General features: G+C 71.6%; 49 protein-coding genes and 1 pseudogene (2 of these 50 cut by a window edge). 29 read left to right on the top strand and 21 right to left on the bottom strand.

Annotation, left to right across the window (positions count from 1 at the left end):
• From ACFV6E_RS15985 to ACFV6E_RS15965, 5 genes are all read left to right on the top strand, one after another.
• Positions 1-278, top strand: partial view of a hypothetical protein gene (locus ACFV6E_RS15985; RefSeq protein ID WP_385462098.1) — the 3' portion only. The gene continues 190 nt to the left of window position 1, outside the view; only the last 278 of its 468 coding nucleotides appear in the window; the start codon falls outside the window, past its left edge; the stop codon is at positions 276-278.
• Between the two features lie 110 nt (positions 279-388).
• Positions 389-3640 carry a S41 family peptidase gene (locus tag ACFV6E_RS15980; RefSeq protein ID WP_385159326.1) on the top strand — a complete coding sequence of 1084 codons (3252 nt, stop codon included), beginning with the start codon at positions 389-391 and terminating at the stop codon, positions 3638-3640.
• Positions 3641-3752: 112 nt separating this feature from the next.
• Complete coding sequence (locus ACFV6E_RS15975; RefSeq protein ID WP_385159324.1) at positions 3753-4106, top strand: histidine triad nucleotide-binding protein; 354 nt, start codon at positions 3753-3755, stop codon at positions 4104-4106.
• A gap of 18 nt (positions 4107-4124) precedes the next feature.
• Complete coding sequence (locus tag ACFV6E_RS15970; protein ID WP_385159322.1) at positions 4125-5033, top strand: ribonuclease Z; 909 nt, start codon at positions 4125-4127, stop codon at positions 5031-5033.
• 249 nt (positions 5034-5282) lie between these two features.
• Positions 5283-6293 (top strand): adenosine deaminase, encoded by a 1011-nt coding sequence (locus ACFV6E_RS15965; protein ID WP_385462095.1) that lies wholly within the window; start codon positions 5283-5285, stop codon positions 6291-6293.
• Between the two features lie 12 nt (positions 6294-6305).
• On the opposite strand, the gene ACFV6E_RS15960 is transcribed toward ACFV6E_RS15965, so the two are convergent.
• Both ACFV6E_RS15960 and ACFV6E_RS15955 read right to left on the bottom strand, forming a co-directional pair.
• Positions 6306-7589: an MFS transporter gene (locus ACFV6E_RS15960; RefSeq protein ID WP_385159318.1), complete on the bottom strand. Its 1284-nt coding sequence runs from the start codon at positions 7587-7589 to the stop codon at positions 6306-6308.
• Positions 7590-7944: 355 nt separating this feature from the next.
• On the bottom strand, positions 7945-8742 hold the full coding sequence (locus ACFV6E_RS15955) for an IclR family transcriptional regulator (RefSeq protein WP_385159316.1): 798 nt from the start codon (positions 8740-8742) through the stop codon (positions 7945-7947).
• 111 nt (positions 8743-8853) lie between these two features.
• Here ACFV6E_RS15955 and ACFV6E_RS15950 point away from each other — a divergent pair, with 111 nt between their 5' ends.
• From ACFV6E_RS15950 to ACFV6E_RS15915, 8 genes are all read left to right on the top strand, one after another.
• Entirely contained in the window at positions 8854-10149 is a 1296-nt protein-coding gene (locus ACFV6E_RS15950; RefSeq protein WP_385462092.1) for a glucarate dehydratase family protein, read from the top strand.
• A gap of 230 nt (positions 10150-10379) precedes the next feature.
• The gene (locus ACFV6E_RS15945; RefSeq protein WP_385462125.1) at positions 10380-11468 is read left to right on the top strand and encodes a carbohydrate kinase family protein; all 1089 of its coding nucleotides are present in this window, start codon (positions 10380-10382) and stop codon (positions 11466-11468) included.
• 133 nt (positions 11469-11601) lie between these two features.
• Entirely contained in the window at positions 11602-12678 is a 1077-nt protein-coding gene (locus ACFV6E_RS15940) for a PhoH family protein (RefSeq protein ID WP_385159312.1), read from the top strand.
• A gap of 13 nt (positions 12679-12691) precedes the next feature.
• Positions 12692-13189, top strand: coding sequence for an rRNA maturation RNase YbeY (ybeY, locus tag ACFV6E_RS15935; protein WP_385159310.1), 498 nt, complete (start codon positions 12692-12694; stop codon positions 13187-13189).
• 89 nt (positions 13190-13278) lie between these two features.
• Positions 13279-14586, top strand: coding sequence for a hemolysin family protein (locus ACFV6E_RS15930; RefSeq protein WP_385159308.1), 1308 nt, complete (start codon positions 13279-13281; stop codon positions 14584-14586).
• Complete coding sequence (locus ACFV6E_RS15925) at positions 14583-14942, top strand: MmcQ/YjbR family DNA-binding protein (protein ID WP_385462089.1); 360 nt, start codon at positions 14583-14585, stop codon at positions 14940-14942. The genes ACFV6E_RS15930 and ACFV6E_RS15925 overlap by 4 nt, the downstream gene beginning before the upstream one ends.
• 56 nt (positions 14943-14998) lie before the next feature.
• Positions 14999-15349, top strand: coding sequence for a cytidine deaminase (locus tag ACFV6E_RS15920; RefSeq protein ID WP_385159304.1), 351 nt, complete (start codon positions 14999-15001; stop codon positions 15347-15349).
• Positions 15350-15649: 300 nt separating this feature from the next.
• A complete protein-coding gene (locus tag ACFV6E_RS15915; protein ID WP_385159302.1) occupies positions 15650-16126 on the top strand; it encodes a hypothetical protein in 477 nt (158 codons plus the stop codon).
• 52 nt (positions 16127-16178) lie between these two features.
• Here ACFV6E_RS15915 and ACFV6E_RS15910 read toward each other — a convergent pair whose 3' ends face one another.
• Both ACFV6E_RS15910 and ACFV6E_RS15905 read right to left on the bottom strand, forming a co-directional pair.
• A complete protein-coding gene (locus ACFV6E_RS15910) occupies positions 16179-16517 on the bottom strand; it encodes a P-II family nitrogen regulator (protein WP_385159300.1) in 339 nt (112 codons plus the stop codon).
• A complete protein-coding gene (locus tag ACFV6E_RS15905) occupies positions 16514-17857 on the bottom strand; it encodes an ammonium transporter (RefSeq protein WP_385462086.1) in 1344 nt (447 codons plus the stop codon). Before ACFV6E_RS15905 ends, ACFV6E_RS15910 begins: the two co-directional genes overlap by 4 nt.
• A gap of 167 nt (positions 17858-18024) precedes the next feature.
• Between ACFV6E_RS15905 and era the strand changes: the two genes are divergently transcribed.
• Positions 18025-19017, top strand: coding sequence for a GTPase Era (era, locus tag ACFV6E_RS15900; protein WP_385159296.1), 993 nt, complete (start codon positions 18025-18027; stop codon positions 19015-19017).
• A 106-nt stretch (positions 19018-19123) separates the two neighbouring features.
• Here the strand turns inward: era and ACFV6E_RS15895 are convergent, their stop codons facing one another.
• The 3 genes from ACFV6E_RS15895 to ACFV6E_RS15885 form a co-directional block, all read right to left on the bottom strand.
• Entirely contained in the window at positions 19124-20476 is a 1353-nt protein-coding gene (locus ACFV6E_RS15895) for a GH1 family beta-glucosidase (protein ID WP_385159294.1), read from the bottom strand.
• A 106-nt stretch (positions 20477-20582) separates the two neighbouring features.
• Entirely contained in the window at positions 20583-20849 is a 267-nt protein-coding gene (locus tag ACFV6E_RS15890; protein ID WP_385159292.1) for a protealysin inhibitor emfourin, read from the bottom strand.
• 66 nt (positions 20850-20915) lie between these two features.
• Positions 20916-21989 carry a M4 family metallopeptidase gene (locus ACFV6E_RS15885; protein ID WP_385159290.1) on the bottom strand — a complete coding sequence of 358 codons (1074 nt, stop codon included), beginning with the start codon at positions 21987-21989 and terminating at the stop codon, positions 20916-20918.
• A 375-nt stretch (positions 21990-22364) separates the two neighbouring features.
• Between ACFV6E_RS15885 and leuA the strand changes: the two genes are divergently transcribed.
• The 3 genes from leuA to ACFV6E_RS15870 all read left to right on the top strand — a co-directional run bounded on the left by leuA (position 22365) and on the right by ACFV6E_RS15870 (position 26343).
• Positions 22365-24086 carry a 2-isopropylmalate synthase gene (gene leuA / locus ACFV6E_RS15880; RefSeq protein ID WP_385159288.1) on the top strand — a complete coding sequence of 574 codons (1722 nt, stop codon included), beginning with the start codon at positions 22365-22367 and terminating at the stop codon, positions 24084-24086.
• Positions 24087-24270: 184 nt separating this feature from the next.
• On the top strand, positions 24271-24975 hold the full coding sequence (locus ACFV6E_RS15875; RefSeq protein WP_385159286.1) for a TerB family tellurite resistance protein: 705 nt from the start codon (positions 24271-24273) through the stop codon (positions 24973-24975).
• A 138-nt stretch (positions 24976-25113) separates the two neighbouring features.
• On the top strand, positions 25114-26343 hold the full coding sequence (locus tag ACFV6E_RS15870; protein WP_385462083.1) for an exo-alpha-sialidase: 1230 nt from the start codon (positions 25114-25116) through the stop codon (positions 26341-26343).
• Positions 26344-26383: 40 nt separating this feature from the next.
• On the opposite strand, the gene ACFV6E_RS15865 is transcribed toward ACFV6E_RS15870, so the two are convergent.
• From ACFV6E_RS15865 to ACFV6E_RS15845, 5 genes are read right to left on the bottom strand one after another with little or no spacing between them, the layout of a single operon-like run.
• Complete coding sequence (locus ACFV6E_RS15865; RefSeq protein WP_385462081.1) at positions 26384-27316, bottom strand: dihydrodipicolinate synthase family protein; 933 nt, start codon at positions 27314-27316, stop codon at positions 26384-26386.
• Between the two features lie 9 nt (positions 27317-27325).
• Positions 27326-28420 (bottom strand): oligopeptide/dipeptide ABC transporter ATP-binding protein, encoded by a 1095-nt coding sequence (locus tag ACFV6E_RS15860; protein ID WP_385159281.1) that lies wholly within the window; start codon positions 28418-28420, stop codon positions 27326-27328.
• Entirely contained in the window at positions 28417-30399 is a 1983-nt protein-coding gene (locus ACFV6E_RS15855; protein WP_385462078.1) for a dipeptide/oligopeptide/nickel ABC transporter permease/ATP-binding protein, read from the bottom strand. The genes ACFV6E_RS15860 and ACFV6E_RS15855 overlap by 4 nt, the downstream gene beginning before the upstream one ends.
• A complete protein-coding gene (locus tag ACFV6E_RS15850) occupies positions 30396-31358 on the bottom strand; it encodes an ABC transporter permease (RefSeq protein WP_385159277.1) in 963 nt (320 codons plus the stop codon). Before ACFV6E_RS15850 ends, ACFV6E_RS15855 begins: the two co-directional genes overlap by 4 nt.
• A 48-nt stretch (positions 31359-31406) precedes the next feature.
• The gene (locus ACFV6E_RS15845; protein WP_385462075.1) at positions 31407-33035 is read right to left on the bottom strand and encodes an ABC transporter substrate-binding protein; all 1629 of its coding nucleotides are present in this window, start codon (positions 33033-33035) and stop codon (positions 31407-31409) included.
• A 200-nt stretch (positions 33036-33235) separates the two neighbouring features.
• Between ACFV6E_RS15845 and ACFV6E_RS15840 the strand changes: the two genes are divergently transcribed.
• From ACFV6E_RS15840 to ACFV6E_RS15830, 3 genes are all read left to right on the top strand, one after another.
• Entirely contained in the window at positions 33236-34003 is a 768-nt protein-coding gene (locus ACFV6E_RS15840; RefSeq protein WP_385159273.1) for a FadR/GntR family transcriptional regulator, read from the top strand.
• 77 nt (positions 34004-34080) lie between these two features.
• Positions 34081-34833 (top strand): DNA repair protein RecO, encoded by a 753-nt coding sequence (gene recO, locus ACFV6E_RS15835; protein WP_385159271.1) that lies wholly within the window; start codon positions 34081-34083, stop codon positions 34831-34833.
• Positions 34834-34898: 65 nt separating this feature from the next.
• Positions 34899-35747 (top strand): isoprenyl transferase, encoded by an 849-nt coding sequence (locus tag ACFV6E_RS15830; RefSeq protein ID WP_385159270.1) that lies wholly within the window; start codon positions 34899-34901, stop codon positions 35745-35747.
• 77 nt (positions 35748-35824) lie between these two features.
• Here ACFV6E_RS15830 and ACFV6E_RS15825 read toward each other — a convergent pair whose 3' ends face one another.
• From ACFV6E_RS15825 to ACFV6E_RS15805, 5 genes are all read right to left on the bottom strand, one after another.
• Complete coding sequence (locus ACFV6E_RS15825) at positions 35825-38176, bottom strand: M4 family metallopeptidase (protein ID WP_385462072.1); 2352 nt, start codon at positions 38174-38176, stop codon at positions 35825-35827.
• Positions 38177-38580: 404 nt separating this feature from the next.
• On the bottom strand, positions 38581-39000 hold the full coding sequence (locus ACFV6E_RS15820) for a Fur family transcriptional regulator (RefSeq protein ID WP_385159266.1): 420 nt from the start codon (positions 38998-39000) through the stop codon (positions 38581-38583).
• 58 nt (positions 39001-39058) lie between these two features.
• A complete protein-coding gene (locus tag ACFV6E_RS15815) occupies positions 39059-39961 on the bottom strand; it encodes a metal ABC transporter permease (RefSeq protein ID WP_385462069.1) in 903 nt (300 codons plus the stop codon).
• Positions 39961-40749: a metal ABC transporter ATP-binding protein gene (locus ACFV6E_RS15810; RefSeq protein WP_385159262.1), complete on the bottom strand. Its 789-nt coding sequence runs from the start codon at positions 40747-40749 to the stop codon at positions 39961-39963. Before ACFV6E_RS15810 ends, ACFV6E_RS15815 begins: the two co-directional genes overlap by 1 nt.
• A gap of 41 nt (positions 40750-40790) precedes the next feature.
• Positions 40791-41753, bottom strand: a complete 963-nt coding sequence (locus ACFV6E_RS15805) for a metal ABC transporter solute-binding protein, Zn/Mn family (RefSeq protein ID WP_385159260.1) — start codon at positions 41751-41753, stop codon at positions 40791-40793.
• A 193-nt stretch (positions 41754-41946) separates the two neighbouring features.
• Here ACFV6E_RS15805 and ACFV6E_RS15800 point away from each other — a divergent pair, with 193 nt between their 5' ends.
• The 7 genes from ACFV6E_RS15800 to ACFV6E_RS15770 all read left to right on the top strand — a co-directional run bounded on the left by ACFV6E_RS15800 (position 41947) and on the right by ACFV6E_RS15770 (position 53543).
• The gene (locus tag ACFV6E_RS15800; protein ID WP_385159258.1) at positions 41947-43326 is read left to right on the top strand and encodes a glycine--tRNA ligase; all 1380 of its coding nucleotides are present in this window, start codon (positions 41947-41949) and stop codon (positions 43324-43326) included.
• Positions 43327-43697: 371 nt separating this feature from the next.
• Complete coding sequence (locus ACFV6E_RS15795; protein WP_385462066.1) at positions 43698-44822, top strand: acetyl-CoA carboxylase biotin carboxylase subunit family protein; 1125 nt, start codon at positions 43698-43700, stop codon at positions 44820-44822.
• 300 nt (positions 44823-45122) lie between these two features.
• The gene (locus ACFV6E_RS15790) at positions 45123-48143 is read left to right on the top strand and encodes an AMP-binding protein (RefSeq protein ID WP_385462063.1); all 3021 of its coding nucleotides are present in this window, start codon (positions 45123-45125) and stop codon (positions 48141-48143) included.
• A gap of 50 nt (positions 48144-48193) precedes the next feature.
• Positions 48194-49180: an NAD-dependent epimerase/dehydratase family protein gene (locus ACFV6E_RS15785; RefSeq protein ID WP_385159251.1), complete on the top strand. Its 987-nt coding sequence runs from the start codon at positions 48194-48196 to the stop codon at positions 49178-49180.
• Positions 49173-51131 (top strand): pyridoxal phosphate-dependent aminotransferase, encoded by a 1959-nt coding sequence (locus ACFV6E_RS15780; protein ID WP_385462060.1) that lies wholly within the window; start codon positions 49173-49175, stop codon positions 51129-51131. The genes ACFV6E_RS15785 and ACFV6E_RS15780 overlap by 8 nt, the downstream gene beginning before the upstream one ends.
• A gap of 118 nt (positions 51132-51249) precedes the next feature.
• Complete coding sequence (locus tag ACFV6E_RS15775; RefSeq protein ID WP_385159247.1) at positions 51250-51708, top strand: hypothetical protein; 459 nt, start codon at positions 51250-51252, stop codon at positions 51706-51708.
• 53 nt (positions 51709-51761) lie between these two features.
• Positions 51762-53543 (top strand): carbamoyltransferase, encoded by a 1782-nt coding sequence (locus tag ACFV6E_RS15770; RefSeq protein WP_385159245.1) that lies wholly within the window; start codon positions 51762-51764, stop codon positions 53541-53543.
• A 133-nt stretch (positions 53544-53676) separates the two neighbouring features.
• Here the strand turns inward: ACFV6E_RS15770 and ACFV6E_RS15765 are convergent.
• From ACFV6E_RS15765 to ACFV6E_RS15755, 3 genes and pseudogenes are all read right to left on the bottom strand, one after another.
• A pseudogene (locus ACFV6E_RS15765) lies at positions 53677-54121 on the bottom strand (NUDIX hydrolase).
• Positions 54122-54337: 216 nt separating this feature from the next.
• Positions 54338-54559 (bottom strand): GntR family transcriptional regulator, encoded by a 222-nt coding sequence (locus ACFV6E_RS15760; protein ID WP_385159373.1) that lies wholly within the window; start codon positions 54557-54559, stop codon positions 54338-54340.
• A gap of 59 nt (positions 54560-54618) precedes the next feature.
• Positions 54619-54897, bottom strand: coding sequence for a GntR family transcriptional regulator (locus ACFV6E_RS15755; RefSeq protein ID WP_385462057.1), 279 nt, complete (start codon positions 54895-54897; stop codon positions 54619-54621).
• A 427-nt stretch (positions 54898-55324) separates the two neighbouring features.
• On the opposite strand from ACFV6E_RS15755, the gene ACFV6E_RS15750 reads away from it, so the two are divergent.
• Positions 55325-55597 carry a hypothetical protein gene (locus ACFV6E_RS15750; protein ID WP_385159239.1) on the top strand — a complete coding sequence of 91 codons (273 nt, stop codon included), beginning with the start codon at positions 55325-55327 and terminating at the stop codon, positions 55595-55597.
• Between the two features lie 132 nt (positions 55598-55729).
• Here the strand turns inward: ACFV6E_RS15750 and ACFV6E_RS15745 are convergent, their stop codons facing one another.
• On the bottom strand, positions 55730-56791 hold the full coding sequence (locus ACFV6E_RS15745) for a chitinase (protein WP_385462054.1): 1062 nt from the start codon (positions 56789-56791) through the stop codon (positions 55730-55732).
• 262 nt (positions 56792-57053) lie between these two features.
• Here ACFV6E_RS15745 and ACFV6E_RS15740 point away from each other — a divergent pair, with 262 nt between their 5' ends.
• Positions 57054-57302, top strand: partial view of an aldo/keto reductase gene (locus ACFV6E_RS15740; RefSeq protein ID WP_385159235.1) — the start only. Its footprint extends 756 nt past the window's final position; the window shows 249 of its 1005 coding nt (coding positions 1-249); it begins with the start codon at positions 57054-57056; its stop codon lies beyond the right edge, outside the window.

Here is a 57302-nt window from a genome sequence, read left to right as displayed (position 1 = left end):
AGGACGGCCGTGAGATCACCGTCAGGGGCAAGGTCACGCAGGCGGTCGACGGCAAGTGCGTACGGGGGAGCCTCACGGCCAGGGTCGCGGGCAAGGAATGGTTCCACGTGGGCGTGCTCGGCGACTGCAACGCCCCCGACTCCGAGACCCCCACACCGCCCGCCACCTGGGAGCCCGACGAGCCGGACCAGCCCGACGAGCCCGGCGCGACGGTCACCGTGACCGAGACGGTCTGGTGCAAGGACGACCCCAAGTGCTGGCCCGCCAACGGCAAATGACCGCCGGGGTCCTCTGAAACGCCTGAGGCACATGACAGCGGAAGGTGTCGGAGAGCCGGAAGTGGTGCCCGCCTCTGTCCGCGGGGGCCGTCCCTGCATAGGGTGATCGGGTGACACAGTCCGTACCCTCCGCATATCTCCGGTTTCCGCACGTGCACGGCGACCTCGTCGCCTTCACCGCCGAGGACGACGTCTGGGTCGCCCCGATCGACGGCGGCGGACGCGCCTGGCGGGTCAGCGCCGACAACGTGCCCGTGAACCATCCGCGTATCTCCCCCGACGGCACCACCGTCGCCTGGACCTCCACCCGGGACGGAGCGCCCGAGGTGCATGCGGCCCCCGTCGACGGCGGCCGGTCGCAGCGCCTCACCTACTGGGGGAGCAACAGGACCCAGGTCCGTGGCTGGACCCCGGACGGACACGTCCTGGCGCTCAGCACCCACGGCCAGGCCTCGCTGCGGCGCAGCTGGGCCCGCGCCGTCCCGCTCGACGGCGGCCCCCCGGCCACCCTGCCGTACGGACCCGTGGGCGACGTCGCGTACGGGCCCGGCATCCTGCTGCTGTCCGCGCCGATGGGGCGCGAGGCCGCCTGGTGGAAGCGGTACCGCGGCGGCACGGCGGGCAAGCTGTGGATCGACCGCGAGGGCGACGGCGAGTTCGTCCGGCTGCACGAAGGGCTCGACGGCAACATCGAGTACCCGATGTGGGTGGGCTCCAAGGGGTCGGAACGGGTCGCGTTCCTCTCCGACCACGAGGGCACCGGCGCCCTGTGGTCCTCCCTCGCCGACGGCTCCGACCTGCGCCGCCACACCCCCGTCGACCAGGGCTTCTACGCCCGGCACGGGTCCACCGACGGCACCCGGGTGGTGTACTCGTGCGCCGGTGAACTCTGGCTCCTCGACGACCTCGACGGCGCCGAACCGCGCCGCCTCGACATCCGGCTCGGCGGCCAGCGCGCCGACCTCCAGCCGCATCCGGTGAGCGCCGCCCGCTGGTTCGGCGCGGGCGCCCCCGACCACACCGGACGCGGCAGCGCCGTCTCCGTGCGCGGAGCCGTCCACTGGATCACCCACCGCTCGGGCCCTGCCCGCGCGCTCGCCGCCGAACAGGGCGTCCGCGCCCGGCTGCCCCGCACCTTCCGCGCCGCCGGCGAGGAGTACGTGGTGTGGGTGACCGACGCCGAGGGCGACGACGCCCTGGAGTTCGCCCCCGCGACCGGCGCCGCCCCCGGCGCGACCCCGCGCCGGCTCGCCGCCGGGCAGCTCGGCCGGGTCCTCGGGCTCGCCATGGCCCCCGACGGCAGCCGGGCCGCCGTCGCCTCCCACGACGGCCGCGTCCTGCTCGTCGAGCGTGAGACCGGCGAGGTACGGGAGGTCGACCGCAGCGGTGACGGCGAGGTCTCCGGACTCGTCTTCTCGCCCGACTCCTCCTGGCTCGCCTGGTCCCACCCCGGGCCCCGGCCGCTCCGCCAGCTCAAGATCGCCAACACCGCCGATCTGTCGGTGACCGAGGCGACCCCCCTGCGCTTCCGCGACTACGCGCCCGCCTTCACGCTCGACGGCAAGCACCTCGCCTTCCTCTCGGCGCGCTCCTTCGACCCGGTCTACGACGAGCACGTCTTCGACCTCGCCTTCGTCGGCGGCTCCCGGCCGCACCTGATCACGCTCGCCGCGACCACCCCCTCGCCGTTCGGGCCGCAGCGCCACGGCCGCCCCTTCGAGGCACCGGACAAGGACGAGACCCCCGACAGCGAGGGCGCCTCCACCACCCGGATCGACCTCGACGGGCTCGCCGACCGCATCGTGGCGTTCCCCGTGGAGGCCGCCCGCTACTCGGGGCTGCGCGCCGCCAAGGACGGCGTGCTGTGGCTCAGGCACCCGGTGCGCGGCGTGCTCGGCTCCTCCAGAGCGACCCCCGACGACCCGGACCCGCGCACCGAGCTGGAACGTTACGACCTGGCGCAACAGCGCATCGAGCACCTCGCCGCCGACGCCGACCACTTCGCCGTCAGCGGCGACGGCAAGCGGGTGCTGCTGTGGACCGACGGCAAGCTCAAGGTCGTACCCAGCGACCGGCGCGCCCCGGCCGACGACGACAGCGACTCCAACATCACCGTCGACCTCTCCCGGATCCGGCAGAGCGTCGACCCGGCCGCCGAGTGGCGGCAGATGTTCGAGGAGACGGGCCGGCTGATGCGGGACAACTTCTGGCGTCCCGACCTGGGCGGTGTCGACTGGGACGCGGTGCTCGACCGGTACCGGCCGGTCCTGGAGCGGGTCGCCACCCACGACGACCTGGTGGACCTGCTCTGGGAGGTGCAGGGCGAGCTCGGCACCTCGCACGCCTACGTCACCCCGTCCGGCGGCCGGGCCGGCGCCGACTACACGCAAGGGCTGCTCGGCGCGGACATCTCCCGGCACGAGGACGGGAGTTGGCGCATCGACCGGATCCTGCCCTCGGAGACCTCCGACCCCGAGGCGCGGGCCCCGCTCGCCGCGCCCGGTGTCGCCGTACGGGCCGGGGACGCCATCGTCGCGGTCGGCGGCCGGGCGGTCGACCCGGTCACCGGGCCCGGGCCGCTGCTCGTCGGCACGGCGGGGCGGCCGGTCGAGCTGACCGTCTCCCCGTCCGGCGGCGGCGACCACCGGCACGCCGTGGTCGTGCCGCTCGCGGACGAGGAGCCGCTGCGGTACCACGCCTGGGTCGCGGACCGGCGCGCCTACGTCCACGAGCAGTCCGGCGGGCGTCTCGGGTATCTGCACGTGCCCGACATGCAGGCGCCCGGCTGGGCCCAGATCCACCGGGATCTGCGGATCGAGGTGGCCAAGGACGGGCTGATCGTGGACGTCCGTGAGAACCGCGGCGGGCACACCTCACAGCTCGTCATCGAAAAGCTCGCGCGCCGCATCGTCGGCTGGGACGTGCCCCGCGGGATGCGGCCCTTCAGCTATCCCGAGGACGCGCCGCGCGGGCCCGTCGTCGCCGTCGCCAACGAGTTCTCCGGCTCCGACGGCGACATCGTGAACGCGGCGATCAAGGCGCTCGGCATCGGGCCCGTCGTCGGCACCCGCACCTGGGGCGGCGTGGTGGGGATCGACAGCCGGTACCGCCTGGTCGACGGCACGCTCGTCACCCAGCCCAAGTACGCGATCTGGCTGGAGGGGTACGAGTGGGGCGTGGAGAACCACGGCGTCGATCCGGACGTCGAGGTGGTTCAGCGGCCGCAGGACTACGCCGCCGGGCGGGACGTCCAGCTCGACGAGGCGGTGCGGATCGCGCTGGCCGCGCTGGCGGAGAATCCGGCCAAGTCCGCGCCCGGGTTGCCTGAGCTGCCCGAGTCGCCTGGGGTGGCTGGGCTGTGAGACATCGGGGTGCCGTCCGTCCTGTGTTCGGCGGGCGGCACCCCGACAGGCGCAAGCACCGGGCCGATACGATGCCGACACCAGTGATCAGCGGGCGTGAGGAGGCACACGCATGTCGGGAGAACCGCAGGACGACTGCCTGTTCTGCAAGATCGTCGCGGGGCAGATTCCGGCGACGGTGGTGCGCGAGACCGAGACCACCTTCGCCTTCCGTGACATAAACCCGCAGGCGCCGACGCATGTCCTCGTGATCCCCCGGGCGCACCACGCGGACGCCGCCGCGCTCGGCGCCGCCGAACCGGCGCTCGCCGCCGACGTGCTGCGCGAGGCCGGCGAGGTCGCGGCCCAGGAGGGGCTGGACAGCTACCGCGTGGTGTTCAACACCGGTACGGGGGCGGGGCAGACCGTCTTCCACGCGCACGCCCACGTGCTGGGCGGCCGCGGCCTCCAGTGGCCCCCCGGCTGAGGCGGCGGGCGCCAGACCGTGTCCGTACGTGAACTGGTGGTCCTCGGCACCGCCAGCCAGGTCCCCACCCGGCACCGCAACCACAACGGCTATCTGCTGCGCTGGGACGGGGAGGGGTTCCTGTTCGATCCCGGCGAGGGCACGCAGCGGCAGATGCTGCGTGCCGGGGTCGCCGCGCACGATCTGCACCGGATCTGCGTGACGCATTTTCATGGCGATCATTCGTTGGGTCTCTCCGGGGTGATCCAGCGCATCAACCTCGACCAGGTGCCGCATCCGGTGACCGCGCACTATCCGCGCTCCGGGCAGCGGTTCTTCGACCGGCTGCGGTACGCGACGGCGTATCGCGAGACCGTGGGGGTGAGCGAGGCGCCCGTCGATGCCGATGGGGTTGTGGTGACGACCGGCTCGTACACGCTCGAGGCGCGGTTGCTGTCGCATCCCGTCGAGGCGTTCGGGTACCGGCTGGTGGAGCCGGACGGGCGGCGGATGCTGCCCCGGCTGCTCGCCGAGCGAGGGGTGACGGGGCCCGATGTCGGGGTGCTTCAGCGGGAGGGCGTGCTGCGGGGCGTCACGCTGGACGAGGTCAGCGAGGTGCGGCGGGGGCAGCGGTTCGCGTTCGTCATGGACACCCGGCTGTGCGAGGGGGTGTTCGCGCTCGCCGAGGGGGCCGATCTGCTCGTCATCGAGTCGACCTTCCTCGACGAGGACGAGCGGCTCGCCACGGATCACGGGCATCTCACCGCCGGGCAGGCCGGGCGGGTCGCGCGTGAGTCCGGCGTGCGGCATCTGGTGCTGACACACTTCAGTCAGCGGTACTCGGATTCTGGGGGAGAGTTCGAGCGGCAGGCTCGGGCGGCCGGGTTCGAGGGGGAGCTGACCGTGGCGCACGATCTGGTTCGGGTGCCTGTGCCCAAGCGGGTCTGACGGTCGGTGCGGGGGCTTCGGCTGCGGCTCCGGTGGGTGGGCTCCGGCTCCGGTGGGGGGCGGGGCCGTCCTGGTACATCCGCCCGTCGCTTGCGCGGTCGCCTGACTTCCCTACGGGGCTCCCGTATCGGTACGACCACGCAATCGACGGGCATGTGATGTACCGGTACGCCCCCTCCCGTGCGCGGGCGGCCGCGCGTCGTACGGGGTGCCGGTCATTTCGAAGCGAGATCGCCGTACGATGCTTCGATGCCCCTCCCCAAAGCTGAACTGCACCTGCACATCGAAGGCACGCTCGAGCCCGAGCTGGCCTTCGCGCTCGCCGCGCGCAACGGCGTCACCCTGCCGTACGCGGATACCGAGGAGCTGCGGGAGGCGTATCTCTTCGAGGACCTTCAGTCCTTTCTCAATCTCTATTACCGGCTCATGACTGTGCTGCGGACGGAGGAGGACTTCGCCGATCTTGCCGATGCCTATCTCGCGCGGGCTGCCGCGCAGGGCGTGCGGCATGCGGAGATCTTCTTCGATCCGCAGGCCCATCTGGCCCGTGGGGTGGACATGGGGGTTGTGGTGGGCGGGCTGTCCCGGGCGCTCGGGAGGAGTGTGGAGACACACGGCGTCTCCACTCAGTTGATCATGTGTTTCCTGCGGGACGAGTCCGCCGAGTCGGCTCTTACGACGCTGGAGGCCGCCCGGCCCCACCTCGACCGCATTACCGGCATCGGGCTCGACTCGGCCGAGGTGGGGCACCCGCCGGCCAAGTTCCGCGAGGTGTACGAGGCCGCCGCCGCGCTCGGGCTGCGGCGGGTCGCGCACGCGGGCGAGGAAGGACCGCCGTCGTACATCACCCAGGCCCTGGACGAGCTGGGCGTCGAGCGGATCGACCACGGGCTGCGCTGCATGGAGGACCCCGGGCTGGTCGAGCGGCTGGTGCGGGAGCGGGTGCCGCTGACGCTGTGCCCGCTGTCGAACGTACGGCTTCGCGCGGTGGACGTCCTGGCGGAGCACCCGCTGCCCGCGATGCTGGACGCCGGGCTGCTCTGCACCGTCAACTCCGACGACCCCGCCTATTTCGGCGGCTACGCGGGCGACAACTTCCGTGCCGTGCACGAGGCGCTCGGGCTCGACCGGGAGCGGTTGCGGCTGCTGGCCCGCAACTCCTTCCTCGCCTCCTTCCTGGAGCACGACGAGGAGCGGCGGGCCCGCTACCTCGCCGAGGTCGAGGCGTACGAGTTCACGGCGGCGGACGAGGTCGCGTAGAGGCTGCTCGCGTCAGGCGGGGCCCGGGCCCGGTGCCGCCGTCTGCCGGGGGCCCGCCGTGTCGTACGCCGTCCGCTGGGCGGGGAGGGCGTCCAGCGGGACCTCGACGACCTCGACCAGCGCTGGTTCCGGGGCGCGGCCGCCGCGCAGGACGACGCGGGGCAGCAACGGGCGGCCGGTGGTGTGCAGTGCCACCGCCGCCATGGGGAGCGCGAGCAGGAGCAGGACGGCCGCCAGGACCAGGCCCATCGCCGGGTAGCCGGCCTCGGCCGACAGCAGGCTGCCCACCAGCGGGCCGCACGCCGTGCCGAGCGAGGAGGCCGAGCCCACGAACACCGCCCACCGGCCGCGCGGGTCCATGGCGGCGGCGAGGCCCAGCAGGTAGGACAGCACGATCGGGTAGAGCGTGTTCCAGGCGATCTCGCCGGTCGCGAAGGACGTCAGGTCGTCGGCCGCGGCGCTGGCCGCGATGCAGCAGGCGATCAGGACCGTGCCCACGCCGACCGGCAGCGCGCGGCCGAGCCGGTGGCCCACGGCGCCCGCGCCGATCACGCCGAGCAGTCCGGCGCCGAGCGCCACGGCGAAGACGGCACCTACGGTGACCTCGCTCAGCCCGGCCTGGCTCAGGCCGATCCGGCCGCTGACGCCCCACAGGGAGTTCTGGGCGCACGACCACAGGACCATCGCCCCGGCGAGGACGAACCCGGCGCGGGGGAAGGGGCGGCGGGCAGTGGTGTGCGGGGTGTGCGCGGTGGTGCGGGTCTCGGTTTCCAGGCGGCCGGTCGCGGGCCAGGCCAGCAGCGCGGTGAGCGCGATCGCGGCCAGCGGCTGGCCGTGCCCCGGGCCCAGGTGAGGGACCGTCAGGTATACCGCGCCGGCCAGCGCCGAGACGCTGAGCAGGCCGAGCGTGGAGAGACGGTGCGGGTCGCGCTGGGCGGCGATGCCCGTGGCGGCGACGGTGGTCACGGTGCCGGAGCCGAAGCCGCCGGCCATCGCGCCGACGACGACCGCGGGTATCGAGGTGGTCAGGGCGGCGGTGCCGAAGCCTGCGGCGGCCAGCAGCAGTCCCACGCGGGCCAGCCCGCGGGGGCCGATCCGGTCGACGCGGGAGGCGAGCAGGAAGCCGGCGGCGGCCGAACTCAGCAGCAGGGCGCTGCCTGTCGAACCGGCCTGCGTGGCGGAGAGCGGAAGCCCCGCGTCCAGCCTGCCGACGGTGGTGGGGAGGAGGTACGGAGCGAGGTACCCGGCCGTGAAAAGGGCGACGAGGGACCAGGGCGGGGTGGTGCGGGCGGACACGGGCGTTCCCAGGGCATGCGAAGGAAGCGGCTCGATCGAGCGCGATGAAGGGGGGTGGGCGGCCGTCGACGGACAGGAACGCGCGGGCAATTTGTATCAAGGGCACAGGCGCGCAAAGAAGCTGAGTGGATGTGATCTACGACATATTGAGTTTGGGGTGAGGGAGAGGGGGTAGCCACGTTTGCCGACCGTTTCTCTTAAGGTTCGCGAAGCGGCCTAAAAGGGGCGCGAAGCTGTATCGATGTGCGGCTCCGCCGCGCGGGCGCGACCAGCCACGAAGGCGCCGCAGCCGCCCGGAGTGGACCGGTGGCAGCCTCGATGGCGCGTGAGCCGGGTAAGGCAGAAACGACCGGCGTCAGCGCCAGCTCGGTGAGCCCGCGCCGCCCGGCGCAGCCGCCTCCGCCTTCGCCCGGATCTCCCGCATCACCGCGACGATCCGCGCCTCGTGGGCGGGGGTCAGCCGGGCCACCGGTACCGAGCAGCTGATGGCGTCCTGGGCGGGAGTGTCGTAGCGCAGGGCGAAGCCGAAGCCGACGATGCCGAGGACGCCCTCCTCGTGATCGACGGAGTAGCCGCGGGCGCGGACCGTCGCGAGGTCGGCGGCGAGTGCGGCGCGGTCGGTGAGGGTGTGGGGCGTGGCGGCCGGATAGGGGCCCTCGGGCAGCGCGTCGTCGGGGCGTTCGGCCAGCAGTGCCTTGCCGAGCGCGCCCACGTGGGCGGGCAGGCGCCGGCCGACCCGGCTGATCGTGCGCAGGTATTCGTGGGACTCGCGCGTCGCCAGGTAGGCCACGTCCGCGCCGTCGAGACGGCCCAGGTGGATGGTCTCGCCGAGCGCCTCGGACGCCTCGTCCAGGTACGGGCGGACGGCGCGCACCCTCGGGTCGGAGTCCAGGTAGCTGGTGCCGGTGAGCAGGGCGTGGATGCCGATGCCGTACAGGGAGCCGGTGGCGTCCGTGCGGACCCAGCCGCGGCCGATCAGGGTCTGGAGCAGGGCGTACATCGAACTGCGCGGGACCTGGAGGGCGTCCGCGAGTTCCTGGAGGCGGGCCGGGCGGTCGCCGCGCGCGGCCAGCAGTTCCAGCAGCTCGACGGTGCGGGCGGCGGACTTCACCTCGCGGACTCCGCGCTCCTGCTCCTGACTCGGTTCCGGCATGCGCAGATCGTAAAGCGACTCAAGTCCTGCCATTGACGCTGCGTGGTCATCTATCTAGTCTCCATCTCCATACGTAGATCACGTCTACATACAGAGACGAGGAGTTGCCCTGTGACCGCTGACCTGACCATCGCCGAGGTCCGGCTGACCCCGATCCTGGTCGCCGACCCGCCGCTGCTGAACACCCAGGGCGTGCACCAGCCGTACACACCCCGGCTGATCGTCGAGGTCGTCACGGCCGACGGGGTCACCGGCGCCGGCGAGACGTACGGCGACACCAAGTACCTGGAGCTGGCACGGCCCTTCGCCGACAAGCTGGTGGGGCACAAGGTCTCCGACCTCAACGGGCTCTTCGTGCTCGCCGACGAGGTCGCCGTCGACCGGGGGCGGGTGGAGAACCAGGTCGACGTCGGCGGGCTGCGCGGGGTGCAGACCGCCGACAAGCTGCGGCTGTCCGTCCTGTCGGGGTTCGAGGTCGCCTGTCTCGACGCGCTCGGCAAGGCGCTCGGGCTGCCCGTGCACGCCCTCCTCGGCGGCAAGCTGCGCGACTCCGTCGAGTACAGCGCCTATCTCTTCTACAAGTGGGGCCGCCATCCCGAGGGGGTGGAGAGCGAGAAGGACGACTGGGGTGCCGCCCTCGATCCGGCCGGGGTCGTCGCGCAGGCCCGCACCTTCACCGAGCGGTACGGGTTCACCTCGTTCAAGCTCAAGGGCGGTGTCTTCCCGCCCGAGCAGGAGATCGCCGCCATCCGCGCGCTCGCGGAGGCGTTCCCCGGGCATCCGCTGCGGCTCGACCCCAACGGCGCCTGGTCGGTGGAGACCTCGCTGAAGGTCGCGGACGAGCTGGGCGACGTACTCGAATACCTGGAGGACCCGGCGCTCGGCACCGCCGCCATGGCCGAGGTCGCCGCAGCCACGTCCGTGCCGCTCGCCACCAACATGTGCGTCACCACGTTCGCGGAGATAGCGGAGGCCTTCACCAAGGGGGCCGTACAGGTCGTGCTCTCCGACCACCACTACTGGGGCGGGCTGCGCAACACCCGCGAACTGGCCGCCGTCTGCCGCACCTTCGGCGTCGGCGTCTCCATGCACTCCAACACCCACCTGGGCATCAGCCTCGCCGCCATGACCCACGTCGCGGCGACCGTCCCGGACCTCCACCACGCCTGCGACTCCCACTACCCCTGGCAGTCCGAGGACGTCCTCACCGAGCGCCTCGCCTTCGAGGGCGGCAGGGTCCGGGTCTCCGACGCCCCCGGGCTCGGCGTCGAACTCGACCGCGACAAGCTGGCGTTCCTGCACCGGCGCTGGCTGGATGCAGACGCCGCCCTGCGCGACCGCGACGACGCGGCCGCCATGCGCGTCGCCGACCCCGAGTGGGTCACCCCCTCCGTCCCGCGCTGGTAGAAGGCGGGCGCGACGGCCGGATCAGGACACGTCCGGTCACCGCTCCGGCGCCGGGCGCTCCCCGGCGTGGTGCACACTGGCCTGATCCGCACCACGTCAGGGAGCGCACCGTGATCGCGTCCAACGGAGAGGGACAGCACCGCACACACCACGCCGCGCCCGGGGCATCCGGCGGGCCGGCGCGCGTACCGGATCACCGCCAGGCCCACCTCGCGTCCGACGGCCGGGAGATCCCGCACTGCCAGGCCCACGTCGACCCGCTCGCCGCGCTGCGCGGCCCGCACGATCCGCCCTGGGACGTCTATCTGACGGGGACGGTCTTCCTCGACATCATCTTCACCGGGCTCGGCTCCGCCCCGGTGCGCGGGACCGAGTCCTGGGCCCGCGGCATGGGTTCGAGCCCCGGCGGCGTCGCCAACATGGCGACCGCGCTGGCCCGGCTCGGACTGCGCACCTCGCTCGCGGCGGCCTTCGGCGACGACCACTACGGGGAGTACTGCTGGGACGCGCTCTCCCAGGGGGAGGGCATCGACCTCTCGCCGTCGCGCACCGTACGCGGCTGGCACTCGCCGGTCACCGTGTCGATGGCCTACGAGGGCGAGCGGACCATGGTCAGCCACGGCCACGAGCCGCCGCCCGTGGAACCGGCCCCGGACCACGCCCCGCGCGCGCGTGCCGCCGTCGCCTCCCTGACGCCCGGCGTCCGCGCGCCCTGGATCGCCGAGGCCGCGGACGCCGGCAGCCTGATCTTCGCGGACGTCGGCTGGGACGACACCGGCCGCTGGGACCTGGCCGGCCTCGCCGACCTGGAGCACTGCGAGGCGTTCCTGCCGAACGCCGAGGAGGCCATGCGCTACACCGGCGCCGCCTCCCCCAGGGCGGCGGCCCACGCGCTCACCGGGCACGTGCCGCTCGCCGTGGTCACCCTCGGTGCCGAGGGCGCCTACGCGGTGGACGGCAGGACCGGCGAGACCGCGGAGGTGCCGGCCATCGCCGTCGAGGCCATGGACCCCACCGGCGCCGGTGACGTCTTCGTCGCCGGGTTCGTCACCGGGGCGCTCGCCGACTGGCCGCTCGCCGACCGGCTCGCCTTCGCCGGGCTGACCGCCGCGCTCTCCGTGCAGGAGTTCGGCGGCTCCCTGTCCGCCCCCGGCTGGTCCGAGATCGCCGCCTGGTGGCGCCGCGTGCAGTCCGTCGACGACCAGGACCCGGCTGCGCTGCGCCGCTACGCCTTCCTGGAGGGGCTGATCCCCGAGGTCACCCGCCCCTGGCCGCTGCGCCGGGCGGTCCCCACGATCGGCTTCGGCGGCACGGCCTGAGGACGGGGGAGCGGGGCGGCGGCCAAAAAGTCCTACAGCACTGTCACCCCACCGTCGTACCCTGGAAGCGCAAGGCTGCCCCCGTGGCAAGCGTGCCGATCGAGGAGGAAAAGCAGGCCTACAGAGCCGGCCCATGACTCAGACACCCACAGCTCACACCCCTTCGGACCAGAAGGGGCAGGCACGAGCCCATTTCACCGTCCCGGCCAAGCACCCCATGGTGACCGTGCTGGGTTCCGGAGACGCGCTGCTGCGCGTGATCGAGAAGGCCTTCCCGGCGGCCGACATACACGTCCGGGGCAATGAGATCAGCGCGGTGGGCGACGCCGGTGAAGTGGCCCTCGTCCAGCGGCTGTTCGACGAGATGATGCTGGTGCTCCGCACGGGGCAGCCGATGACGGAGGACGCAGTGGAACGCTCGATCGCCATGCTCAGGGCGAGCGAGAACGGGGAGGGCGACGGCCCGGAGACCCCCGCCGAGGTGCTCACGCAGAACATCCTGTCCTCCCGCGGCCGCACCATCCGCCCCAAGACGCTCAACCAGAAGCGGTACGTCGACGCCATCGACAAGCACACCATCGTCTTCGGCATCGGCCCCGCGGGCACCGGCAAGACCTACCTCGCCATGGCCAAGGCGGTCCAGGCCCTGCAGTCCAAGCAGGTCAACAGGATCATCCTGACCCGCCCCGCCGTCGAGGCCGGCGAGCGCCTGGGCTTCCTGCCCGGCACGCTCTACGAGAAGATCGACCCCTACCTGCGCCCGCTGTACGACGCGCTGCACGACATGCTCGACCCCGACTCGATCCCGCGGCTGATGGCGGCGGGCACGATCGAGGTCGCGCCGCTGGCCTATATGCGCGGAAGGACGCTCAACGACGCCTTCATCATCCTCGACGAGGCGCAGAACACCTCGCCCGAGCAGATGAAGATGTTCCTCACCCGCCTCGGCTTCGACTCGAAGATCGTGATCACGGGTGACGTGACGCAGGTCGACCTCCCCTCCGGGACCAAGTCGGGTCTGCGCCAGGTCCAGGACATCCTGGAGGGCCTCGACGACGTCCACTTCTCGCGGCTCACCTCCCACGATGTCGTACGGCACAAGCTCGTCGGCCGTATCGTCGACGCGTACGAGAAGTACGACAGCACGCACGGCACGGAGAACGGCACGCACAAGGGCGGCCGGGGCAAGGCCGGGCACAAGGGGAAGTAGCAAGCACACCACCATGTCGATCGACGTCAACAACGAGTCCGGAACCGAGGTCGACGAGCAGGCGATCCTCGACATCGCCCGCTACGCCCTCGCGCGGATGCGCATTCACCCGCTCTCCGAGCTCTCGGTGATCGTCGTGGACGCCGACGCCATGGAGCAGCTGCACATCCAGTGGATGGACCTCCCGGGGCCCACCGACGTCATGTCCTTCCCGATGGACGAGCTGCGTCCGCCGGCCAAGGACGACGACGAGCCGCCGCAGGGCCTGCTCGGCGACATCGTGCTCTGCCCCGAGGTCGCCGAGCGGCAGGGCAAGGAGGCCCCGACCCAGCACTCCATGGACGAGGAGCTCCAGCTCCTCACCGTCCACGGAGTGCTGCACCTGCTCGGGTACGACCACGAGGAGCCCGACGAGAAGGCCGAGATGTTCGGCCTCCAGGCGGCCATCGTGGACGGCTGGCGCGCGGAGCAGGGCCTGACCGGTCCGTCCCCCGCCCCGACCGTCACCTGAGAATTTCCTCGGGCCCTCCGGGTACCTGGGAGCTCCTGAGATCCGTCACCGTCCGTCAGAGCCTGTGTCCAAGCCCAGAGTCGAGAGTCATGAGTCCGCAGCTCGTCACCGGCGCCATAGCGCTGGTCGTCATCGCCTGGCTGGCCGCCTGCGCGGAAGCCGCCCTGGCCCGCGTCTCCAGCTTCCGCGCCGAGGAGGCGGTCCGCGGCGGGCGCCGCGGCAGCGCCAAGCTCGCCCAGGTCGCCGCCGACCCCACCCGCTACCTCAACGTGGCGCTCCTGGTGCGCGTCGCCTGCGAGATGGCCGCCGCCGCGCTCGTCACGTACGCCTGCCTGAAGGAGTTCGACGCGACCTGGCAGGCGCTCGCCGTCGCCATCGGCGTGATGGTCCTCGTCTCCTACGTCGCCGTGGGCGTCTCCCCGCGCACCATCGGCCGCCAGCACCCGCTGAACACGGCGACCGCCGCCGCGTACGTGCTGCTGCCGCTGGCCCGCGTCATGGGACCGATCCCGCCGCTGCTGATCCTCATCGGCAACGCGCTCACGCCCGGCAAGGGCTTCCGCCGGGGCCCGTTCGCCTCCGAGGCCGAGCTGCGCGCGCTGGTCGACCTCGCGGAGAAGGAGTCCCTGATCGAGGACGAGGAGCGCCGGATGGTGCACTCCGTCTTCGAGCTGGGCGACACCCTGGTCCGCGAGGTGATGGTGCCGCGCACCGACCTCGTCGTCATCGAGCGCTACAAGACCATCCGCCAGGCCCTCACCCTCGCCCTGCGCTCCGGCTTCTCCCGCATCCCCGTCACCGGGGAGAGCGAGGACGACGTCGTCGGGATCGTGTACCTGAAGGACCTGGCCCGCAAGACGCACATCAGCCGGGACGCCGAGAGCGAGCTGGTGTCGACCGCCATGCGCCCGGCCGCCTTCGTGCCCGACACCAAGAACGCCGGTGACCTGCTGCGCGAGATGCAGCAGGAGCGCAACCACGTCGCCGTCGTCATCGACGAGTACGGCGGCACGGCCGGCATCGTCACCATCGAGGACATCCTCGAGGAGATCGTCGGCGAGATCACCGACGAGTACGACCGGGAGAAGCCGCCGGTGGAGGACCTCGGCGAGGGCCGCTACCGGGTCACGGCCCGCCTCGACATCGGCGACCTCGGCGAGCTGTACGGCATCGAGGCGTACGACGACGAGGACGTGGAGACGGTCGGCGGACTGCTGGCCAAGGCGCTCGGCCGGGTCCCCATCGCGGGCGCCTCGGCGGCGGTGGCGCTGCCCGACGCCCGCGAGCTGCGGCTGACCGCGGAGGCGTCGGCGGGCCGCCGCAACAAGATCGTGACGGTCCTCGTGGAGCCCGTCGCCCCGCCGGAGGACCCCCAGGAGGAGACGAAGCCGGAATGACGCCCCAGGAGCTGCGCGCGCTGTGCCTGTCCTTCAACGCGGCCGTCGAGGACTTCCCGTTCAACCCGGAGACCTCCGTCTTCAAGGTGCTCGGCAAGCTCTTCGCGCTCACCGCCCTGGACGCGCGGCCCCTGACGGTCAACCTCAAGTGCGACCCGGACGACGCGGTCCGGCTGCGCGGTGAGCACCCGGGGCTCATTGTCCCCGGCTGGCACATGAACAAGCGGCACTGGAACACGGTGACGGCCGGCGGCGAGCTCCCGGACCGGCTGGTCAGGGAGCTCGTCGAGGACTCGTACGACCTCGTGGTCGCCGGGCTGCCGAAGGCCGAACGGCTCCGCCTCGACCGTCCCTGAGGCCCCGGCCTACCCCGTGGCGTCCGGCGCGGCACCGATCTTCGTATGCTCGGTCCATGACCGACAGTGCGCTTGACCCCGAGGACCGCAAGATCGTCACCCTGGCCCGTTCGGCGCGGGCCCGCAACGGCGTGCCCGAGGGCGCCGCCGTACGGGACGAGACGGGCCGTACGTATGTCGCCGGGACGGTGGCCCTCGCCTCGCTGGAGCTGAGCGCCCTGCGGACGGCGGTGGCGATGGCGGTGGCCTCCGGCGCGAAGTCCCTTGAGGCGGCGGCGGTGGTGACCGAGGAGGCGGAGGCCGCCGCGGAGGACCTGGCGGCGGTACGGGACCTGGGCGGCCCGGGGACGCCGGTCCTGCTCGCCGGTCCTGACGGGACCGTACGGCTGACCGTCTCCGCGGGCTGAGAGGCCCTGCTCAGGGCGCCGGCGCCCGGGTTCCCGGCGCCCTGGGACGGAGTCCGGCACCCGGGCTCCGCTTGCCTCGCGCATATGCGGCGCAAAACCGCCCTTGCCATCCGCCGTCACTCGCGCATCAATGGAACCGGTAATTCCGACGACCCGTCAGGTCTGACAGCGGATCCGGTCTGTCACCGGATCCGGCCCGCGCAGCGTTCCGCACCGCGCTCGCGGGCCGCCCGGCCGTCGGTTCGTCTCTCCCGTCCATCCCCACATGGCATTCCCCACCGGGAAGGGAGCCGGATCCCCATGAACATCAGGCGCAAGACTACAGGTGCGGCACTGCTGGCCGGGGCCCTCGCGGCCACCGGACTGGCCCTCGCGCCCACCGCCGTGGCCGTCACCCCCGACACCGCGTCGATCACCGCGAACTGCGGTTCCTTCGGCGGCGGCGCGGCCACCCTGACGGCGACGCAGAACGGCACCGCCGCCACCATCACCCTCACCGCGTCGGCGATCACCACGCCGCTCGCCCTGTCCGCCGACTCGATCACCTCCACGCTCACCCTGGTGAACGCGGCGGGCGGCACCAGGACCTTCACCGGGACGAAGAACCCGGCCATGGCGGCCGGTTCTCCCGTCACGGTCGGACCCGTGGGCGGCACGGTGGCCTCCGGCGACTCCCTGGAGGCGTACGGCGGGACGCTGAAGATGGTCGTCTTCGGCATCACCATCACCTGTACGGCGACCGCGCCGCAGTCACCGGGCCCGTTCGTGTTCGACTGAGACAGCCGCGACACCCGGACGCCCCGGTGAACGCTGCCGGGGCGTCCGGCTCTCAGAGCGCGTCCGGTCCGCGCTCGCCCGTGCGGACCCGGACCACCGTCTCCACCGGAAGGGCCCACACCTTGCCGTCGCCGATCTTCCCGGTACGGGCGGCCGCGACGACGGCGTCCATGGCGGCGTCCGCCACCGCGTCCTCGACGACGACCTCGATCCGCACCTTCGGCACCAGGTCGACCTGGTACTCGGCGCCGCGATAGACCTCCGTGTGGCCGCGCTGCCTGCCGTACCCGCTGGCCTCCGTGACGGTCAGGCCGTTCACGCCCAGCTCCTGGAGCGCGGTCTTGACCTCGTCGAGACGGTGCGGCTTCACGACCGCGGTGATGAGCTTCATGACTGGGGCTTGACCTTCCGGTCGGTGGGAGCGGACGTGGCGGACGCAACGGACGCGGAGACCGGGGCGCCGTGCCCCAGAACCCCGTGATCGTAGGCCGTCTCGGCGTGCACCGTAAGGTCCAGGCCGGTCCGCTCGTGCTCCTCCTCCGCCCGGAAGCCGAGGAACCGGTCGATCAGCTTCCCGACCCCGTACGTGACCGAGAAGGCGTACGCGCCGACGGCCGCCACCGCGACCAGCTGCCGCCCGAGCTGGCCGAACCCGCCGCCGTGCGCCAGCCCGTCCGTACCGCCGGTCAGCTCCGCGGTCGCGAAGACCCCGATGAGCACCGTGCCGACCACCCCGCCGACCAGATGGACGCCGACGACGTCCAGCGAGTCGTCGTAGCCGAACCGGAACTTCCAGCCCACGGCGTACGAACAGACGACTCCGGCCGCGAGGCCGACGACCAGCGCGCCGAGCAGTGAGACCGTGCCGCAGGCCGGGGTGATCGCCACGAGCCCGGCGACCGCGCCGGAGGCGGCGCCCAGCGTGGTGGGGTGGCCGTCGCGCCGCTGCTCCACGAAGAGCCAGCCGAGCAGACCGGTGCAGCCGGCCGCGAGGGTGTTGAGGAAGGAGGCGGCGGCGAGCCCGTTCGCGCCGAGCGCCGAGCCCGCGTTGAAGCCGAACCAGCCGAACCAGAGCAGCCCGGCGCCCAGCACCACCATCGGCAGGTTGTGCGGCCGCATGGCGTCCTTCTTGAAGCCCAGGCGCGGGCCGAGGACCAGGCAGAGGGCAAGACCCGAGGCGCCCGAGGTGATCTCGACCGGGAGCCCGCCCGCGAAGTCCAGGGCACCGAGGGAGTCCAGGATCCAGCCACCGGGGCCCCACACCCAGTGGGCGACGGGAACGTATACCAGCAGCGCCCACAGGGGGACGAAGACCAGCCACGCCGAGAACTTCGCCCGGTCCGCGACCGCCCCGCTGATCAGCGCCGCCGTGATGATCGCGAAGGTGAGCTGGAAGGTCGCGAACAGCAGCGTGGGGACGGTGCCGTGCGTGCTGTCCGGGCCGATGCCCGCCATGCCCGCGTGCCCGAGTGAGCCGATCAGCCCGCCGAAGGCGTCGTCGCCGAACGCGAGCGAGTAGCCGCAGGCCAGCCAGACGACCGTGACCAGGGCGATCGCCACGAAACTCATCATCAGCATGTTGAGGACGCTCTTCGCGCGGACCATGCCGCCGTAGAACAGGGCCAGGCCCGGTGTCATCAGCAGCACCAGCGCGGTGGCGGCGAGCAGCCAGGCGGTGTCGCCGGTGTCCGGGGCGGACGGCGGTCCGGCGGCCAGGGTCAGGGTCTCCACGAACGGCTCTCCTCGGGTGCGGGGACTCGTCCGAGGGTCACCGGCATGCGTTTCCGGTCGCGCACGGCAGCGTTTCCGTGACGTTTCGTTGCATGCGGGTTTCGGGGAGCTCACGAGCCGGCCGCGAGGCCGCCGCCGGTGCGGCGGCGCTCCGTGGATCAGGGACAATGGGCGCCATGAGCGTTCGTACCCAGTCATCCGAGCCGCCCGAGGACGGGACCGGCTCCCGCGCCCGCGAGGTCGGGGGGAAGCACCGCGCCGGCTTCGCCTGCTTCGTGGGCCGCCCCAACGCGGGCAAGTCCACCCTCACGAACGCTCTGGTCGGCCAGAAGGTGGCGATCACCTCGAACCGGCCGCAGACCACGCGGCACACGGTCCGGGGCATCGTGCACCGGCCCGACGCGCAGCTGATCCTGGTGGACACGCCGGGGCTGCACAAGCCGCGCACCCTGCTGGGGGAGCGGCTCAACGACGTCGTACGGACGACGTGGGCCGAGGTCGACGTGATCGGCTTCTGCCTGCCCGCGAACGAGAAACTCGGCCCCGGCGACCGGTTCATCGCCAAGGAACTGGCGTCGATCAAGAAGACGCCGAAGATCGCCATCGTCACCAAGACCGACCTCGTCGACGGCAGGACGCTCGCCGAGCAGCTCATCGCGATCGACCAGCTCGGGCAGGAGCTGGGCATCGAGTGGGCCGAGATCGTGCCGGTCTCCGCGGTCGGCGACAAGCAGGTGGAGCTGCTGGCCGACCTGCTGGTGCCGCTGCTGCCCGAGGGTCCCGCGCTCTACCCGGAGGGCGACCTCACGGACGAGCCCGAGCAGGTCATGGTGGCCGAGCTGATCCGTGAGGCGGCGCTCGAAGGGGTGCGGGACGAGCTGCCGCACTCCATCGCCGTCGTGGTCGAGGAGATGCTGCCGCGGGAGGACCGGCCGGCCGACAAGCCGTTGCTCGACATCCACGCGTTCGTCTACATCGAGCGGCCCAGTCAGAAGGGGATCATCATCGGGCCCAAGGGGAAGCGGTTGAAGGAGGTCGGGATCAAGTCGCGCAAGCAGATCGAGGCGTTGCTCGGTACGCCCGTCTTTCTTGATCTGCATGTCAAGGTCGCCAAGGACTGGCAGCGGGATCCCCGGCAGTTGCGGAAGCTGGGGTTCTGACCCGCGGGGGCGGGCCGCGGTGTGATTCGCCCCTCCGCCCCTTCCCGTCCCTTGGTTCCGGCGGCTGCCACCCCCAGGCCCCCGCTTCGGCCTGACGGCCTCGTGCTCAAACGCCGGACGGGCTGATTTGCTTCCCGTCCAGCTTCTCGCGCAGCCACCTGTACGACGCCTTCGGGGTGCGTTCCAGCGTGTCGAAGTCCACGTGTACCAAGCCGAAGCGCTGGGTGTAGCCCTCTGCCCATTCGAAGTTGTCCAGCAGGGACCAGACGAAGTAGCCGCGGACGGTGACTCCGGACTGCCAGGCGCGGTGCAGGGCACGGATGTGGGCGTCGAGGAACGTGATGCGGTCCTGGTCGTCCAGGCCCCCGTACGAGCAGCCGTTCTCGGTGATGATCACCGGGGGGAGGCGGTCGCCGTAGCGGTCGCGGAAGCCGGTGAGCAGTTCCGTGAGCGCCTCGGGGACGACCGGCCAGCCGAAGTCCGTCTTCGGCGGACCGGGGATGTCGCGGACGGAGAAGGGGAGTTCGGCGGGGAGGGTCAGTCCGCCGAACTCGATCTCGGTGCCCTGCGGGGCGCCCACCCGGGTCGGCTGGTAGTAGTTCACGCCGTACCAGTCGAGGGGTTCGGCGATCACCTCCAGGTCCGCCCCCACGTCCCCCGGCAGCAGCTCGGCGATGCCCTCCGGGTAGCGGCCGAGCAGCAGCGGGTCCGCGAACAGGCGGTTGAGGAGGACGTCGTAGAAGTCGGCCGCCGCCACGTCCTCCGGGTCCTCGGAGGCCGCCCGTACCGGGCCGTGCGAGTTGGCGATGCCGATGTCCGTGGCCCCGGCCGCGCGCAGCGCCCGTACCGCGAGGCCGTGCGCGAGGAGCTGGTGGTGGGCGACCGGGAGCGCGTCGAAGAGCAGCCGCCGGCCGGGCGCGTGTACGCCCAGGGCGTGGCCGAGCAGGGTGTGCTCGGCGGGCTCGTTGAGGGTGATCCAGGTGCCGACGCGGTCTCCGAGCCGCCCGGCGACGACCGCCGCGTACTCGGCGAACCGGGCGGCCGTGTCCCGGTTCAGCCAGTCCAGCTCCAGCGGCAGGTCCCAGTGGAAGAGCGTCGGCACGGGGCGGACGCCCGCCGCGCACACCTCGTCCACCAGCCGGTCGTAGAAGTCGAGGCCGCCCGGGGACTTCACCCGCGGCCAGGAGACGGAGAAGCGGTACGCGTCGACGCCCAGGTCGCGCAGGAGCGCCACGTCCTCGCGGTAGCGGTGGTAGTGGTCGCAGGCGGTCTCCGCCGTCGAGCCGTCCTTCACCCGCCCCGGCTCGGCCGTGAACGCGTCCCAGACCGAGGGGTCGCGCTCGTCCACGGCGCCCTCGATCTGGTGGGCCGAGGTGGAGACACCGAACAGGAAACCGTCCGGGAACCGGGGGAGCGGAGCTGCCGGGGGTACGGGATTCGAGGCCATGCGCCGGATCATCGGCACCCCGGCGGGCCGGAGTCAACGGGCCGGAACCAACGGACCGATGTCAACGGGCCTGAGTCAACAGGCCTGCGGTCCCCGGCCCCCGGCTCACGCCCCTACTTCAGGCACCCTCTTTCAGGACCCGCGAAATCAGCCTGCGCTGTTCCTCGGTCAGGCGGGGGTCGGCGGCGTAGACCGTCTCGCCGTCGACCGTGATCTGGTAGCTGAAGCCGTCGGGCACGCCGACCGGGGGCGTGCCCCGGCCTTCGGCCACCGCCCGCTCGGCCAGGGTGTGCCACTCGTGCGCGTCGGCCCGCCCGGCGGTGTCCACCTCGGCGTGCCGCTCGATACCGGCGAACCCACCGGTCCGCCTCACCTGGATACGCATGCGTCCCTGTCTAGTACGAATGCCGCCGCCGGGCCACGTCCCGCCGGGCCACGCCCGCGCGGGCCGCTACAGCGTCGGCACGCCCACCTGTTCCCACGCCTTCGAGACGGCCTGGATCTCCTCGCCCTCCCCGTAGCGGCCGCGCGCGGCGCCGACCGTCAGCTTGGCGAAGTCGGCGAAGGACGCGTCCTGCGCCAGCTCGCCCCCGGTCAGCACGTCGAACCAGATCTGCCCGGCCCGTTCCCAGGCGTGGCCGCCGAGCGCGGTCGCGAGGAGGTAGAAAGCGTGGTTCGGGATGCCGGAGTTGATGTGCACGCCGCCGTTGTCGCGGCCGGTGCGGACGTAGTCGTCCATCGTGGCGGGCTGCGGGTCCTTGCCGAGCACGTCGTCGTCGTACGCGGTGCCCGGGGCCTTCATGGAGCGCAGGGCCACGCCGGTGACGCGGGGGGCGAGCAGGCCCGCGCCGATCAGCCAGTCGGCCTCGGCGGCGGTCTGGCCCAGCGTCTGCTGCTTGATCAGCGAGCCGAAGACGTCCGACACCGACTCGTTGAGCGCGCCCGGCTGCCCGAAGTAGGTCAGGTTGGCGGTGTACTGAGTGACGCCGTGGGTCAGCTCGTGGCCGATGACGTCGACGGGGATGGTGAAGTCGAGGAAGATCTCGCCGTCACCGTCGCCGAACACCATCTGCTCGCCGTTCCAGAACGCGTTGTTGTAGTCCCGGTCGTAGTGGACGGTGGCGTTCAGCGGCAGACCGCGGCCGTCGATCGAGTTGCGGATGTACGCCTTGAGATAGAGGTCGAAGGTCGCGCCGAGACCCCCGTACGCGCGGTTGACCGTGGCGTCCTTGCCGGGCTTGTCGCCCTCGCCGCGCGCCTTCTTGCCCGGCAGGTCCTGGTGGTGGCGGGCGTCGTACACCGTGCGGTGCGGCCGGTCCGCCTCCGCGTCCTTCGGCGCGGCGACGGCGGGCGCGCCGATGACCGTGGTGAGCCGGCGGCGGGTGCGCTCGAGGGCGTCGCGCTCCAGCGTGCGGCGGGCCGGGCCGGACAGCGCGGGGTCCTCTTGCCGGGCCAGGGTGTCGAGGACATGGGGCGGCACGATGGTGCAGAAGACAGGCTCGAAACCTGCCGGGTTCGCGGTCATGCCGGAACATTCGCACCGAGTGCCTGAGCTGTCACCACCTGCAACCATGATTGGTGAAATGCAGCGATAAGGAGTCTCCTGATCCGCCTCACGGTGGTATGGGGAGCCGCGCCGGAAGTGGCATCAGGAGTGGTTGTCGGTGACCCTGAGTGGCATATGACACCTTCCGCCCCTTCCCTCCCGGCGATCCCGCATACTGAAACGGGTCTTCGCATTCCCGGCGGACCGGTTAGGCTGCGGAACATCATGCGTTTCGGGCTGCTTCTCCTTAGCTGCCGCGGCGAGGGCCTGTAGTCGAGGCCGACCCCCTCCCCGCGGAGTCTGGCGTTGCGCCGTCGGCCGTCCACTCGGACACCTTCGAGGAGCCCTCGCATCATGCCGAACCGCCAGCAGCCCACGTCCATGCCGGTCCACAAGTACCAGCCGTACCAGCAGGTCGACATCGAAGGCCGCACCTGGCCGGACAACCGGATCACCGTCGCCCCCCGCTGGCTCTCCACCGACCTGCGCGACGGCAACCAGGCGCTGATCGATCCCATGTCGCCGGCCCGCAAGCGCGAGATGTTCGACCTGCTGGTCAAGATGGGCTACAAGGAGATCGAGGTCGGCTTCCCCGCCTCCGGGCAGACGGACTTCGATTTCGTCCGCTCGATCATCGAGGAAGAGGGCGCAATCCCGGACGACGTCACGATCTCCGTACTGACCCAGGCCCGTGAGGACCTGATCGAGCGGACCGTGGAGTCCCTGGTCGGCGCCAGGCGCGCCACCGTCCACCTGTACAACGCCACGGCGCCGGTCTTCCGCCGGGTCGTCTTCCGCGGCTCGAAGGACCAGATCAAGCAGATCGCCGTGGACGGCACCCGGCTGGTCATGGAGTACGCGGAGAAGCTGCTCGACGAGCGGACCACGTTCGGCTACCAGTACAGCCCCGAGATCTTCACCGACACCGAGCTGGACTTCGCCCTGGAGGTCTGCGAGGCCGTCATGGACGTCTACCAGCCGGGTCCTGGCCGCGAGATCATCCTGAACCTGCCCGCCACCGTGGAGCGCTCGACGCCGTCCACGCACGCGGACCGCTTCGAGTGGATGAGCCGCAACCTCTCCCGCCGCGAGTACGTCTGCCTGTCCGCCCACCCGCACAACGACCGCGGCACCGCCGTCGCCGCCGCCGAACTGGCCGTGATGGCGGGCGCCGACCGTGTCGAGGGCTGCCTGTTCGGGCAGGGCGAGCGCACCGGCAACGTCGACCTGGTCACCCTGGGCATGAACCTGTTCTCGCAGGGCGTCGACCCGCAGATCGACTTCTCCAGCATCGACGAGGTCCGGCGCACCGCCGAGTACTGCAACCAGATGGAGGTCCACCCGCGCCACCCGTACGTGGGCGACCTCGTCTACACCTCCTTCTCCGGCTCCCACCAGGACGCCATCAAGAAGGGCTTCGACGCCATGGAGGCCGACGCGAAGGACAGGGGCGTCACGGTCGACGACATCGAGTGGGCCGTCCCGTACCTGCCGATCGACCCCAAGGACGTCGGCCGCTCCTACGAGGCCGTCATCCGCGTCAACTCGCAGTCCGGCAAGGGCGGTATCGCCTACGTCCTGAAGAACGACCACAAGCTGGACCTGCCGCGCCGGATGCAGATCGAGTTCTCGAAGATCATCCAGGCCAAGACGGACGCCGAGGGCGGCGAGGTCACGCCGAACGACATCTGGGCGATCTTCCAGGACGAGTACCTGCCCAACCCCGAGAACCCCTGGGGCCGTATCCAGGTGAAGGCCGGGCAGACCACGACCGACAAGGACGGCGTCGACACGCTCACCGTCGAGGCGACGGTCGACGGCGCCGACACGGTCCTGACCGGCACCGGCAACGGTCCGATCTCCGCGTTCTTCGAGGCCTTGCAGTCGGTCGGCATCGACGTACGGCTGCTCGACTACCAGGAGCACACGATGAGCGAGGGCGCCTCCGCGCAGGCCGCCTCGTACATCGAATGCGCGATCGACGGTCAGGTGCTGTGGGGAATCGGCATCGACGCGAATACGACACGTGCCTCGCTGAAGGCCGTGGTGTCCGCGGTGAACCGCGCCGCCCGCTGACCGGTCCGACCAGCGCTTTTCCCGGCCCTGTCCGCCTGAACCGGCGGGCGGGGCCACGGCGTTTACCGGCCAATCCGCACAGATGTCACGGAGTGGTCTCGTCCGGGGTACTGACTCCGCATCAACAATGTGGCTAACATCACGCCAGCGCGGCGATGTTGCCGCGGCACTACGGAGGTGCGACGTGCTGCCTGAACGGGGACGAAACGGCCGTACTGCCCGCGTTGGTCGTGTGTCCCGGGTACTGGGCGTCCGCACCGCGTGGACCGCCGTCGGGGACGGCGAGTTCTTCTGCCCCGGCTGCGGAGGGGACCGCAACTACCAGCGCCTCACCGGACGCCGCCGCTTCACACTGCTCGGCCTGCCGGTCCTGGCGCGCGGCGACACCGGACCCGTCGTCGAGTGCGCCGCCTGCCGGCACCACTACGGGACCGACGTCCTGGACCACCCGACCACCACCCGCTTCGCGGCGATGCTCCGCGACGCCGTGCACACCGTGGCCCTCGCGGTGCTCGCCGCGGGCGGCAGCTGCGCCCGCCCCGCCCTGGAGACGGCCGCCACCGCCGTGCGCGCCGCAGGCTTCGACGACTGCACGGTGGACGGACTCAACGCCCTCGTCGAGGCGCTCGCCGCCGATACCGGCCGCATCCACGGTGAGCCGTGCGGCGCCGGGCTCGCCATAGAACTGCACGAGGCGCTCGACCCGCTGGCCCCGCACCTCGCCCCCGCGGGCCGTGAGGCGGTACTGCTCCAGGGCGCCCGCATCGCCCTGGCCGACGGGACCTACACGACCGCCGAACGGGACGTGCTCGCCACGGTGGGCGCGGCGCTGACCCTCTGCTCCGAGGACGTGACCCGGCTCCTGGAGTCGGCCCGCATGCCGTCCTGAGCATCCCGGGGGCTCCGGGGCGCCGGACGTACTCCCCGGGGAGTAGCGGCGCCGCCGGGCCACCGCGCGGAGTAACCCCCGACTCGCCCTCGCGTGCCCCGCCCCGCCGCGCCTCGCCCCGGGAGAGCCATGAGCCGCATGAGCCGTACCAGCCGCACGGTCACGGTGGCGGCGGCCACCGGACTGCTCACCGCCCTCGCGGTCACCGGCACGTCCGCCGCCTCCGCCTCCGCCTCCGCCGCCACGCCCTCGCCCGCGCACGGCTGCGTCTCCTCCGTGCCGTACACCGCGGGCCAGGACGGCTACGACACCTACCGCATCCCGGCGACCGTCACCACGCGGGCGGGCACGGTGCTCGCCTTCGCCGAGGGCAGACACAACAGCGCGGGCGACACGGGTGACATCGACGTCGTCCTCAGACGCTCGGCGGACGGCGGCTGCACCTGGGGCCCGCTCACCGTCGTCGCCGCCGGGGACGGGGACACGCGCGGCAACCCGGCGCCCGTCGTCGACCCGAGGACCGGCCGGGTCGTCCTCCTCACCTCGTACAACAGCGGTGCCGTGACCGAGGCGCAGATCATGCGCGGCGAGGTCACGCCCGAGCAGAGCCGCCGCGTCTTCGTGCAGACGAGCCGGGACGACGGGCGCCGCTTCTCCGCGCCGCGGGACATCACGGCGGCGGTGAAGCGGCCGGACTGGCGGTGGTACGCGACCGGTCCCGGGCACGCCGTCGCGCTCACCCGCGGCCCGCACGCCGGACGCCTGGTGATCCCGTCCAACCACTCCGCCGTACCGCCCGCGGGCTCGTCCGACACCGGGCAGGAGGCCAGGTACTACGGCGCCCACGCGGTCTACAGCGACGACGGCGGCGCCACCTGGCGGCTCGGCTTCGTGGACGACTCCTACGACGGCGTGGACAACGCCAACGAGTCCGTCGCGGCCGAACTGCCCGACGGGCGGCTCTACTTCAGCGCACGTGACCAGAACGGCACGAGCACGGGGAACCGGCTCGACAGCTACTCCCGCGACGGCGGCGAGACCCTGGAGCGCCCGTACGCGGTGCAGCCCGGCCTGAACGACGTGCCGGTCGTCCAGGGCAGCGTGCTGCAACTGCGCGGCCGGCACGCTCCGCTGCTCTTCTCCGGCCCCTCCGTGCCGACCGCCCGCCGCACCATGGCCGTCTGGCGCAGCACGGACGCGGGCGCGAGCTTCACCCGGGCGGTGACCCTCGCCGAGCGGCCGGCCGCGTACTCGGACCTGGTTCGGCTCGGCGCGCACCGGGTGGGCCTGCTGTACGAGACGGGGGACACGGGGACGTACGAGCGGATCGAGTTCCGGCGGCTGCCGGTGAACGAACTGGTGGAATAGCCGCCGTCACAGCGGGCCCGCAGCCGTAGCGGGCCCGCCGTCACAGCAGGCCCGCGCCCGCCAGGTACTTGCCCACCCGCGCCACCTCGTCCGCCGACAGCGGCACCTGCGGCTCCGCCGTCGCCGGGCAGGCGATGACGCCCCGCAGGTAGAGGGCCGCCTTGAAGGCGCCGAGCCCGGACGAGCTGCCGCCCATGCGGGCCGGGTCGCCCGCGCCGACCATGCCGAACAGGGCGCACAGCCGCTCCTGTTCGGCGCGGGCGCGGGGCCAGTCGCCCGCCCGGCAGAGCCGGTCCAGGCGTACGTACCCCTCCGGGTCGACGTTGGCCAGGCCCGGCACCGCTCCGTCCGCGCCGAGCGCGAGCGCCGAGTCGACGGTCAGTTCGGAGCCGGTCAGGACGGAGAAGGCGCCGCCGTGCAGGGCGCGGGCGCCGGTGACGACGGAGCGGAAGGCGGCCAGGTCGCCGCTGGAGTCCTTCAGGCCGGACAGCGTGCCGTCCGCGGCGAGTTCGAGGACCAGCTCGGCGGGGAGCTTGCTGTGCACGGAGGCGGGAAGGTCGTAGGCGAGGACCGGGACCGTGGAGCGGCCGGCGAGCAGCCGGTAGTGGCGGGCGATCTCGGCGGGGTGGGTGCGGGTGTAGAAGGGCGCGGTGGCGACGACGGCGTCCGCGCCCGCCGCGGTCACGGACGCCACGTGGTCGAGCACCCGGGGCGTGGTCATGTCGATGACGCCCGCCAGGACCGGCAGTTGCCCGGCGACGTGCGCCACCACGGTCCGTACCACGAGCTCGCGCCGCGCGTCGGTCAGATAGGCCGCCTCCGAGGTGGAGCCGAGGACGAACAGGCCGTGCACGCCGCCCGCCACCAGATGGTCCACCAGTGCGACGAGCGAGTCCACGTCGACTTCGCCCTCCGGTGTCAGCGGGGTGCAGACGGGCGGTACGACACCGGTGAGCGGGGTGGGGATCGGCATGCGGGCTCCCTAGGGTTCTCGCCGCCGGGCGGACTCGGTGCTCCCGGCGGGCTGGGCGGGGATGTTGTCGGCCATGGCGGTGGCCGGGGCGGGGGCGGCCGACTCGGCCTGGACGACCAGGGCGCGCGTCGACTGGTCCTCCGCCACGGGGTGGTGGCAGCGGTAGCGGTGGTCGGGGGAGGAGGCCGTCGAGACGTCCGGCATGGCGGCGGCGCACGCCTCGTCGGCCTTCCAGCAGCGGGTGCGGAACGGGCAGCCGCTGGGCGGCCGGACCGCCGACGGTACGGGCCCGGCGAGCGGGATCGGGTCGATGGGGTCGAGCAGTCCTGGCGTCGCGGAGAACAGCGCCCGCGTGTACGGGTGCCGGGCCCGGTCGGTCACCCGGTCCGCCGGGGTCTCCTCCACGATCCGGCCCAGGTACATGGTGATCACCCGGTCGCTCATCCGGCGCACCGTCTGGATGTCGTGCGAGACGAAGACCAGCGCGAGCCCGAGGCGTTCCTTGAGGTCGAGCAGGAGATTGAGGATCTGGGCGCGGACGGAGACGTCGAGGGCGCTGGTCGGTTCGTCGGCGACGACCAGGTCCGGGTCGAGCGCCAGCGCGCGGGCGATCGCCACCCGCTGGCGCTGGCCGCCGGAGAGCTGTCCCGGCAGGCCGTCGGCGAGCGCGCGGGGCAGTCCGACCAGGGACATCAGCTCCCGTACCCGGGTCTCGCGTTCGGCGGAGGTGCCGCGCCGGTGCACGTCTAGCGGGTCCCGCAGGATCTGCCGGACCGTCAGGCGGCGGTTGAGGGCGGTCGAGGGATCCTGGAAGATCATGCCGGTGGAGCGGCCGACGACCGTCCGCCGTTCGGCCGGGTTCATCGACCACAGGTCCCGGTCGCCGAAGCGCACCGTGCCGTGGGTCGGACGGTCCACGCCCACCAGCACCTTGGCCAGCGTCGACTTGCCGCACCCCGACTCGCCGACCACGCCGACCGTCTCGCCGGGCGCCACGGTCAGATCGGCGCCGGTGAGCGCGTACACCCGGTCCCGCTTCAGCAGGCCGCCGCTGCGCGCCTTGTGGACGACGTGCGCGCCGGACAGCGTGACGAGTGCGTTCACTTCACGGTCTCGCTTTCCGTGGTGGCGTCCGCGGCCAGGTCGATCGCGGGGTGGTGGCAGGCGGCCGTGTGCGCGGGGACGCCCAGCAGGCCGGGCGCCGTCGTGCGGCAGACCTCGCTCGCCAGCGGGCAGCGGCCGGAGAACCGGCAGCTCGCGGGGAAGTCGGCGGGGGACGGCACCACGCCCTTGATCTGGGTCATCCGCTCGGCCGCCGACTCCAGGGACAGCACGCTGCCCAGCAGACCGCGCGTGTAGTGGTGGGCCGGCGCCTCCACCAGGTCGGCCGTCACGCCCGTCTCGACGATCTGGCCGCCGTACATGACGACGACCCGGTCCGTGACGTCCGCGACCAGCGCCAGGTCGTGGCTGACGAGGATCAGCGCGAAGCCCAGCTCTTCGCGCAGCCGCAGCAGCAGCTCGATGATCTGCGCCTGGACGGTGACGTCGAGGGCGGTGGTCGGCTCGTCGGCGACGATCAGCCTGGGGCTGCGGGAGAGCGCCATGGCGATCAGGACGCGCTGGCGCTGGCCGCCGGAGAGCTCGTGCGGGTAGCTGCGCAGGGTGCGTTCGGGGTCGAGGCCGACCAGTTCGAGGAGTTCGGCCGGGGTGCGCCTGCCGCCCCGGCGGACGACCTGCCTGAGCTGGGCGCGGATGGTCATCGCCGGGTTCAGGGAGGACAGCGCGTCCTGGTAGACCATGGCCATCTCGTGGCCCAGCAGCCTGCGCCGGACGCGGGCCGGCTCGCCCACCAGCTGCCGCTGCCCGAACCGTACGTGGCCGCGGATCCGGGCGCCCTTCGGCTCCAGGCCCATCACCGCGAGCGCGGTCAGCGACTTGCCGCAGCCGGACTCGCCGACCAGCCCCAGGACCTCGCCGGGCTGCACCTCGAAGCTGATGCCGTCGACGATGTCGACGCCGCGGTGCCGGTCGGGGAAGCCGATGGCCAGGTTCTCCACGGCGAGGACCGGCTGTCCGGCGGGCAGTGGCCGGGCTCTGGACCGCAGCCGTCGTGCCGCCTCGGTGAGCCCCGGCAGCGGCAGGATCTCGCCGGTGCCGGGCTCCGGCGCCTGGAGCCGGTCGGCGTCGGTGCGCGCGGGGACGTCGCGGGCGGCGGGCGCCGCCCAGGCGTCGGACACCCCCTCGGAGAGGATGTTCAGGGACAGCACGGTGATCAGCATCAGCAGCCCGGGGAAGACGGTCGCCCACCAGCCGCCGGTCAGCACCATGTTCTTGCCGTCGGCGATGACGCTGCCCCAGGACGGGTCGGGCGGGCGGACACCGGCGCCGATGAACGACAGCGACGCCTCGAAGACGATGGCCTCGGCGACCTGCACGGTGCAGAACACCAGGACCGGCGCCGCGCAGTTGACGGCCACGTGGCGGATCACGATGTGCGGGGTGCGGGCGCCGATCACCCGTTCCGCGGTCACGTAGTCCTCGCCGTACTGGTCGAGCACGTTGGCGCGGACGACCCGGGCCACCGGCGGGGTGAACAGGAACGCGATGGCGCAGATCAGGACGGTGATGCCGCCGCCGAACACGGCGACGAGGACCGCCGCGAGGGCGATTCCGGGGAACGCCATCACGACGTCCAGGCAGCGCATCAGCGTCTCGTCGACCGCCTTGCGGGAGGTCGCCGCGACCGCGCCGATCAGGGCGCCCACGACGAGGGCGAGCCCGGTGGCGCCCAGGCCGATGGCGAGCGACCAGCGGGCCCCGTACATCAGCCGGCTGAGGATGTCCCGGCCCAGACTGTCCTGGCCCGTCCAGTGGCTGCCGGAGGGGTGGCCGGTGCCGTCCACCAGCGGCTGCTGGTCGAGCGGGTCGTGCGGCGCGAGCAGCGGCGCGAACAGCGCCATCAGGACGACCACGGCGAGGAAGCCGACCGCGGCCTTGGACAGCAGCGGGAGCCGGCGCGGGCCGCGCAGCCGGATGCCGGGGCGCGAGAGGGTCTCCGCGAGACGCCTGCGAGTGATCATCGGGTCGCCTCCCGCAGACGCGGATTGACCAGCAGGTACAGGATGTCGATGGCGAGGTTCACCACCACGAAGCCGGTGGCGGTGGTCAGGACGACGCCCTGGACGACCGCCGGGTCGCCGTTCTTCACCGCGTCGATCATCAGCTTGCCCATCCCGGGCAGCGAGAAGATCGTCTCGATGACGACGGCACCGCCGAGCAGATAGCCCACGCGCAGGCCGAGCACGGTCAGCGGGTTGATCAGGGCGTTGCGCAGCACGTTGCGGCCGACCACCACGACCGGCGGCAGCCCGCTGCCGATCGCGGTGCGGACGTAGTCCTTGTCCAGTTCCTCCACCACGGCCGTGCGCACGATCCGGGTGAGCTGGGCGGCGACCGGCAGCGACAGCGCGAGGGCGGGCAGCGTCATCGTCTTCAGCCAGCCGGTCAGCGAGTCGGCCGGGTTGACGTAGCCGCCGGTCGGGAACCAGCCGAGGTCGACCGCCAGGTACTGGATCATCAGCAGCGCCAGCCAGAAACCGGGGGCCGCGACGCCGGTGAGCGAGACGATCCGGATGACCTGGTCGGGCAGCCGGTCGCGGTAGATCGCGGCGGTGACCCCGCCGAGCAGCGAGAGCACCACCGCGACGCCGAGGCCGAGGAAGGTCAGCTGGAGGGTGAGCGGCAGGGCGGTGGTGACCTGGTCGACGACGGGCGCCCGGGTCAGCGCGCTGGTGCCCATGTCACCGTGGAGCAGGTCGCCGACGAAGTGGGCGTAGCGGACCGGCAGCGGATCGAGGAGCCCGTTGTCCTCCCGGAAGTCGTGCAGTTGCCGGGGGGTCGGATTGGCGCCCTGGAAGAACGCGGACGCCGGGTCGACGTCCGAGAACCGCATCACCAGGAACACGAAGAGCACGATGCCGAGCATCAGCGGCACCAGCAGGGCGATGCGGCGGATCAGGATTCTGACGACGGTGACCACGAACGACTACCTCTCCCGTGCCTCTCCCGTACCTCTGTCTCCCCCTGCTCAGGCCCACTTCGCCTGGAGGAGGTTGATGCCCGGGTAGGGCTGGGCCCGTACGCCCGTCAGCTTCTCGGGGTCCCAGGCGGTCATCAGCTCGTTGTGGACGACCGGGTAGAGCACGGCCTGTTCGGCGACGACGTCGATGTAGTCCTGGATCATCGTCTTCTTCTTGTCGGCGTCCGGCTCCCGCGTCGCCCGGTCCATGTCCTTGAAGAGCTGTCTGGCCACGGAGTTCCCGGCCCAGCGGGCGTAGCCCATCCAGATGTTCTCGGGGCCGTAGTTGTAGTGCATGATCAGGTCGGCGTCGAGGCCGAACTGATTGGGGTTCGAGGCGGCGGCGACCACCTGGTAGTCCTGCTTCTGGTCCATCTTGGTGAAGACGGCCGTGGTCTCCTGCGGGGAGAGCGTGGTCTCGACGCCGATCGCGTCCCAGGACGCCTTGATCGTCGGCAGGCAGTCCACGATCCAGCTCACGTTGACGGCCAGGATCTCGATCTTCAGCTTGTCGACCCCGGCCTCCTCGAGGAGCTTCTTCGCCTTGTCCGGGTCGTAGTCGTAGACGGTCTTGGCCGGCCGGTAGGACGGATTGCCCTCGTTGAGGAAGGAGCTCGACGGCTTTCCGTGGCCCTTGAGCGCCACCTCGACCATCTTGCCGGTGTCGATGGCGTAGTGCAGCGCCTGCCGGACGCGTACGTCGTCGAAGGGCTTGTGCTTGGTGTTGAACATCAGGAAGAGGTTGTTCATGCCGGCCCCGCCCTGCACGGTGAGGCCGCCCTTCTTGAGCTGCTCGATGTTGGCGTACGGGATGTTGTCGGCGATCTCGCCGTCGGCGCTGGAGCCGGAGATCTTCGCGACGCGGGGCGCGGCGTCCACGATCGTCAGCCAGTTCATCTTCTGGAAGGCGGCCTTGCGCGGGCCGTTGTAGTCCGCGTACGCCTCGAAGGTGGTGTTGGACTTCGGGTGGTGCGCGGTCTGCCGGTACGGGCCCGAGCCGATCGCCTTGCCCTTGATCGCGTCCTCCCAGGCTCCCGGCCGCGAGAACACGTGCTTGGGCATGATCTTGGCCAGGGTGAGCCGCGAGACGCCCTCCGGGAACGGGTACTTGAGCACCAGCTCCACGTTCTGGGCGTCGATCTTTCTGGCCTCCTTCAGCCAGGAGGCGAAGAACCCCTGGGCGAGCGTGGTGGTCCTGGGATCGAGGATCCGGTCGAAGACGAAGACGACGTCGTCCGCGGTGACGGGCTTGCCGTCGTGGAAGGTGGCGCCCGCGCGCAGTTCGAACTTCCAGGAGGTGCCGGTGAGGTCGGAGGGCACCTGGGTGGCGAGCGCCGCGTAGGGCTCGCGGGAGATCGGGTCGGTGTCGAGCAGACCCTCGTAGATATGGTTGTTGGCGGCCATGGAGAAGGCGGACGCGGTCTGCGTCGGGTCCCAGCTTCCGTCGTTGCCGTACCCGATGACCGCGGTCAGTGTCGCGTTCTTGCCGCCCTTGCCGCCGCTGGTGTCATTGGTCGACTCCGGTCCCGACGAACAGGCGGACAGCGAGGAGGAGAGGGCGGCGGCCGCGCCCAGTGCGCCGCCGTACTTCAGGAACGTCCGGCGCTGCGGCGCAGGAGTGTGGGTCACGTCGCGCACGGGTCCTCCAGCGAGAAGTGGGAGATACGACGTCCTACGTCATAGGGGGCAGCGTGACCATAAGAGGGCATGTCAGGGCGGTCAAGGGCTCGCGCACGAATGGCGTATCTTCCAGAGGTGCGACCAATGACGGCGTGAAACAGGGTAGTTGGAGTTTGTTCCGTCCGGAGGTGGGACGTCGGATGTCCAGTGAGCGTACGATGCGGCGCATGTCTGAGGAGACCGGGAACCGGCCCAGGCCCAGGCCCACCGGGATGCGCATCTCCCGGGAGCGGCGGGTGAGCAGCCAGATCCAGCGCGAGGTGACGCAGCTCATCCTGGACCGCAGGCTTCCGGCGGGAGCGGCGCTGCCCACCGAGACGGAGCTGATGGAGGACCTCGGCGTCAGCCGCAACTCCGTCCGCGAGGCGCTCAAGGCCCTCCAGGCCCTGGACATAGTGGAAATCAGACACGGCTACGGCACCTACGTCGGGCAGGCCTCGCTGACCCCGCTCGTGGACGGCCTCACCTTCCGCACGCTCGCCCGGCCCGACGACGACACCAGCGCGCTGACCGAGATCCTCCAGGTCCGCGAGGTCCTGGAGGAGGGGCTGATCCGGCGCGTCGCGGCGACCCTCTCCGAGGAGGAGCTGGACCGCCTCGAAGCGATCGTCGTACGGATGGAGGAGGCGGGCGACGAGGGGCTGCCCTTCCCCGAGCTGGACCGCGAGTTCCACGAGCTGCTGTACGCCTCGCTCGGCAACGCCCTGGTCCCACAGCTGCTCGGCGCCTTCTGGACCGTCTTCCGCCGGGTGGCGGGCGCCCGCGGCTGGACCGACGACCCGGCCCCCGAACTCACCGTCCGCCGCCACCGCGACATCGTCACGGCCCTCCGGGCCCGCGACGTCGAGTCGGCACAGCGCGCGATGGCGGACCACTTCCGGGGCATCGAGGCGAGGGCGGCGCAGGAGTCGCACGGGGTGGGGTGAGGGCGCCCCGCCCGGGGCTCGGGCCCCGCGGAGGCTGCCGCGCCGGGGTGTCCGCGGTGTAGGGGAGAATGGACGCCATGAGTCTGTTCCGCGACGACGGCATCGTGCTGCGCACCCAGAAGCTGGGTGAGGCGGACCGGATCATCACCCTGCTCACCCGCGGTCACGGCCGGGTACGCGCCGTGGCCCGCGGGGTGCGCCGCACCAAGTCGAAGTTCGGGGCCAGGCTGGAGCCGTTCTCGCACGTGGACGTGCAGTTCTTCGCGCGGGGGAGCGACCTGATCGGGCGCGGGCTGCCGCTGTGCACGCAGAGCGAGACGATCGCGCCGTACGGCGGCGGCATCGTGACGGACTACGCGCGCTACACGGCGGGCACCGCGATGCTGGAGACCGCGGAGCGGTTCACCGACCACGAGGGCGAGCCGGCGGTCCAGCAGTACCTGCTGCTGGTCGGCGGGCTGCGCACGCTGGCCCGCGGCGAGCACGAGCCGCACCTCGTCCTCGACGCCTTCCTGCTGCGCTCCCTCGCCGTCAACGGCTACGCGCCCAGCTTCGGCGACTGCGCGAAGTGCGGTATGCCCGGTCCCAACCGGTTCTTCTCGGTGGCGGCGGGCGGCTCGGTGTGCGCCGACTGCCGGGTGCCGGGCAGCGTCGTACCCTCTGCGGGTGCCCTGGAACTGCTGGGCGCACTGCTCACGGGAGACTGGGAGACCGCGGACGCCTGCGAGCCGCGGTACGTCCGGGAGGGCAGCGGCCTGGTGTCGGCCTATCTGCACTGGCACCTGGAGCGGGGCCTGCGCTCGCTGCGGTACGTGGAGAAGCAGGCGTAGCCGCCGCGGCGGCCGGGCCGACCGGGCGCAGTCGAGTACGTCGAGACCGAGGAGACGAGAAGCACATGGCCGTACGCGGGATCCTGGGGCGCCAGCGGCGCGAGTACAAGACGCCGGAGCCGCACCCGTCCGGTGCCCGCGCACCGAAGCTCCCCGGCGAGCTGGTCCCCGGCCACGTGGCGATCGTCATGGACGGCAACGGGCGCTGGGCGAAGGAGCGGGGGCTGCCGCGCACCGAGGGGCACAAGGTCGGCGCCGAGCGCGTCCTGGACGTGCTCCAGGGGGCGATCGAGGTGGGCGTCGAGGCGATCTCGCTGTACGCGTTCTCCACCGAGAACTGGAAGCGTTCGCCGGACGAGGTGCGCTTCCTGATGAACTTCAACCGCGACTTCATCCGCAAGACCCGCGACCAGCTCGACGCGCTCGGCATCCGGGTGCGCTGGGTGGGCCGGATGCCCAGGCTGTGGAAGTCGGTGGCCAAGGAGCTCCAGGTCGCCCAGGAGCAGACCAAGGGCAACGACAAGCTCACGCTGTACTTCTGCATGAACTACGGGGGCCGTGCCGAGATCGCGGACGCGGCGCTGGCGCTGGCACAGGACGTGAAGGCGGGCCGGCTCGACCCGTCCAAGGTCAGCGAGAAGACGTTCGCGAAGTACCTCTACTACCCGGACATGCCGGACGTGGACCTGTTCCTGCGGCCGAGCGGCGAGCAGCGCACGTCCAACTACCTGCTCTGGCAGAGCGCGTACGCCGAGATGGTCTTCCAGGACGTGCTGTGGCCGGACTTCGACCGCCGTGACCTGTGGCGCGCCTGCGTCGAGTACGCCCAGCGCGACCGCCGCTTCGGCGGCGCCGTGCCGAACGAGGAGCTGATCGCGATGGAGGCGGCCATGAAGGGGCGCCCGGACGCCTGAGAGCACGGGCTCCGGGCGCACGGCGGCACCCGGCTCCCCCTTCGGGGTGCCGGGTGCCGCCGTTCCCCTCGCGGAAATCAGCTGGTCGTCAGGGCCGTGTCGTCGATCACGAAGCTCGTCTGGAGCGAGGAGTCCTCGACACCGGAGAACTTCAGGGTGACCGTGGAGCCCGCCAGCGAGGACAGGTCGAAGGTCTTCTGGGTGTAGCCCGAGGCGGCGTTCAGGTTCGAGTACGTCGCCAGGGTCGTCGATCCGGCGGTGACCGTGAGCTTGTCGTACTGCGAGCTGCTCGTGGTCTCCGACGTGTCGATGTGCAGGTAGAAGGTCAGCGAGGCCTTGCAACCGCTCGGGATGGCCACCGACTGGGAGAGCGTGTCGGTGTGCGTGGACCCGTAGCCGTCCAGCCACGCCTTGTACGAGCCGCCGTGGGCGGCCTGGTCGCTGTCGTTGGTGATCACGCCGCTGCTGGCGGTCCAGGTCGTGTTGCCCGACTCGAAGCCCGCGTTGCCCAGGAGCTGCGTGGAGGTGCAGGTGCCGCCGCCGGTGGAGCTGACCGTCCAGGTGAAGCTGGCGGTGCCGGTGGCGCCGGTGGAGTCGGTCACCGTGACGGTGGTGCTGTAGGTGCCCGCCGTGGTCGGGGTGCCGGTGATCGCGCCGGTGGAGCTGTTGATCGACAGGCCGGTGGGCAGACCGCTGGCGGCGTAGGTCAGCGAACCGCTGTTGGTGGAGGAGGCCGCGATCTGGAGGCTCACCGCGGTGCCGATGACGGACGACTGGCTGCCCGGGTTGGTGACCGTGACGCCGCTGGTCGGCGGGGTGACGTGGCTGCCGACGTTGATGCCGGCGAAGGCGTTCGCGACACCCGCGTACTGGGTGGAGCTCGCCCCGTACAAGGCGGTCGCGGCGTTCAGCGCGGCGGTGCGGGCGCTCGCGTAGTTGGTCGTCGACGTCATGTACGTCGTCAGCGCCTTGTACCAGATCTGGAGCGCCGCGGCCCGGCCGATCCCCGCGACGGCGACACCGTCGGAGGTCGAGCTGTTGTAGGTGGTGCCGTTGATCACCTTGGTGCCGCTGCCCTCGGAGAGCAGGTAGAACATGTGGTTCGCCGGGCCCGAGGAGTAGTGCACGTCGAGATTGCCGACGCCGGAGTACCAGGAGTCGGCGGAACCGCCGTCCTTGCTCGGCTTGTCCATGTAGCGCAGCGGGGAGCCGTCGCCGTTGATGTCGATCTCTTCGCCGATGAGGTAGTCACCGATGTCGTTGCTGTTGTTCGCGTAGAACTCCACGCCCGTGCCGAAGATGTCGGAGGTCGCCTCGTTCAGGCCGCCCGACTCACCGGTGTAGTTGAGGTTCGCGGTGTTGGAGGTGACGCCGTGGCTCATCTCGTGGCCCGCGACATCGAGCGAGGTCAGCGCGTGGGTACCGCCCGAGCCGTCGCCGTAGGTCATGCAGAAGCAGCTGTCGTCCCAGAACGCGTTGACGTACGACGAGCTGTAGTGGACGCGTGAGTAGGCCGCGACGCCGTTGTTCTTGATGCCGCTGCGGCCGAAGGTGTTCTTGTAGAAGTCCCAGGTCTCCTGCGCGCCGTAGGCGGCGTCGGCGCCCGCGGTCTGGGTGTTGGACCCGGACCCGGTGCCCCAGACGTCGTCGGAGTCGGTCATCAGGGTGCCGGTGCCTGACGTGCCGTTGTTGAGGCTGTACGTCTTGTGGCCGCCGCGCGTGGTGTCGTACAGCTGGTACGTCGAGCCGGACAGCGTGGTGTTCAGCGTGACCGTGCCGCTGTACTGGGTGTTGCCGGTGCCGTTCTTGATGTCCTGGTAGCGGTAGAGCTCCGCGCCCGTGGCCGCGTCCGTGATCACGTGCAGCCTGCTGGGCGTGCCGTCCTCCTGGAGACCGCCGACCACCGTCTCCCAGGCGAGCTTCGGGGTGCCGTCGCCCGCCCAGATCACCTTGCGGGCGCTGTCGGCGGTGGGGTCCTGCGCGTCGAGCGCCTTCGCGGCCTTGAGCGCCTTGGTCTCGGCGGCGGACTTGGCGTACGCCGGGGTGGTGGAGGCGACCTTGATGGTCCGCTTGCCCGCGAAGGTGGTGCTCACCGTACCGGTGGCCTCGGCGGCGGGCGGGGTGTGCACGACGAGGTCGCCGCCGAGGACCGGCAGGCCGTCGTAGGTGCGCTCGTAACGGGTGTGCAGTGTGCCGTCGTTGTCCTTGACGACGTCCTTGACGACCAGCTTCTCCTTGGCCCCCAGGCCCAGGGAGCCGGCGGTCGCGGCGGTCTCCTTCGCGGCGTCCTTCACCAGCGCGGTGTGCTGCGCCGGGGTGAGCTTCGCCGGCAGGCCCCCGGTGCGCAGGGGGCTGGGGTGCGGGGCGGCGGGCGCGGCCGTCGCCGGGACCGTCTGGACGCCGACGGCCACGAGCGCGGCGGCGGCCACAAGGGCTCCTGCGGCGGACGCCGTGCGGGGGGTGCGTCTGGTACGGGGGGTTCGTCTCACTCGTACTCCTCCTGCGACGGCCACGGATGCGCGGCCGGGGACAGACCGGAACAGACGGGGTGTGCTGTCCGGGACGAGCTGGCAAGGCCGTGCGGAACCGAGTCCGTGCAACAGGCCGCGACCGACGCGCGGTGGAGCGCCCGCGACCCGAGAAAGAACCGAAGGCAGCCTCCCACCTTGACCGATACATGTCACTACAGCACCGGTGAGTCGAGGGTTATCCCTGGGCGCCGAGGGTTATCCCTAGGACCCTGCCCGCGGGAAGCGCGGCCGCCCGTACACCGGTCCGCGCATGACGGAACCCCGGCCGGGCGGCCGGGGTTCCGGGTGCCGGGCCGTGCCGGTCAGCCCTTGGCTGTGGTGGCGCAGTCCGCGCAGGTGCCGAAGATTTCTACGGTGTGGGCGACGTTCACGTAGCCGTGTTCCGCGGCGATGGCCTCGGCCCACTTCTCCACCGCCGGGCCCTCCACCTCGACGGCCTTGCCGCAGACGCGGCAGACGAGGTGGTGGTGGTGTTCGTCGGAGGAGCAGCGGCGGTAGACGGACTCGCCCTCGGAGGTGCGCAGGACGTCGACCTCGCCCGCGTCGGCGAGGGACTGGAGCGTGCGGTACACGGTGGTGAGCCCGACCGAGTCGCCCTTGTGCTTGAGCATGTCGTGGAGTTCCTGCGCACTGCGGAACTCGTCCACCTCGTCGAGCGCCGCCGCCACGGCGGCACGCTGCCGGGTGGAGCGGCCCCGTACGGGCGATCCAGCGGTTGTCACCGTTGCCTCCTCACGTCTGCCCTTGCCCGGCCATTGTGCCAGCCCGGGGTGTGGACGGTCAGACGCCGACGCTCCGCTCCGGGGCCCGGGTGGCCGGAATCGCGCACTCCGCGGGGTCACCGGCGCCCGCCGCCGCTGCCGCGGCCCGGGCCCGGCGCCGGGCCAGCGGCGTCGCCAGCGCGGTGAGCACGATGAACGCCGCGATGGTCAGCAGCACGATCGTCGCGCCGGGCGGCACGTCCTGGTAGTACGAGGTCACGGTGCCGCCGAGGGTCACGCTCACGCCGATGGCCACCGCGATCGCGAAGGTCGCCGCGAAGCTCCGGCTGAGCGACTGCGCGGCGGCCACCGGGACCACCATCAGCGCGGAGACGAGGAGCAGCCCCACCACTCGCATGGCGACGGTCACCGTCACCGCGGCCGTCACGGCCGTCAGCAGGTTCAGCGTGCGCACCGGCAGCCCCGTCACCCGGGCGAACTCCTCGTCCTGGCTGACCGCGAACAACTGGCGGCGCAGCCCGACGGTGACCAGCACTACGAACGCCGCGAGCAGGCAGATCGCCGTCACGTCGCTCTCGCTCACCGTCGACAGCGAGCCGAACAGGTACGAGGTGAGATTGGCGTTGGAGCCGCCGGGCGCGAGGTTGATGAACATCACGCCGCCCGCCATGCCGCCGTAGAAGAGCATCGCGAGGGCGATGTCGCCGCGCGTGCGGCCGTACCAGCGGATCAGCTCCATGAGCACCGCGCCGAGCACCGAGACGGCCGTCGCCATCCACACCGGGGAGGCGGACAGCAGGAAGCCGAGGCCGACGCCGGTCATCGCCACGTGGCCGATGCCGTCGCCCATCAGCGCCTGGCGGCGCTGCACCAGGTAGATGCCGATCGCCGGGGCGGTGATGCCGACGAGGACGGCGGCGAGCAGCGCCCGCTGCATGAAGGCGTAGTCGAGGATCTCCATCAGCTCAGCAGTCCCGTCCGGATCGGTTCGGCGTCGTGAGCCGCGTGCGGGTGTACGTGGTCGTGGCCGGGCAGGGCGTGCTGCCCCACGGCCTTCGGGGGCGGGCCGTCGTGCAGTACGCAGCCGTCGCGCAGGACGACCGCGCGGTCGATCAGCGGCTCCAGCGGGCCCAGCTCGTGCAGGACGAGCAGGACCGAGGCGCCCTGGGCGACCTGGCCGCGCAGGGTGGCCGCCAGGATCTCCTGGCTGGCCAGGTCTACGCCCGCCATCGGCTCGTCCATGATCAGCAGTTCCGGCTCGGCGGCCAGCGCGCGGGCGATCAGCACCCGCTGGTGCTGCCCGCCGGACAGCGCGTTCACCGAGTCCCTGGCCCGGTCGGCCATGCCCACCAGGTCCAGGGCCCGGCGGACCGCCTCGTGGTCGGCCTTGCGCAGCACGCCGAAGCGGGCCCGGGACAGCCGCCCCGAGGAGACGATCTCGGTGACGGTCGCGGGCACCCCGCCCGCCGCCGTCGTGCGCTGCGGTACGTAGCCGACGCGCGCCCAGTCACGGAAGCGGCGGCGCGGGGTGCCGAACAGCTCGATCTCGCCGCCGCTGACCGGGACCTGCCCGATGATGCTGCGCACGGCGGTCGACTTGCCGGAACCGTTGGCCCCGAGCAGCGCGACGACCTCACCGCGGCCCACGGTGAGGTCGATGCCGCGCAGGACCGGGCGCGAGCCCAGCTCCGCGGTGACACCGCGCAGGGCTATGACGGACTCGCTCACGGTTCCCTCCGATGTACTCATGCCGATGTGCTCACGTGCCGCGTGCGCACGTGTTCAGCTGCTCACGCGCTGCCGAGTGCCGTCCGCAGCGCCTTCAGGTTGGCGTCCATGACCTGGATGTAGTCGTCGCCCTTCGACTTCTTCGTGATGCCCTCGATCGGGTCGAGGACATCCGTCTTCAGGCTCGCGTCCTTCGCGATGGTCTTCGCCGTCTTGTCGCTGACGAGCGTCTCGTAGAAGACAGTCGAGACACCGTCCGCCTTTGCCATCTTCTCAAGGTCCTTCACCCGGGCCGCGCTGGGCTCCGACTCCGGGTCCAGACCGTTGATGGCCTCCTCGGTCAGGCCGTAGCGCTCGGCGAGATAGCCGAAGGCGGCATGCGTGGTGATGAAGACCTTGGTCCTGGTGTTCTTGAGCCCGTCCGCGTAGCGGGTGTTCAGCGCGTCCAGCTTCTTCACCAGCGCCGCGGTGTTCTTCTTGTAGTCCGCCGCGTGGTCGGGGTCCGCCTTCTGGAAAGCCTTGCCGACGCCCTCGGCGACCTCGGTGTACTTCACCGGGTCGAGCCAGATGTGCGGGTCGGTGCCCCCGGACTCCTCGCCGTGCTCGTCGTCGTGCTCGGCCGCGTGCCCGCCGACTTCGTTGCCGTGCTTCTCCAGGCTGGTCAGCGAGGCCGCGTCGATCTTGGTCTTGACCTCGGACTGCGCCACGGCGTCGTCGACGGCCGGCTGGAGGCTCTTGAGGTAGAGGACCGCGTCCGCCTCCTGGAGCCGGGCGGTCTGCCGCGCGCTGATCTCCAGGTCGTGCGGCTCCTGGCCGGGCTCGGTCAGGGTGGTGACGTTCACGTGCGTCCCGCCGATCTCCTCGGCGAGGTACTGCATCGGGTAGAACGACGCCACCACGTCGAGCTTTCCGCTGTCACCGCCGTCGGCCGCGGAGGAGTCGGAGCAGGCGGAGAGGGTCGCGAGACCGAGGGCGGTGGCCGCCGCGACCGCGGTCCCGGATATAAGGCGTCGTCGTACGTTCATGACACTCATTTTCAACAAATCTGGAAACGATTGTCAACAAGCGCCCGGTCGGTCCGTAACCCCGAACCGATTTGATGCAGGGGGTGGCGGCGCCGGTAACCTGAAGCATTCGCGCGTCTCCCGTATCCCGTACCCCGAGCGCGGAGCCGAGCGTCGCCGCTGAATCCGTCCGTCCCGTAATGAAGAGAGCACCGTGGCCGCCGACAAGATCGACACCATCGTCAGCCTGAGCAAGCGCCGTGGCTTCGTTTTCCCCTGTAGTGAGATCTACGGTGGCCAGCGCGCCGCCTGGGACTACGGTCCGCTCGGCGTCGAGCTCAAGGAGAACCTCAAGCGCCAGTGGTGGCGTTACATGGTCACCTCGCGCGAGGACGTCGTCGGACTCGACTCCTCGGTGATCCTGGCGACCGAGGTCTGGGTGGCCTCCGGTCACGTCGCCACCTTCACCGACCCGCTGACCGAGTGCACCTCCTGCCACAAGCGGTTCCGCGCGGACCACCTGGAGGAGGCGTACGAGGCCAAGCACGGCCGGACGCCCGAGAGCCTCGCCGAGCTCAACTGCCCCAACTGCGGCAACAAGGGCACGTTCACCGAGCCCAAGCAGTTCTCCGGCCTGCTCTCCACGCACCTCGGCCCCACGCAGGACAGCGGCTCCGTCGCCTACCTGCGCCCCGAGACCGCGCAGGGCATCTTCACCAACTTCGCCCAGGTCCAGCAGACTTCGCGCCGCAAGCCGCCGTTCGGCATCGCGCAGATGGGCAAGTCCTTCCGCAACGAGATCACGCCCGGCAACTTCATCTTCCGCACCCGCGAGTTCGAGCAGATGGAGATGGAGTTCTTCGTCAAGCCGGGCGAGGACGAGAAGTGGCAGGAGTACTGGATGCAGGAGCGCTGGAACTGGTACACGGGCCTCGGCATGCGCGAGGAGAACATGCGCTGGTACGAGCACCCGGCCGAGAAGCTCTCGCACTACTCCAAGCGCACCGCCGACATCGAGTACCGCTTCCAGTTCGGCGGCAGCGAGTGGGGTGAGCTGGAGGGCGTCGCCAACCGCACGGACTACGACCTCTCCGCGCACTCCAAGGCCTCCGGCCAGGACCTGTCCTACTTCGACCAGGAGGCCGGCGAGCGCTGGACCCCCTACGTCATCGAGCCCGCGGCCGGTGTCGGCCGGGCGATGCTCGCCTTCCTCCTCGACGCCTACACCGAGGACGAGGCGCCCAACGCCAAGGGCAAGATGGAGAAGCGCGTCGTGCTGCGCCTCGACCCGCGCCTGTCGCCGGTCAAGGTCGCCGTCCTGCCGCTGTCCCGCAACCCGGAGCTCTCCCCGAAGGCCAAGGGCCTGGCGACGGCGCTGCGCCAGCACTGGAACATCGACTTCGACGACGCCGGCGCCATCGGCCGCCGCTACCGCCGCCAGGACGAGATCGGCACCCCGTTCTGCGTCACCGTCGACTTCGACACCCTCGAGGACAACGCGGTCACCGTCCGCGAGCGCGACACGATGAAGCAGGAGCGGGTCTCCCTCGACCAGATCGAGGGCTACCTCGCCGCCCGTCTGATCGGCTGCTGACCCCCGGCCGCCCAGGCGGCCACCCGGTCACCGAAGCCCCCGGCCCGCTCCGCGGAACCGGGGGCTTCCCCGTGCCCGGTCCAATCCGCGCGGCCGATATAGGGGAGGTTTGCGCGGGCCGGTTTCCGCTTTTTATTCGCTTTTACGTGTGATGCTTGACTTCGGCGTCATGTGATCCACCTCACAAGTCGAAATCCATCGGGCCTGTGTCATGATTCACGGGTGCCGGAAAAAATCCGGCCGTCCGCAATGGAATCGCAATAACTTCTCACTGGATCGGCAAGTCGTAACACTGGGGGAGACGACGCATGCCTGCGATGGTGGTTATTGGGTATAGAGAAGATCTTGACGAGGCGTTACGGCGTCGAGGTGTGGACCCCTTCTACGTCGTGCCGACCGCGATCGTCTCCGCGGAGAAACCGAAATTCCGCCGTGTCGCCGACATGGAGAACGTGCAGGAAGTCCTCCGCGCGGTGCTGGCCGAGCCGCTGGACGAGCTCGCGGGTGTGCTCAGCGTCCATGAGATGGGTGTCTTCCCGGCCGCCTGCCTGCGCCGGCAGCTCGGCCTGCCGGGGAACGCGGACGCCCGCAAGGTCCTGAACTTCCGCGACAAGCGACTCCAGAAGAGCCTGCTGCCGCCCGACGTGCGGCACGCGCGGTGCCGGTACCTGCCGGCCGGTACGCCCTACGAGGAGCCGGCCGCCGAGCTCGGCACCCCCTTCGTCGTCAAGCCGGCCACCGGGGCGGGCGCCCAGCGCACCAGCGTCGTCCGCTCGCCCGAGGAGTACGCCCGGGCGTTGAAGCCGTTCTCCGGAGGCTCGGACGTCGAGGTCGTCGCCGAGTCGTTCGTCGACGCGCCCGAGGTCTACCTCGACGGCGTCTGGCAGCACGGCACGCTCCAGTGGTCGTCCCTGAGCAGCAATCACATCTCCCCGCTCAGCGCCGTCCAGGGTGGCGTCCTGGCCGCGCACGTGCTGGACCGACAACGATGTCCGGACCTGTTCGCGCAGGCTGAGGCCATGGCCCGCCGGGTGCTCGGCGCCCTGGACGCGCCCGACTGCGTCTTCCACATGGAGGCGTTCCACCGGCCCGACGGGCTGACCTTCGGCGAATGCGCCGTACGGCTGCCGGGAGCCCTCTCGCCCCGGGTCAACCAACTCACCTACGGCGTCGACCTCCTCGGCGTCGAGATCGCCCTCGCCCTCGGCGAGACGCCCGAGCCGCCGTACGGACACCGGACGCCGGACCGTTTCCACGGATATCTGCTCCTGCGCCGCCCGCGCGTCGGCACGCTGACCCAGGAGGATTTCGAGCGCGCCTTCTCCTTCGACGAACTGCACTATTCCGCCGACCCCGACGCACCGGCCGGTCCTTATGGCCGTATCGGCGAGGCCGTCGTCTCCGACACGGACGAGTCGAGACTCGGGCACACGATCGACGAAATCGCCCGCTTCAACGAGACGGGCGGCGTCCGGGGCGGTTTCTCGCTCGCCTGAAAGCGGCCCGGCCCTGCCCGCCGAATTCGCGAAGCGAAAATACCTTCCCTTTACGGTCGACTCATCGAGAACGATCCGCGGTTATTTCGCTGTGCATAGCCGTGCATATATGCAGGCGATTATCGGAGTGCGGTCGGTCCCGCCACTCGTCGCGACGCGGCACGGCCGCCACGCGTCCCGGATTCCGTACGGCCGCCTGTCCCGGCCCGCCGTCACCGCCGGTCGGCCCACCCCTTCGCCAGTACGTGCGCGCCGATCCACCCAGTTCCGGTCCCACCTCGATCGGGGGTCTTCACCGTCATGTCGGACATACGTCACGCCACAAGCGTCACGACGCTTCCGCAGCTCCTCGAACGCGCCGCACAGGACACCACCCGCGGCGTCACCTTCGTCGACGGCCCGTTCGTCTCCTACGCCGACCTGCGCGAGGACGCGCTGCGCATCGCCCAGGGCCTGCGGGCCCGGGGCACCGCGCCGGGCGACCGCGTCCTGGTCGCGGCCGGCGAGCCCGAGCCCTTCTTCCGCGCCTTCTGGGGCTGCCTGCACGCGGGTGCCGTGCCCTGCCCGATCGCGCCGCCCGCCGACCCCTCCCGGCTGCGCCCGCTCCTCGAGCACCTGCGTGCGCTCCTCGGCGATCCGCTGGTCGTCGTGGACAAGGCGCACGACGAGCTGCCCGACGTGGGGCTGACCACGGTGACCGTGGAGGAGCTGGACACCGCCCCGGCCGGGCCGGAGCCCGGCCACGCGGCCGGCCCGGACGACCTCGCCCTGCTGATGCTCACCTCCGGGTCGACCGGATCGAGCAAGGCGGTCCGGCTCACCCACGCGAACCTGCTCGCGGCGCAGGCCGGAAAGTCGGGGGCGCTGGACCTGGGGCCCGCGGACACCATGCTGAACTGGATCTCCGCCGACCACATCGCGGCCATCGAGGCGCACCTGCTGCCGATGCGCAACGGCGCGGACCAGGTCATCGCGACCCCGGCCACCGTGCTCGCCGACCCGGTCGGCCTGCTCAGGCTCCTGACGACCCACCGGGTGCGGGTGACGTTCACCCCCAACTTCCTCTTCGGGCAGATCAATCAGGGCCTCGCCCGCGCGGCCGGAACCGTGTCCGGCGTCGATCTCTCGCGGATCCGGTACATCATCTCCGGCGGCGAGGCGACCGTGACCGCCACCGTGCGGTCGTTCCTGGACGCCCTGGCCCCCTACGGGCTGCGCGGCGACGTGGTCGTGCCCGCGTTCGGGATGACCGAGACGTGCGCGGGCAGTGTCTTCAACCGCGAGTTCGCAGACCGCGACCTCGGCGCGGAGTTCCCGCCGCTGGGCCGTCCGGTGGCGGGGCTGAGCATCCGGATCGTCGACGGCACCGGCACGGTGCTCTCCTCGACCGACCGACCGGTCTCGGCCGACCGACCGGTCTCGGCCGACCGACCGGTCTCGGCCGACCGACCGGTCTCGGCCGATCACCCGGTCTCGACCGACCAACTCGCCCCGGCTGACCACCCGGTCTCGGCCGATCACCCGGTCTCGGCCGACCACCCGGTCTCGACCGACCAACCCGCCCCGGCCGATCACCCGGTCTCGGCCGATCACCCGGTCTCGATCGACCAACCCGCCCCGGCCGATCACCCGGTCTCGATCGACCACCCCGCCCCGGCCGACCACCCCGCCTCCGAGGCATCCGGCGAGGTGCAGCTGCGCGGGACCATGGTCACCGGCGGGTACTTCGGCAACCCCGGGGCCACCGCCGAGGCGTTCACCGACGACGGCTGGTTCCGCACCGGCGACCTGGGCCGGCTCGACGCCTCCGGGCGGCTGACCCTCGTCGGCCGCACCAAGGACTCCATCATCGTCAACGGGGTCAACTACTACAGCCACGACCTGGAAGCGGTCCTCGACGAACTCGACGGCGTCCGGCGCGGACAGGTCACCGCCTTCCCGATCCGGCCCGCGGGCGCCGACTCCGAACAGCTCGCCGTCGCCTTCGCACCGGCCGGTGACCCCGCCGACGAGACCGCCCTCTACCGCACGCTCGTCGCGATCCGCAGCTCCACGGTGATGCACTGGGGCTTCCGCCCCCAGCTGATCCTGCCCGTCACCGAGGCGCAGATTCCGCGCGGCAACCTCGGCAAGGTGCAGCGCTCCCGGCTGCGTACGGCCGTCGAGTCCGGGGCGCTGGACGCGGCGGTCCGGCGCGCCCAAGAGGTGACCGGCCGCTTCCTCGGCGACCACGTGGAGCCGGCGGGCGAGGACGAGACCGCGCTGGCCCGGGTCTTCGCCGAGGTGCTGGACGTCGAGCGGGTCCCGGCCACCGCGAGCTTCTTCGACCTGGGCGGCACCTCGCTCGACGTGCTGCGGCTCAAGCTCCACGTCCAGCGCGCCTTCGGCCTGGACGACCTGCCCATGGCGACGCTCCTCCAGGCCCCGAGCGTGCGGGCGCTGGCGGCCCGGCTGGCCGCCTCGGCGTCCGGCGCGGGCGGCGACGCCGCCTACGACCCGCTGGTCCCGCTCCAGGTCACCGGCGAGGGCACCCCGCTGTTCTGCGTCCACCCGGGCCTCGGCGAGGTGCTGGTCTTCGTCAACCTCGCCAAGTACTTCACCGGGGAGCGGCCCTTCCACGCGCTGCGGGCCCGGGGCTTCGGGCAGGGGGAGACGCACTTCGCCTCCTTCGAGGAGATGGTCGGCGCGTATGTCGCGGCGATCCGCCGGACCCGGCCGAGCGGCCCGTACGCCGTGGCGGGCTACTCCTACGGCGGGGCCGTCGCGTTCGAGATCGCCAAGCGGCTGGAGGCCGAGGGCGAACGGGTCGACTTCGTCGGCGTCTTCAACCTGCCCCCGCGCATCTCGGACCGGATGAACGAGATCACCTTCACCGACGGCGCCATCAACCTGGCGCTGTTCCTCGAACTCATCGACCCCGCCGACATCCCCGGACTGACCGCGACGCTGCGCCCGCTGCCCGAGGCCGACCAGCTCGCCCACCTCGTCGAGCACGCCCCGCCCGCGCGGCTGGCCGAACTCGACCTGAACACCGAGCGGTTCGGCGCCTGGGTGCGCCTGGCGCAGAGCATGGTGCACCTGGGCCGCGACTACGAGCCGTCCGGCACGGTCGAACGGGTGCGGGTCTTCTACTGCACCCCGCTCAAGGGCACCAAGCAGGAGTGGCTGGACGGCCAGCTCCGCGACTGGGACGAGTTCACCCGGGAGACCAACAGCTACATCGAGGTGGACGGCGAGCACTACACGCTGATGAGCCCCCAGCACGTCCAGAGCTTCCAGGCGACCCTGCGCGCGGAGCTGGGCCGTGCGCTGGACCGGTGACCCGCGACTACCCGCCTGACCACCTCCGACCCGACCGGGAGCGACTGACCATGCAAGGCAAGAGGATTCTCGTCACCGGCGCCACCGGACAGGTCGCGCGCCCCGTGGCCGAGGCGCTCGCCGCCGGCAACGAGGTGTGGTGCCTCGGCCGGTTCGGCGACGCCGGGGCCCGCAAGGCCCTGGAGACCGCGGGCGCCCGTACCGTCGTCTGGGACATGGCCGCCGACGGACTCGACGGACTGCCGCAGGACTTCACCCACGTACTGCACTCGGCCGTCCACCGGGGCGACGGCCGCGACTTCGAGGAGACCGCGCGCGTCAACGCGGTGAGCACCGCGCGCCTGATGACGCACTGCGCCACCGCCGAGGCGTTCCTCTACGTGTCCTCCGGGGTCGTCTACAACCGGGCCGACGCCACCCACCGCTACCGGGAGAGCGACCCGGTCGGCGGCGCGGCGCCCTGGCTGCCCACGTACCCCGTCGCCAAGCTCACGGCCGAGGGCGTGGCCCGCGGCCTCGCCGAGAGCCTGCGGCTGCCGACGGTCATCGCCCGGCTGAACATCGCCTACGGCCCGTACGGGCACGGCGGTGTGCCGGTCATCCTCTTCGAGCAGCTGCGCGGCGGCCGGGCCCCCGCGGTGCCGCGCGAGGGCCAGAACTACTGCAACCTGCTCCACACCGACGACGTGGTCCGGCAGGTGCCGCTGCTCTGGGCGGCAGCCCGCACACCCGCGCAGGTGGTGAACTGGGGCGGTGACGAGGAGGTCGGCATGACCGACCTCCTCGGGTACATGTCCGCCCTCACCGGCGTCCCGGCCCGCTTCGACCGCGAGTCACCCAGCCGCGAGACGGCGCTCTTCGACCACCGGGTCCGCCGTCACCTCATCGGCGACTGCACCGTCGACTGGCGCCCGGGCATCGCCCGCACGCTGGCCGGGATGTACCCGGAGTACCGCGACCGGATCGAGGCGCACCTCGCCACCGGCGGCGGCGCGGCGTCCGGCGCCGCCGGGGGAGCGGAGGACGGCGATGCGTAGGCACGCGGACGTCACCGAGCTGCGGCGGGTGCTGTGCGCCGGGTCGGAGTCCGGCCTGCCGGCCGGCAGGCCGGACCGGCTCGGTCTGCATCCCGAGGGGTCCGCTCCGGCCGACGGGTGGGACCCGGAGCGCCCCACCCTGCTCGGGGGCGTCCCCCAGGGCCCGAGCAGCCCCGCTCCCGGCCCGCTCGCGGTGACCGCACTCCGCGAACAGGCGGCTCGGTCGGGCATCGGGCAGATCCTCGTGCCGTACGTGCGCCGCAGCGACGACACCGGCCCGCTGCGCGCGGCCGGGTTCACCGCCGTCGCCGCGGGCAGCGAGGGGCTCGTACGGCTGCCCGGCGAGGTGGCCGACGTGCTGCGCGGCCGGGTCGGCGAGCGGCGGTTCGGCGAACTGCGCGCCCGCCACGCGGAGCACCGCGAGCTGAGCTGGGAGCCGACCGGGCTCGGCGACCTGTCCGGGCGGCCGGAGGCACGCGAGGCGTTCGCCGCCCTGCACCGGCGGGAGACGGGGCGCGGCGCGCTGTGGACCGCCGAGGCGCTCGACGCCCTGGCCCGGGGGCCACTGGCGGACCGCACCGAGCTGCTGCTGCGCCGCCGCGGCGGCGACGTCGTACAGGCCGGGCTGCTGGTCCGCTCGTACAACGGGCGCGGGATCCACAGCCTCACCCAGGCCCTGGCCCCCGACACCGCGGCCGCACGGCAGGCCCTGTACGAGGCGTCCCTGTACGAGCTGTACCTGCACGCCCGGCGCACCGGCCTGGAGTGGGTCCACCTGGGCCCCGGCGACGCCGAACGGATGCGGGCCCTGGGCGCCGACCACTTCGTGGCCCTCGACCACTGGCTGTCCGCCCCGGACCTGAAGGCAGGGCCCGAACAGCCCCCCGAGCCCGCGGAGATCCAGGTCTCGGCCTTCGCCACGGAACCGGTCGCCGCGGTGCCGGTCCCGGGACCGGCGCGCTTCCGCGGCCGGCCCAAGTTCGACCTGCTCGACCTCTCCGGCAACACCAACCCGTTCCTCGGGGCGGACGGACGCTACCCCGAACTGGACACGGCCGAGCTGGCCCGTACGTACCTGAGCACCGTCGGACGGCTGCCCGGGCACACGGGGCTCGGCGAACTCGGGCCCGAGTGGGCCCTGTTCACCAGCGGGGCCGTCGACGCCGTCATGCTGCTCCTCGCCGCGCTGGCCGCACCGGGCGACGCGGTCTGCGTCACCCCGCCGACCTTCGAGCTGTACGCGCACTTCGCCCGCGTGCTGCGGCTGCCGGTCGTCGAGGCGCCGCTGCTCGGCGAGGACCTGACGCGCCTCGACGTCGAGCGGATCCTGTCGGCCGGGCCGCGCGTGACGTTCCTGTGCGACCCCAACAACCCGGTCGGCACCCGGCTCGACCGGGAGCAGGTGCTCGACCTGATCACCCGCAGCCGCGGCCTGGTCGTGATCGACGAGGCGTACGTGGAGTTCAGCGCGGGTCCGTCGTACGCCCCGCTCGTCGCCCGGCACGACAACCTCATCGTGCTCAGGACGCTCTCCAAGGCGTGGGGACTGGCCGGGGCCCGCTGCGGAGTCGCCCTGGCACAGCCGGGGCTCGTCGAGGCGCTGCGCCGGGTCCAGGTGCCCTTCGGGTTCACGGGCGCCTCGCAGCGGGCGGTCCGCGACCGGCTCACCGACTCCGCGCGGGTGCTGGACTCCGTACGGCGCATCCTGGCGGAGCGGGACCGGATGGCCCGTGAGCTCGCCCGGCACCCGGCCGTGGAGCGGGTGTTCCCCTCCGAGGCCAACTTCCTCCTGGTCCGCACGCACCGGCACGAGCACGTCATGGAGCGGCTGCGGGACGCCGGGATCATGGTCGCCGACACCGCCCGTCTTGTCCCCGGCACCTGCCGTGTCTCCATCGCCGACGAGCGGGCCAACGACACCCTGCTCGACGCCCTGTCCACCGTGCAGTGACGCCACCCCGTCCCGGGTGCGGTGAGCCGCCGGGACACCACCCCGTCCCGGGGCCGGTGAGCCGCCGGCCGACCGCCGCGCCACCTGGCACCCGGGACCGAACCGAAAGGACCGGCCCGTGGGCGACCGCCCCCGCACCGACCACCGAAGCGCGCCCGACCGCCCGCTGACCAGCGAGGTCGTCGCCGAGAACTACGACCGCTGGAGCCCGCCGCTGCACGCGGACTTCGCCGCGAACGAGCACAACGGCCGGGTCGGCAGCATCCTGCTGGCCGACACCGAGAGCGTGCGCGTCTGGCAGACGCGCCTGGACCCGGGCGAGCGCCTCCCCGTCCACCGTCATGTCCTCGACTACCACTGGATCGCCCTCACCGACGGCCGCGCCCGCCAGCACCTGGGCGACGGCACCAGCCGGGAGATCACCTACGCCCGCGGGCAGACGAGGTACTTCACCGTCGCCGGCGGCGGACACCACCTGCACGACCTGAGGAACATCGGCGACGAGGCGCTGTCCTTCCTGACCGTCGAGTCCAAGGACGGCCCGAACGCGCCGATCGACCTCGGGCGGGAACCGTGACGGCCGCCGTACGGCCGGGGCGCAACCATCCTCACCAGGGAGGCTGAACCGACGTGATCGTGCTCGGATACAACGGATTCACCAACGGCGCCGACATCTTCGGGCGCCTCTTCGGGTCGACCGGCGTCGCCCGCAACCTGCTCGTGGGCCACGACGCGTCGGCGGCCCTCGTGGTCGACGGCGAACTCGTCGCCGCCGTAGAGGAGGAGCGGCTCAGCCGCGTCAAGAAGACCTCCGACTTTCCCGCCCACGCGATCCGGTGGTGCCTGGACCAGGCCGGCGTCCCCCTGGACCGGGTGGACGTGGTCGCCTTCCCCTGGCGCTTCTCGCCCGAGGTGGCCGACGAGATGATCACCGAGATCGCCTCGGGCGGCCGGTCGCCCGCCGAGAAGTTCGACGTCCTGCGGCGCGTCGGCGAGTTCTACACCGACATGGTCAGCCGTGAGGCGGTCCACGACGACTTCGTGCGCCGCACCGGCCACGACCTCGACCCCAACAAGCTGGTCCTGGTCCCCCACCACCTGGCCCATCTGACGTGCGGCGCCTATCTGGCCGGGGGCGGGGACGCGGCGTTCCTGGTGAGCGACGGACGGGCCGAGACGCTGTCCTCGGTGATGGGCGAGGTGCGCGACGGCGTGGTGCGCCTCTTCGAGGACCGCAGCATCCCGATGACCAGCTCGCTCGCCGTGGCCTACGGACGCATCACCCGCTACCTCGGCTTCGTCCCCAACAACGACGAGTACAAGGTGATGGGCCTGGCCGCCTACGGCCCGTCGCCGCGCCGCAATCCCCTGCTGGAGCGCTGCGTCCGGCTGCACGAGGACGGCACGTACACCGTGGACGTCCCCGCGGACGTGACGGCGTACTACGCGCTCTTCGACGATCTGTTCGGCGGGGACGGCGAGAAGCGCGAGGAGTTCGACTTCCGGGTGAAGGTCGCCGCCATGGCCCAGCACATGGTGGAGGCCGTCACCGCCCACCAGGTGCGGGCGCTGACGGCCCTCTCCTCGTCGGACACCCTGCTGTTCGAGGGCGGTCTCGCGCTGAACTGCGTGGCCAACACCAAGATGCTGGAGCGCTCGCCGTTCACCGCCATGGAGGTCAGCTTCGGCGCGAGCGACCCGGGGGTGGCCATCGGCGCGGCCGTGTACACGGCCGGACTCAGAAACCGCCCCGCCGACGCCGTCACCACCCCCTACCTCGGCCCCTCCTACGACGAGCCGCACGTCCTGGAAGTGCTCCAGGAGTACGCCGACCGTGTCGAGTGGCAGGAGGAGGCCGACGTCGAGGCGGTCACCGAGCGCACGGCCGGGCTGCTGGCCGAGCCGAACGTCGTCGCCTGGTTCCAGGGGCGCGCCGAGTACGGGCCGCGCGCCCTGGGCAACCGCAGCATCCTCGCCAACCCGGCCTTCCCCGAGATCAAGGACGTCATCAACCTCCGGGTCAAGCACCGCGAGCCGTTCCGCCCCTTCGCCCCGGTCGTCCTCGAGTCCGAGGCGCCCCGGGTGTTCGAGCTGGGCAAGAAGACCTCGTCGCCGTACATGACGTTCGTCTTCCCGGTCCGCGAGGAGTACCGCGAGCGGATACCCGGGGCCTGCCACGTCGACGGCACCGCACGCGTGCAGACCGTCGACGACCGGCAGAACCCGGTGCTGGCCGGTCTGCTGCGCGCCTTCACGGACCGGACCGGCGTGCCCTGCCTGCTCAACACGTCCTTCAACGTGGCCGGCGAGCCCATCGTCTGCTCGCCGCGCGACGCCCTGGAGTGCCTGCTCGCCACGGAGATCGACCACCTGGTCATCGGCCGCTTCGTGATCACCAAGAAGTCCGGCTGACCGAGTACACCTCCTGCCACGAGCGGTTCCGCGCGGACCAGCCCCCGGTTCCTTTCCGCACGCGGAACCGGGGCTTTCCCAGCCAGAACGCCGCGGACTCGGCGAACGGGGTCCGGGCCGTGAGCTGTACGGCTCAGACTGCGATGACCTGCTGGGCCAGCAGCAGTGCAAGCGGGCCCCCTTGAAGCAGGAATCGTCCCTCGGTGGCGGCCCGAATCGCGTCCGGCATCGGCCACCACATGAGTTCGAAGCCCTCCTCGCTGGGTGTGAGCCGCTGCGGGCCACAGGTGAGACCTTCGGCCAGGAAGAGGTGGATGCGGGCGGTGCAGTCCAGGGTGATGGCGTACGAGCCGAGGGACTGCCAGGTCCGGGCGGTGACGCCGGCTTCCTCGCGCAGCTCGCGCCGTGCGCACTCTTCCGGTGTCTCGCCGTCTTCCCGGCGCCCCCCCGGGCAGGAACACGTAATCGCCGCCGTGCTGGGGGAATGCAGAGGTCAGAACGGCGACCGTGCCGCCCGCGTCTCGGGCGACGATGACGGAGGCGTCGCGCACCGCTCCTCGCCGGGATGAGTCGGTCATGGCCGGGAGCGTAGCCGCCTACTGATGACGTACGCCGTCTTCGCGATCCACGGTGTCCTCGCGGCCTCCGTGCGCGGCCGGGTCACCCCGCGGCCCCGCGTCATGACCTGGCTGCGACGAAGCATCGCGGGCTCGTTCGTGGCCCTGAGCGCGGAACTGGCGCTGAGTCCCAGGCCTTCGCAGGGGCAGCAGGGGCGAGTCACCCCGTCGACGGAGCTACGTCACGAAGAAGCCGCGAGGGATCACCTTGCGCAAGCGCCGCTCGGTCACGAGGACGCCGACGGCGCGCACGGCCGTGGACTGACTGATGTCGTACTCCGCCGCGATGGCCACCGTCCCGGGGAACTTGTCTCCACTGCGCCATTCACCGGCATCAAGGCGTCGGCGTAGGTCGTCGGCGACCTGACCGGCGAACGGAATCGAACGGTCTAGCTCCACAGTGGTCAACCTGAGTAATGGTGGGATGAGGTGGTCGGCACCCGTCTCCTGCGCCCACGCTAGCCCTCGTCCGCCGCCTCGTCCTCGTCGACGGTGACAACGAAAGTTCCCCGCTGCGGCACGGTGAAGACTTCCCCCGCGTCGACGAGGACGGCGATGGCCCGCCGCACGGTGGTCCGGGCGATGCCGTACTGCTGGACAAGCTGAGTCTCCGACGCGATGGCCCGCCCGGGTGCCCAATCGCCCCGAGCGATGCGTGCTCGCAGAATCTCCGCAAGCTGGCGGTACGGGGTGAGGGGTGCCCCGTGATCAATGTCTGCATCCGGATCAATGGCCATAGGCAGACGCTAGGCGTATGCCGACGTGCGGGCACTTTGGGCTATGTGTAGATACGTGGCGATACAAGGCGCTACATCGGGTTAGCGACAAAAAGTGCCCCCGGGCCGGCCGGGCAAGGGCCAATCCCAGGGGCTGACCGAACAACGGAGGTTCGGCTGTGCGAGACCTTATCTGTAGGCTTGTCGGGCTGCTGTTTCCGGGGAGGGGCAAGCATCGTTCCAAGGAAGCCCCGCGATCCGTACCGCCTCGTCCTGCGCCGTGTGTCCGCGCACCCAAGGAAACCGCCCCGCTGGACGCCGGTGAGGTGGTCATGGTCCGCCCGTATCTCGCGGCGTGGGAGCGGCAAAGGGAGGGTCGGTGGCGAAGTGGCCGCCGTGCCGCCTTCGTCCTGGCGACCGTCGGCGTCGACTTCCACGAGGTGAGCGCATGACCGCCCTGCGGCTGCTGCCGTGGTCCGGGCCGGACGGGAAGCCCGCGTTCCTGAGCACCGACGACGAGGGCGGCTTCCTCTCCCGGGTGGCGGACGAGGCGGAGGCGGCGCAGCTTGCCGCCGCTGAGCAGGTCCTCGGCCTGGTAGGCCAGTTGGTGTCAGAGGCCGGCGTCGGTCCGGGTGAGCTGCGGTACGCGGTCAGGCGGTTGGCCGAGTGCCTGACGGACGCGTTGCGGGTGGCGGAGTCACGAGGGGCGCGCCTGCCCTGACCGGCGGTTCCCTCGCCTCGTACTGCGGGCTCGGGCTTTGCGTAGGCGGCAGGCCGCAGGAGCACGGTAGGGCGGGGCGGGTACCGGCAGCGCGACGGGTCGCTGCCGCTACCCGTTCGGCCCGCTACCCGCTCAACGCCCCTGAAGCGCCTTGACGTTGTCCCCGAAGGTCCAGTTCTTCGACCCGTCCCAGTTGAGGGACCAGGTCATCAGGCCCTTCAGGCTCGTGCCGTAGTGCTGCCAGGCCTCGGACACCTGGGCGGTGGTCAGATAGCCGCCGCCCGCGCCGGACTGCGCCGGGAGTCCGGGCACCTGCTTGTCGTAGGGCACCTTGACGGTGGTGCCCTGCACGACGAGCCCGTCGTTCAGGCAGTCGGTCTGGGCGACGAAGCCCTCGACGGTGCCGGCGGCGTACGAGTCCCCGGAGCAGCCGTACATGCTGCCGTTGTAGTACTGCATGTTCAGCCACCACAGGCGGCCGTTGTCCGCGTACTTCTTGATGACGGGCAGGTACGCGCCCCAGATGGAGCCGTAGGTGACGCTGCCCCCGGTGACGTACGCCGTCTCGGGGGCCATGGTCAGGCCGAAGTTCGAGGGCATCGCGGCGAGGATGCCGTCGATGATGCGGATGAGGTTGGACTGCGAGGCGGAGGGCTGGTCGATGTCGCCGCTGCCGCTGAGGCCGGTCTCGATGTCGATGTCTATCCCGTCGAAGTTGTACTGCTTCAGGATCGGCACGATGGTCTCGACGAACCGGTCCGCGACCGCGGTCGAGGTCAGGTCGATGCCGGCCGTCGCGCCGCCGATCGACAGCAGGATCGTCCGGCCCGACGCCTTCGCCGCGCACATCTCCGCCGGGGTCGCGACCTTCACGCCCGAGTCCATCCCGTCCTCCCACAGGGCGGTGCCGTCCGAGCGGATGACGGGGAACGCGGCGTTGAGGACGTTGTAACCGTGGGCGCCGATGGCGGAGTCGGTGATCGGGGTCCATCCGAACGGCGGGTGGACCCCGTTGGCGGAGCCGTCCCAGTTCTCCCAGTAGCCCTGGAGGACCTTGCCCTCCGGCTTCGATTTGACCGCGCAGGTGTCGTCGGCGGTTGTGGCGGCGGCGCCGGGGGCCAGTCCGAGGGTGAGCGGGGCGAGACAGGCGGCCGCCAGCGCGGCGGTGAACAGGCGCAGTTTCCGTACGGTCATGCGGTTCCTCCTGTGGGGGCGGCCGGTGGGGCGGCCGGTGAGGGGTACATGTCGCAGGCATGACACTCGCGTGGTCTGGACCTCTAGTCAATAGGTCTGGACCACTTCGCCGGACGTCGGAGGCAGGGTGTCGGCCGCCGGTCGTCGACTGTCAACTGACAGATATTGAAATCTGTCAGTTGTCGTGCGAGGGTGGGCGCAGCACAGTGGATGTACGTCCCGCCCCGGCGCGCCCGTCGCTCCGGGAACCCAAGGAGTCCTCATGCGAACGCGCCCCCTCGGAACCACCGGCCCCCAGGTCTCCGCCCTCGGCCTCGGCTGCATGGGCATGTCCGCCCTGTACGGCGAGGCCGACCGGGCCGAGTCGATCGCCACGATCCACGCCGCGCTCGAAGCGGGCGTCACCCTGCTCGACACCGGCGACTTCTACGCCATGGGCCACAACGAGATGCTGATCGGCGAGGCGCTGCGCGCGGCCCCCGCGGCCCGCCGCGAACAGGCGCTGCTCAGC

Origin of the sequence: Streptomyces sp. NPDC059785 (assembly GCF_042732375.1) — a bacterium.
GTDB lineage: Bacteria > Actinomycetota > Actinomycetes > Streptomycetales > Streptomycetaceae > Streptomyces.
Note: the sequence above shows the minus strand (reverse complement) of the source record. Positions and strands in the feature narration are given on the sequence as shown.

What these genes read in the sequence shown, in the direction of transcription:
- ACFV6E_RS15975 (WP_385159324.1), top strand. Translation starts at nt 3,753, where the DNA reads ATGTCGGGAGAACCGCAGGACGACTGCCTGTTCTGCAAGATCGTCGCG.
- ACFV6E_RS15965 (WP_385462095.1), top strand. Translation starts at nt 5,283, where the DNA reads ATGCCCCTCCCCAAAGCTGAACTGCACCTGCACATCGAAGGCACGCTC.
- ACFV6E_RS15955 (WP_385159316.1), bottom strand. Translation starts at nt 8,742, where the DNA reads ATGCCGGAACCGAGTCAGGAGCAGGAGCGCGGAGTCCGCGAGGTGAAG.
- ACFV6E_RS15940 (WP_385159312.1), top strand. Translation starts at nt 11,602, where the DNA reads ATGACTCAGACACCCACAGCTCACACCCCTTCGGACCAGAAGGGGCAG.
- ybeY (WP_385159310.1), top strand. Translation starts at nt 12,692, where the DNA reads ATGTCGATCGACGTCAACAACGAGTCCGGAACCGAGGTCGACGAGCAG.
- ACFV6E_RS15930 (WP_385159308.1), top strand. Translation starts at nt 13,279, where the DNA reads ATGAGTCCGCAGCTCGTCACCGGCGCCATAGCGCTGGTCGTCATCGCC.
- ACFV6E_RS15925 (WP_385462089.1), top strand. Translation starts at nt 14,583, where the DNA reads ATGACGCCCCAGGAGCTGCGCGCGCTGTGCCTGTCCTTCAACGCGGCC.
- ACFV6E_RS15920 (WP_385159304.1), top strand. Translation starts at nt 14,999, where the DNA reads ATGACCGACAGTGCGCTTGACCCCGAGGACCGCAAGATCGTCACCCTG.
- ACFV6E_RS15915 (WP_385159302.1), top strand. Translation starts at nt 15,650, where the DNA reads ATGAACATCAGGCGCAAGACTACAGGTGCGGCACTGCTGGCCGGGGCC.
- ACFV6E_RS15910 (WP_385159300.1), bottom strand. Translation starts at nt 16,517, where the DNA reads ATGAAGCTCATCACCGCGGTCGTGAAGCCGCACCGTCTCGACGAGGTC.
- era (WP_385159296.1), top strand. Translation starts at nt 18,025, where the DNA reads ATGGGCGCCATGAGCGTTCGTACCCAGTCATCCGAGCCGCCCGAGGAC.
- ACFV6E_RS15895 (WP_385159294.1), bottom strand. Translation starts at nt 20,476, where the DNA reads ATGATCCGGCGCATGGCCTCGAATCCCGTACCCCCGGCAGCTCCGCTC.
- ACFV6E_RS15890 (WP_385159292.1), bottom strand. Translation starts at nt 20,849, where the DNA reads ATGCGTATCCAGGTGAGGCGGACCGGTGGGTTCGCCGGTATCGAGCGG.
- ACFV6E_RS15885 (WP_385159290.1), bottom strand. Translation starts at nt 21,989, where the DNA reads ATGACCGCGAACCCGGCAGGTTTCGAGCCTGTCTTCTGCACCATCGTG.
- leuA (WP_385159288.1), top strand. Translation starts at nt 22,365, where the DNA reads ATGCCGAACCGCCAGCAGCCCACGTCCATGCCGGTCCACAAGTACCAG.
- ACFV6E_RS15870 (WP_385462083.1), top strand. Translation starts at nt 25,114, where the DNA reads ATGAGCCGTACCAGCCGCACGGTCACGGTGGCGGCGGCCACCGGACTG.
- ACFV6E_RS15865 (WP_385462081.1), bottom strand. Translation starts at nt 27,316, where the DNA reads ATGCCGATCCCCACCCCGCTCACCGGTGTCGTACCGCCCGTCTGCACC.
- ACFV6E_RS15855 (WP_385462078.1), bottom strand. Translation starts at nt 30,399, where the DNA reads ATGATCACTCGCAGGCGTCTCGCGGAGACCCTCTCGCGCCCCGGCATC.
- ACFV6E_RS15840 (WP_385159273.1), top strand. Translation starts at nt 33,236, where the DNA reads ATGCGGCGCATGTCTGAGGAGACCGGGAACCGGCCCAGGCCCAGGCCC.
- recO (WP_385159271.1), top strand. Translation starts at nt 34,081, where the DNA reads ATGAGTCTGTTCCGCGACGACGGCATCGTGCTGCGCACCCAGAAGCTG.
- ACFV6E_RS15830 (WP_385159270.1), top strand. Translation starts at nt 34,899, where the DNA reads ATGGCCGTACGCGGGATCCTGGGGCGCCAGCGGCGCGAGTACAAGACG.
- ACFV6E_RS15815 (WP_385462069.1), bottom strand. Translation starts at nt 39,961, where the DNA reads ATGGAGATCCTCGACTACGCCTTCATGCAGCGGGCGCTGCTCGCCGCC.
- ACFV6E_RS15810 (WP_385159262.1), bottom strand. Translation starts at nt 40,749, where the DNA reads ATGAGTACATCGGAGGGAACCGTGAGCGAGTCCGTCATAGCCCTGCGC.
- ACFV6E_RS15805 (WP_385159260.1), bottom strand. Translation starts at nt 41,753, where the DNA reads ATGAACGTACGACGACGCCTTATATCCGGGACCGCGGTCGCGGCGGCC.
- ACFV6E_RS15790 (WP_385462063.1), top strand. Translation starts at nt 45,123, where the DNA reads ATGTCGGACATACGTCACGCCACAAGCGTCACGACGCTTCCGCAGCTC.
- ACFV6E_RS15785 (WP_385159251.1), top strand. Translation starts at nt 48,194, where the DNA reads ATGCAAGGCAAGAGGATTCTCGTCACCGGCGCCACCGGACAGGTCGCG.
- ACFV6E_RS15780 (WP_385462060.1), top strand. Translation starts at nt 49,173, where the DNA reads ATGCGTAGGCACGCGGACGTCACCGAGCTGCGGCGGGTGCTGTGCGCC.
- ACFV6E_RS15755 (WP_385462057.1), bottom strand. Translation starts at nt 54,897, where the DNA reads ATGGCCATTGATCCGGATGCAGACATTGATCACGGGGCACCCCTCACC.
- ACFV6E_RS15750 (WP_385159239.1), top strand. Translation starts at nt 55,325, where the DNA reads ATGACCGCCCTGCGGCTGCTGCCGTGGTCCGGGCCGGACGGGAAGCCC.
- ACFV6E_RS15745 (WP_385462054.1), bottom strand. Translation starts at nt 56,791, where the DNA reads ATGACCGTACGGAAACTGCGCCTGTTCACCGCCGCGCTGGCGGCCGCC.